A 54,224-nucleotide genomic window follows, 5' to 3' on the forward strand; every position below is an offset into this window, starting at 1 on the left:
TGCGCTTCGCTACGGGGCAACCTGCGGTGCTCGAGCCAAGCGGGGTCCGGCTAAACTCGCTTCGCTCAGACAACGCCGGCCCTGATCCGCTTGTCTCTGCGCTCCTCGGCCCAGCCAGGACGGGGCAATCGGGAGCGGGGACAGAAGACAAATACCAAAGAAAAAATCAATACAACAAGGACACGCCATGGCGTGTCCTTGTGGTTTTCGGTATTGGTATTTTTCTCCCACCCCTTGTGTATGCGCCGAGGAGCGGAGGTTCAGGCGGATAAGGGATCGCGTTGTTTGAGCGAAGCGCAGCGTAGCGAGTTTAGCGAGACCCCGCCTGAATCGAGCACCGCAGGTTGCCCGTAGCGCAGCGGAGGGACGCAGACACCAGGGTCGCCTTTTCTTTTGCTTACTTTTCTTTTGGCGAAGCAAAAGAAAAGTGAGTTGCCGCCGGGCAACCCCCGGCCAACAAGCCTATGCAAAGAAAACAGCCATAGAACAAGAACAGGCCAATGGAGCTTGAGGCCAAAACCTCAAATCAGCGAATCCCCCCTCATCCTCTCTCCAAGGAAATCCAGAAAACTCCTTACCGCCGGCACCTGCCCGCGCCGCGAAGGGAACACCGCGTGCGCCACACCGGAAGGAAGCGCCCAGCCCGGCAACACAGGCACCAGCAGCTGGGCCTGGCGTTCGGCCGCACTCATGGAGTCGGGCAAAAAACTCATGCCGGTGCCGGCCAGCACCGCGAGTTTCAGGGTCTGCAGGTCGTCGGCGACATAGCGCGGCTGGTGCTGCAGCACAAACTCCTTGCCGCCCGGCCCCAGCAGCCGCCAGGACGAGCGCCCGTCGGCCCAGGACATGGACACCGTATCGAGCTTGAGCAGGTCTTCGGGTTTTTCGGGCCGGCCCTGGCGCTGCAGCAGGGCCGGGCTGGCCAGCAGCTGGCCGCCGCTGGAGCCCAGGTTCTTGATCACCAGGCTGCCGCTGTCTTCCAGCGTGGGGCGCACGCGCAACGCGATGTCTATGCCCTCCTCCACCAGGTCGATCACGCGGTTGGTCACGCGCATGTCTATGCGCACCTGGGGGTACATCTCCATATAGCGCGGCACCAGGTAGCCTACCGAGCCCTGCGCCAGCGTCACCGGGCAGGTGATGCGCAAGGTGCCGCGCGGCTCGACCTGCATCTGCGCCACCGCTTCCGCAGCGGCCAGGGCTTCGTCGCGCATGGCGCCGCAGTGGCGCAAATAGATTTCACCAACCTCCGTCAGCGAGAGCTTGCGTGTGGTGCGCTGCAAGAGCCGCACGCCCAGCCGGGTCTCCAGTTCCGCCACGCGGCGCGACAAGCGTGACTTGGGCAGGCCCAGCGCGCGCCCGGCCGCGGCAAAGCCGCCGCGCTCCACCACCTCGGCGAAATACAGCATGTCATTGAGGTCTTGCATAAAAACCGACCTTTCTTCACGACCGGATTCGGCCCTCACTCCCGATTGATTGTCCCAAATACAGGACGATCTATCGCAATTTTACCGACTTATCAATCAATCGACTCATCCGCACAATCTATCCATGGCTGCGATTCAAGGTGAATACGGCCTGAGAACCTGATTCAACAACCTCTACTTTAGGAATCCATCATGAGCAAGCTTCTTCATATCGACTCCAGCATCCTGGGCGGCAACTCGGTTTCCCGCCAGCTCACCGCCCAAATCGTGGCCTCCTGGCGCGCCGGCCACCCCGGCACCGAAGTCAGCTACCTGGACCTGGCCGCCAACACGCCTTCCCACCTCTCGGCCGAATCGCTGGGTTTCCGCATGCCTGCCGGCAGCGAGCTGAGCGAGGTGCAAAAGCGCGAAAACGCCGTGTCCGAAGCCCTGGTGACGCAATTCCTGGCAGCCGACGTGATCGTGGTGGGCGCGCCTCTGTACAACTTCGCCATCCCCAGCCAGCTCAAGGCCTGGATTGACCGCGTCGCCCAGGTCGGCCGCACCTTCAAGTACACCGAAAAAGGCCCCGTGGGCCTGGCCGGCGGCAAGACCGTGATCGTGGCTTCGGCCCGTGGCGGCGTCTATTCGACCAGCGAAGCCATGACCGCCCTGGAACACCAGGAGAGCTACCTCAAGGTGGTGTTCGGTTTCTTCGGCATCACCGACGTGCGTTTTGTGCGCGCCGAAGGCCTGGCCATGGGCGAAGCCGCCAAGGAGGCCGCCCTGGCCGCCGCGCAGATTGAAATCGTGACGCACACGCAGGCACCCGCCGCCAACCAGGACCGGGCCGCCGTCGCCGCCTGAACCCGGCATTCCGCATCGCAAAAAGCCCGCATCCGCGGGCTTTTTTCATGGCGAGGTAATTACCAAATGACAAATCGATTGTTCACTTTGGGCCGGCGCGTCCCTATATTCAGCGCTGGCCCCGCCCAGGGGCACCCATCACAAAGGTGAAGATGACAGCGACTTTGGCTCCCAGCGGGCAACCGGCAACAGCAGCGACGCCCGCCGCACCCTCCCCCTCCGTTCTTGAGATCCGCCCTTTTGACGCCCCGCTGGGCGCCGAAGTGCTGGGCCTGGATCTTTCCCAGCCGCTTTCCCCGGCCGATTTCAGCCGCATACACCGCGCCCACCTGGACCACCACGTGCTGGTGTTCCGCGACCAGCGCATCACGCCGCGCCAGCATGTGGACTTCAGCCGCCGCTTCGGGCCGCTGCAAATCCATGTGCTCAAAAACTTCCAGTTGCAGAACCACCCGGAAATCCTGATCGTCTCCAACATCAAGGAAAACGGCGAACCCATAGGCCTGGGCGACGCCGGCCATTTCTGGCACTCCGACCTGTCGTACAAGGACAAACCCAGCCTGGGCTCGCTGCTGCATGCGCAGGAACTGCCCGCCGAAGGCGGCGATACCCTGTTCGCCAACCAGCACACAGCCTGGGACACCCTGCCCCTGGCCCTCAAAACCGCCGTGCAAGGCCTGCGCGCCGAACACACCTACCTCGCCAAATACGAAGAACTGCGCAGCCGCAGCCCCTGGCGGCCCAAGCTCACACAGGAACAGGTCGACGAAGTCAAACCGGTGGTCCACCCGGTGGTGCGCACCCACCCCGAAACCGGCCGCAAGGCCCTGTTCGTCAGCGAACATTTCACCACCCGCATCCTCGGCATCCCCGAAGACGAAAGTAAAGCCCTGCTGGGCGAACTGTTTGAACACAGCGCGCGCCCCGAACTCATCTACCGCCACCAGTGGCAGCCCCACGACATGGTGTTCTGGGACAACCGCTCAGTCACCCACCTGGCAGCCGGCACCCCCGACCACCTGCGCCGCAAGCTGTATCGCACGACGATTGAGGGCGACACGCCGTTTTAAGGCCCTGGGCATTCGGTTCCCGTTCCCGTACCCGCTCCCGCTTTCCCCGTCCTGGCTGGGCCGAGGAGCGCAGACGTAGGCGGATCAGGGATCGCGCTTGTCTGAGCCGAAGGCGAGTTTGCGCGAGACCCCGCCGTAGTCGAGCACCGCAGGTTGCCCCGTAGCGAAGCGTAGGGGACCCAGACTGCGGGTCGCCTTTTCTTTGCTTACGTTCTTTTGGCGAAGCAAAAGAAAGTAAGTCGCCCGCCGGGGCGAGACCCGGCCAGCAGAACCAAAAAGAGGAAAGAGGAGGATGAAGAGGAAGAGCGCGCTCAGCCGGAGCAAGACCCGGCCAAGGCCGCAAGCCTAGGAATGTTTCTTAACCCACCCCACATAAGCATCCACCCAAGCCTGCAAAAACTTCCTGCTGCCTTCGCTCAAGCTACCGTCAGCCTCATACAGGCCCTCTTTGTTGTGAATGAAAGCCTCAGGCTGCCCCAGCGTAGGCACATTCAGGTAAGCCAGGATATTGCGCAGATGCTGCTGCGACAGCGCGGTACCTATGGCCCCCACCGAGGCGCCAATCACGCCGGCCGGCTTGCCGTCCCAGGCGCTCTGGCCATAAGGACGCGAAGCATGGTCAATCGCGTTTTTGAGCACACCGGGAATCGAGCGGTTGTACTCGGGCGTGACAAACAGCAGGCCTTGCGCGGCCTTGATCTCGCCCTTGAGCCTCACCACCTGCGCGGCCGGGTTGCCGTCGTCGTCCTGGTTGTAGGGCGGCAGGTCGTCGATGCGCACATGGGTGAAACTGAAGTCCGCGGGGAACAGCTTCTCAAGCGCGCGGGCGAGCTTTTTGTTGAACGAGTCCTTGCGAATGCTGCCGACGACGACAGCAATGTTGTATTGGGCCATGGGATTCTCCAGGAAGGGGTGGATGGGATGGGGATGAAAAAAAAGGGGGGCCTGAACCGCGCATGCGCGTCAGGCCTCCCACTTTGTAAACCAATTCGGCAATCCCTGCTGTAGGACTCCAGGACGGAAGTCCCCGAGGCCCGGTCAGAAACCGGCCAGCACCGCGCCCTTGAACTCGGCCTGCACGTACTTGCGGATTTCTTCCGAGTGGTAGGCCTTCACGAGCTTGGCAACCCAGGGCTTGTCCTTGTCCTGCTCACGCACGGCCAGCAGGTTGACGTAAGGCGACTTGGCCGCTTCCTGCGCAATCGCGTCCTTGGGATTCAGGCCGGCCGACAGCGCGTAATTGGTGTTGACGGCCGAGGCGTCCAGGTCGTCCAGCGAGCGCGGCAGCTGCGCCGCGTCGAGTTCCACGAACTTGAGCTTCTTGGGGTTCTCGACCACATCCAGCGGCGTGGCCTTGAGGCCGGCTTCGGGCTTGAGCTTGATCAGGCCCTTGTCCTGCAGCACCAGCAGCACACGGCCGCCATTGGTCGGGTCGTTGGGAATGCCGAAGCGCGCGCCTTCCTTCAGCTCGGCCAGGCTTTTGACTTTCTTGGAGTAAAGGCCGATCGGGAAGTTGACGGTATAGCCGACGTTGACGATCTTGTAGCCGCGGTCCTTGACCTGCTGGTCCAGGAAGGGCTTGTGCTGGTAGCTGTTGGCGTCCAGGTCGCCGGCGGCCAGCGCGGCGTTGGGCTGGATGTAGTCGCTGAATTCGACGACCTGGATTTTCAGGCCGTCTTTTTCGGCGATCTTTTTGACCTGCTCAAAAATCTGCGCGTGCGGGCCGGCGGTGACGCCTATCTTCAGGGGTTTGTCCTGCGCCAGCACAGCGCCGGAGAAAGAAGCGGCCAGCGCGAGCGCGACGGCCGATTGGATGAGAGTGCGTTTGTTCATGGTTCTTCCTTTGATGAATTTAAAAATCGTTGACTTCTTGTCTTGTCCCCTCTCCCGCTAAGGGAGAGGGAGAAACTCAGGGAGTCAACATCGCTGTTGACAGGCGATGAAGGCTCCGCTCATTTATGGCTCAGCCTGCGCACGGCCCAGTCGCCCAGGCTTTGCACCGCCTGTACAAACAGGATCAGCACCAGCACCACGGCCAGCATGACTTCGGGCAAAAAGCGCTGGTAGCCGTAGCGGATGCCGAGGTCGCCCAGGCCGCCGCCGCCAATCGCGCCGGCCATGGCCGAATAACCGGTCAGGCTCACAAAGGTGATGGTCAGGCCCGCGACGATGCCGGGCAGCGCCTCGGGCAGCAGCACCTTGAGCACGATCTGCCGCGTGCTCGCGCCCATGGCCTGCGCGGCTTCGACCAGGCCGTGGTCCACCTCGCGCAGCGAAGCCTCCACCAGGCGCGCGATAAAGGGCGCCGCCGCAATCGTGAGCGGCACCACTGCGGCTGCCGTGCCTATGGAGGAGCCGGTCAGAAAGCGCGTGAGCGGGATGATGGCCACCAGCAAAATGATGAAAGGCGTGGAGCGCACGGCGTTCACCAGGCCGCCCACCACGCGGTTCACGCCCGCGTTGCGCAGCACGCCGCCCTCATCGGTCAACCGCAGGAAGACACCCAGCGGCACGCCTATCAGCGCACCGACCAGGCCCGAGATGCCGACCATGATGATGGTCTCCCACAGCGAACTGACAAACAGCTCCAGCAGGGCTTGCGAAAAATTACTGAACACTGGCGAGCCTCCCGGTCAGATCCGCGCCGACTTCATCGACATGCACCCCGGCGCCGCGCAGATGCGCCACCGCCGCGCTGAGCTGGGCACGCGCGCCGCGCGCGAACACCGCGAGCGAGCCGAAAGGTTTTCCCTGGATTTCATCGACCTGGCCGTGCACGATGGACAGGTCTATGCCGAAGCGGCGTATCACGTCCGACAGCAGCGGCCGGTCGGACTCATCGCCCGCGAACGCCAGGCGCAGCAGTTGGCCTTCTTCGGCGTGCTCGGCACTCATCAGTGTCCGGATGCGCGCAAGCACGCTGTCGGGCAAGTCCTGCGGGACGATCTCGGCAATCAGGCTGCGGGTCGTCTCGTGCTGCGGCCGCGTGAAGACGTCGATCACCGGCCCACTTTCCACAATGCGGCCGGCGTCTATCACCGCGACGCGGTCGACCACCTGCTTGATGACCTGCATCTGGTGGGTGATCAGCACGATGGTCAGGCCGAACTCCTTGTTGATCTGCTTCAGCAGGCCCAGGATGGAGCGTGTGGTTTCCGGGTCCAGCGCCGAGGTGGCCTCGTCCGACAGCAGCACCTTGGGCCGGTTGGCCAGCGCACGCGCAATGCCCACGCGTTGCTTTTGCCCGCCGCTGATCTGCGCCGGGTAGCGGTCCGCCAGGGCGCTCAGGCCCACCAGTTCCAGCAGCGGCCCGACCCTGGCCTTGATCTCATCGGCCGGCAGCCCGGCAATCTCCAGCGGCAGGGCCACGTTGCCGTAGACCGTGCGCGAGGAAAGCAAATTGAAGTGCTGGAAGATGATGCCGATGTCGCGACGCGCCACACGCAGCGCCTCGCCGCCCAGCGAGCTCAGCTCGCGGCCGCCCACCAGCACCTGCCCGGCGGAAGGCCGGTTCAGCAGGTTGATGACCCGCACCAGAGAACTTTTGCCGGCGCCGCTGCGGCCGATGATGCCGTAGACCTCGCCCGGCTGGATGTGAAGGTCGACGCCCCTGAGCGCTTCGACCGGGCCCGTGGGGCCCTGGTAGGTTTGAACAATACCTTTGAGTTCGATCATGAAATCCCGCTGACTTTTCTGACTTTTGCCGCCTTCGCGTTTCTTGTGGAAAACCGCGAGGCGCTTTTAATTTTGAACAGACAGCGAATGTAGAAGCCTGAAGCTCAAACTCAAAAGAATATTAAATAGGTTAATTAGACGAAATTCAACCTATGTAAATAATTGCACCCGGTATCAATAGGTATGGACAATTTATACCCGGGTGTTATAGAATTAATTCACCCGGATTAAATTAATCCTCTTTTTTGACATTTATTGAGCCTGTTGCCATGCCATCCCAACCCTCTCCTGAAACTTCCCCGCGCCTGATCGCCTTCTCAGGCTTCCGGCAAGTTGCCGCCGGCGACCAGGCGCAAGTCCTCGGCGCGCTGCGCAAGCTGTCCAGCACCGAAGAACTGCTGCGTGTTTTTAACGACGCCACCGGCGAGCGCATAGACCTGGACTTGCGCCCCGGGGCGGATTTGCTGTCCTCGCCGGCCACCGCTGAAGCGCCGCAAACCTCCGCCGCGCGCCCCGTAGGCCGGCCCAAGCTCGGCGTGGTCGCGCGAGAAGTCACGCTGCTGCCCCGGCATTGGGAATGGCTGGGCAGCCAGCCCGGCGGCGCCTCCGTCACCCTGCGCCGCCTGATTGACGAATCGCGCAAAGCCAGCGAAGGCCGGGTCAGCGTGCGCACCGCGCGCGAAAACGCCTACCGCTTCATGAGCGAGATGGCCGGCGATTTCGCGGGTTTTGAAGAAGCCAGCCGCGCGCTGTTCGCGGGCGACAAGCCCAAATTTGAGGGCCTGGTCGCGCCCTGGCCGCAAGACGTTCGCCTGCAGCTGGCGAAGCTGGCGGCCGCCGGCTGGAGCGCCGAATGACGCCGCCCACCGCCAAAACGCTGGGCGAGGGCGTGCCGATGTGGAAAACCTTCGCGGCCTTTCTGGGCCCCATGCTGCTCAGCAACATCCTGCAATCGCTCTCGGGCACCATCAACAACATCTACATCGGCCAGATGATAGGCGTGGGGGCGCTGGCGGCCGTGACCAGCTTTTTCCCCCTCATGTTTTTCCTCATCGCCTTCACCATCGGGCTGGGCGCGGGCGCGTCGGTACTGATAGGCCAGGCCTGGGGAGCGCGCGACACCGGCAAGGTCAAGGCCGTCGCCGGCACCACCCTGGCGGTGGGCGCGGGATTCGGCCTCACGGTCGCCGTTTTTGGCGGCGCCTTCACCGCGCCGCTGCTCAAGGCCCTGGGCACACCGCCCGACATCCTGGCCGATGCCACGCTCTATGCCCGCATCATGCTGATCGCCATGCCGGGGCTGTTCGTCTTCCTGCTGTCGACCTCCATGCTGCGCGGCGTGGGCGACACGGTGAGTTCGCTGTACACGCTGTGCATTTCCACCGCCTGCGGCCTGCTCGTGACGCCCGCGCTCATCCTGGGCTGGGGCGGCCTGCCCAAGCTGGGCGTGGCCAGCAGCGCGGTGGCCACCATCCTGTCCTTCCTGGTCTCGACCGCCTGGCTGGCCCGGCGCCTGCACGCCATCAAGAGCCCGCTGGCACCCGACGCCGAATTCAGGCGCCTGCTGCGCGTGAACCCCGCCATCCTCAAGACCGTGCTCAAGGTCGGCGTACCCACCGGGGTGCAGCTGGTCGTCATCTCGCTCGCCGAGATCGCCCTGCTCTCGCTGGTCAACGGCTATGGCTCCAGCGCCACGGCCGCCTACGGCGCGGTGAACCAGGTGGTGGCCTATGTGCAGTTCCCGGCCATTTCCATCGCCATCACCACCTCCATCCTGGGCGCGCAGGCCATAGGCGCGGGCCGCACCGACAGGCTGGGCGCCATCACACGCACCGGGCTGCAGATGAACCTGGCGCTGACCGGCGCACTGGTCTTGCTGGGCTATCTGTTCTCGCGCCACCTGATGGCCCTCTTCATCACCAGCGAACCGGTGATAGAGCTGTCGCAAACCCTGCTGCACATCATGCTGTGGAGCAGCGTGGTCTTCGGCATGCAGGGCGTGGTCTCGGGCGCCATGCGCGCCAGCGGCACGGTCTGGGTGCCCATGGGCATTTCGATTTTCTGCATCGCGCTGATCGAGGTGCCCACGGCCTGGGTGCTCAGCCACCGCATAGGCATCAACGGCATCTGGATTGCCTACCCCGTCACCTTTATCGCGATGCTGGGCCTGCAGACCGCCTATTACCGGCTGGCGTGGAAGAAAAAAACGATACGGCGCTTGATATAGGGACAGGCCCCAAGCGCCGGCGCCGCTTCAGTGGCGCATGAACTGCGCATCCGGCACGGCGAACAGCCCGTCGTCGCCGGACTTTCCGTCCAGAAACTCCCCGCCCACACGAAGCGCCTCCGCGATCAGGCGCTTCACGCCGTCGAGCTTGTCGGCCAGGCCCGGCGAGATGCCCACGAAGGAATAGACGCAGTAGCTTTCATGCCGCACCACGGCAAACTCGCCGTCCATCACAAAGGCATAACACCAGGCGGCATCCGTCCTGCCGGCCAGCGAAACCGGCAGCAGGCAGGCCTTGACGCCTTCGTCGACGGCCCAGGTCTGGTGCTGGAGTTCCTGGGAAGCGGCGTCCGCGGAATGGACGAACTTGCGGATCTTGCGCTTGAGGTCGGGTGTCCAGAATGAGTCAAAAACATCCCGGGCAACGGGTTGGATCACGAATGCCATGGTGGTCTCCTAGGAAAGGCTGGCGGGTGTCGGAATCGGGGGTGGAGTAGCCCCCGGCGGTCGCTGATTGCCGGACCATATTCGATTTCCCGGCCGCCATTGCGGCGAATTGTCCGTGGCTGGAAATTTGAAGTGGGATAGTCGCAATCCGGCATTCGGTGCCCATGAACACCGAGCCCGTTCAAGGTCCGTTCAAGGTCCGTTCAAGGTCCGTTCAAGGCCTGTTCAGCGCCTGTTCAACACCTGTTAAGAGCTGTTTCAAGGCTCTTACAAAGCCTTGCTACCATGGGTGCTCTCCCGCCATCACCAGGGCCCCGCGCCCGCCGCCGGCACACCGCCGGCATCGATGATTTCCCCCACCATGAACCGCCGCAACCCCGCCATCGACATCGCCAGGGGCATAGGCATCCTCCTTGTGGTGCTGGGGCACAACTGGACGGTGCTGCAGGAAAGGGGCGAGCTCTTCCGGGTGATTTATTCCTTTCACCTGCCGCTCTTTTTTTTCCTCTCCGGCCTGTTCCTGAAGGACAGCGGCGACCTCGGGAAATCGGTACTGTCGCGCGCCGACACGCTGCTCAAGCCCTACTTCGCCGTGTTGCTGCTGCTGGGCATCGGCGAGATGCTGGCCCCGCAGGCTGTGCCGGTGGCCGGCACCACGCCGCTCGCGTATTTCGCCGGCGTCCTCTATGGCACCGCACCCACCATTGCCTGGACGCCGCTGTGGTTCTTGCCGCATCTGTTTGTCGCCTCGGCCCTGGCCGCGGCTTTGCTGCGCGCCACCCGGCATCTTCCCGGGCGCAACACCGCGCTGTGGCTGCTCGCCTCTGCCCTGCTGGCGGCCGGCGTGGGCTGCATAGACGGGTTCTGGCAAACCGGCACCGGGGAGGCGCTGCGCTTCATGGGCCTGGAGCGATTGCCCGGCCTTCCCTGGAGCCTGGACCTGCTCCTGGTCAGCACGCCCTTCATGCTCTTCGGCCACCTGCTCGGCAAGCCCGTGGCGGCCATGCGTTTCAGCCTCCCGGGGTTTGCGGCCGCTGCCCTCGCCTTCGCCGCGCTGCACACCTGTTCCGGCGAAACCATGGACCTGAACCTGCGGGTGTACGGCCACCCGCTCATCGCCACCTTGCAGGCGGGACTGGGCATTTATCTTGTGCTGAGTGTTTCCGCGCTGTTGCAGCGCCATGCGCTGCTGCGGCGCCCGCTGGCGTATATCGGGTCGGCCAGCCTGTTTATCCTGCTGTTCCATTACGTCGTGCAGGGACGGGTTTTTTTGATGCTGTCCCACGTCAGCCGCAATGAGGTGCTGGTTGGCGCGGCCAGCCTGGCCTCCGGAGTGGGGTTGCCCCTGGTTTTGCTGGAGCTGGTGCGGCGGCAAAGGTATCTGGCGCTGCTGCTGTTGCCCATGCGCACCCGCCTCGCGTTGCCGCAAAACGCCCCCGGCAAATCGCCGTAACCCGGGCCGCCGCTTGCCCGGCGGTCTGCTTATTTGCCTTTGGGTGTGATCACCACATCCACGCGCCGGTTGCGGGCCCGGCCCTCCTCGGTGGCGTTGTCGGCCACCGGCTGCGACTTGCCATAACCCTTCACCGCCAGGCCCGCCGCGGGCACGCCCTCCTGCGACACAAAATAGTCCTTCACCGCGGCGGCCCGCTTGTCTGAAAGCGCCTGGTTGGCGGCCTCATTGCCGACATTGTCGGTATGGCCCGAGACCATCACCGCCGCATCGGCGAACTTCTTCACCCGGTCGGCCGCCTCATGCAGCGTCTGCCGCGCTTCGGGCTTGAGCACCGCCTTGCCGGTGTCAAAGAGCACGGCCGAATCGAGCGCAATGGTGACCGCCTTGGGCGGCGTGAAGGCGTCGAAGTCGTAGGGGCCTTCGAACCTGGCGCGGAAGTCCACCGTTTCGGCCGACAGGTCCAGCCGCAGGATCACCGGCTGGCGTTTGTCGACCTTGCAGCTCATCACGCCGCGCTTGTCCAGCGTGGTGTTGCCCAGGGAAAGCTCGCACAGCCGCTCAGAGCGCAAGGTGTACAAGCTCACCGCCAGCGCATTGCTCGTGGCGGCCGAGGTGTTTTTGCCGTCGCCCGTCACGACCAGCTCGCCCGGCCCGGCATTAAAGGCGTAGTAATACGACACAGCCTTTTTGATGCCCTCGCCCTTGATGCGGTTGCCCTTGAGCCGGGTCGGCTCGTCGATGTCGGTGGAACCCGCGCCCGCCAGCACCGGCGCCGCACCGGCCGCCTGCGGCGCCGGCAACTCGACAGGGCCTTCCAGCGCCACCGCGTAATCAATCGTCTCTTCGCTGAGGTCCAGCCGCAGGATCAGCGGCTGGGCTTTTTCGACCTGGCAATTGAGCGTGATGGTCTTGTCGGCATTGGTATTGCCGTGTGATTCGGAACACAGTTTGTTGGCCTTGAGGTCATACAGCCCAAAGGCCAGCGCCTGGGTCGCGCCGCTCGGCGAGTTCTTGGCCGTGGCGGTGATCTTGATGGCGCCGGGGCCGCCGTTGAGCGCGTAGTAGTAGCTCAGCTTCTGCTTGATGCCCACGCCTTTGATTTCTTTGGCAGGCAAAGGCGTCGGGCTGTCGGGATCGGTGGATGCGGCTGGCGCCACCGCAACGGGCGCCGGGACAGCAGACGCAGGCGCCGAAGGCGTTGCGGCAGGCACCGCTATCACCATCGCCGCCGGCACCGCAGTTGCCGCCGGCCGGGGAGCCTCGTCTTTTTTTCCGCAGCCGGCCAGTGTGAGGCCCAAGCCTGCAGCCATGCCCAGCAGCACAAGTTGTTTTGTGATTGTCATAAACCTCCCGAATGGTTCTTGCTGTTGTGATGCCAGTCCGTAATGTGCGGTACGGCGCTGTTGACTGTCAATCGCGATATTCCAAAGTAACTCGAAGTAACCGGAGGGCAAGCCAGGTGAACAATTCATGCCGGCAGCTTCCCCGCGTCAACCGGATTTCAGCGCTACGATGGCTTCATCCCCAGGAGATGTGTCATGAACGAGGAACTCTCACGTCTGGCCACCGCGATCCACATGAATGAGCCGCAGTGCGAACCGCTTCGCCTTGCCTTTGGCCTGGCCTGCGCACAACGCACGGAACACCTGCTCGAAAACCCGCAGGCCATTCGCTGCCTGGCGGTGCTTAGATCTTTTGTGGAAGGCACATCAGACCGGCCCGCCCTGGCGCAGGCGGCACAGGAAATTGCCCAGGTGGCCAACAGCCACAGGGGATCCAACTCCATTGACGGCTCGGCCCACGCAGCCGTCTCCGCCACCTACGCCGTGGCCAATGCCCTGGCCGGCCGGGCCCTGGACGCGGCGGGCTACGCGGCTTACGCTGCCGTCTATGGTTACGGCGGTTATGCTGTCACCGACCCATCGGCTTTTGAAGGGGAGTTCGCCTGGCAGCTTGAAAAATTGAACGAACTAGCCCGGACCTTCACGGTGCATAGCGACGGCTGACACGGTGCCCCATCCGGTTTCCGCACAAGGCCTGTACGTGTGCCGCTTGCGCGGTATAAACGTCAGGTCGTCGCCCCTTCCCCACAAAGACAAATCCGTCGTGACCGGCCAACCCTGAACAGGAACTCCCATGCAACTCATAGGAATGCTCGACTCCCCCTACGTCCGCCGCGTAGCCATTTCCCTGCAGCTTCTGGGCTTGCGCTTTGAGCACCAGTCGGTCTCGGTGTTCAGCACCTTCGAAAAATTCCGCGCCATCAACCCCGTCGTCAAGGCGCCCTCGCTGGTCTGCGACGACGGCACGGTGTTGATGGATTCCACACTCATCATCGACTACGCCGAAGCGCTGGCGGCGCAGGCGCCGGCCGGCAGGAGCTTGATGCCCTCCACGCTGGCCGAGCGCCAGCAGGCGCTGCGCGTGATAGGCCTGGCCCTGGCCGCCTGCGAAAAAAGCGTGCAGATCATTTACGAACGCATGTTGCGCCCCGCCGAAAAACTGCACCAGCCCTGGGTGTCGCGCGTGACCAGCCAGCTGCTGGCGGCCTGCGGTGAGCTTGAGGCCGAGATGCAGCGCAAACCCCTGGCCGTGGGCAGCGACACCATGGGCCAGGACGGCGTGAGCGTGGGCATCAGCTGGCATTTCACGCAGGCCATGCTGCCCGAGGTGGTAAACGCCGCGGACTTCCCGGCCTTGCGCGAGTTTTCGGCGCGGGCCGAGCGGCTGCCGCAATTCGCGGCGGCGCCGCACAGCGACAAAACCTTCCAATGGCCGTGAGCCGCAGCAACATCGAGGCGACAAAAATCCGGGCGCTGCTGTTCGATCTCGGCGGCGTGTTGATAGATGTTGATTTCAACCGCGTGCTTGAATATTGGGAGCCGATTTCCCGGCTGTCCCTTGATGAGTTGAAAGCCACCTTCTGCGCCGATGTGCCTTACGAGCAGCACGAACGAGGCGAAATCACCGCGCCCGAATACTTCGAGCACCTGGCCAGGAAGCTGCAGTTGCAGGACAATCCCGCGCACATCACCGAAGGCTGGAATGCCATTTTCGGCGATGAAATCACCGAGACCCTCCATCTGGTTCAAGAGGCGCGCACCCATCTCCCGTGCTACGTTTTTTCCAACACCAATGCCACACACCAGGCCGTATGGACAGCCCGCTACCCAAGCCTGGCGCAGTCATTCGAGCGCATTTTCGTGTCGTCGGAAATGGGTTGCCGCAAGCCTGAACGCCGGGCTTTTGAATATGTCGCCCAGGCGATAGGTACGCCCCTCGATGCCATCCTGTTCTTTGACGACCATCCCGGCAACGTCGAAGGCGCAAGGGCTGCCGGGCTGCAGGCAGTCCAGGTGCGGGGGCCGGCCGACGTGAAGGCTGCGCTGCAGGCGGCTGGTTGTGTGAAGTGAGGCGCCGGAAGGCGCCGGCAATCCACCAGAATCCGCCACACCGAATTTGTGACGCCATGCCTTGGGCACAACGCGGCTGCCCGAATTCGCGACGGCGCCGCACAGCGACCTCATTGACCGGGCCAAGCCCTGAAGCGACCACCGGGGTGGACTGGCCCGCCCCGGGCCGCTAGGATGGGCCCATGGCCCCCGACCCCATCCCCCATCCGGAATCCAACCCCGAGCTTTCCGGGGAAAAGATCAACGAAGCCCACGATGCCTGGTGCCGGGCCTATGTGCACGTCTGGGCCGACCTGTCCAAGGGCCATTACGACAAAGAGGCGGTGCAAAAGGCCGCCGACGAGCACTGGCAGCGCAGTCCCAAATCGAGCCCGGTGATGGTGGCCACGACCGAGTTCACCAAGACAAACCCGCAGCGCTAACCCACCTGCAGCTGGTGCTCATAACACCACATCCAGCTTTCGCCCGGTTCAAAGGACTGGATCACCGCATGGCCCGTGGCCTCATGGTGTTTGCTCGCATGCTGGTTCTCTGAATCGTCGCAGCAGCCTATATGGCCGCAGTGCACACATAACCTCAGGTGCACCCAGGTGCCGCCCATGGCCAGGCACTCTTCGCAGCCTCTGGCATTGGGTGAATGGTTCTCGGCGGGAACATGGTCGCAGGGTTTGATACGCATCAAGAATCTCCTCAGGCCGTTGCCGCGGCGCGTTCCATGGCCGCCAGGTGCTGGTGAATCATCGCGACCGCCGCCGCACCCTCGCCTATCGCGCCGCCCACACGCTTGACGGATCCGCTGCGCACGTCGCCCACCGCGAACAGGCCCGGGATGTTGGTCTCCAGCGGCGCGGGTTTGTAGTCCGAGTGTTTGCAGGTCACACTTTCGCCGGTGCGCACAAAGCCGTGCGCGTCCAGGGCCACGCCGCAGCTGTCCAGCCAGGCGGTTTCCGGGTCCGCGCCCACAAACAGGAAGACATTGCGCACCTCGGCGTCATGCTCGGTGCCGCGCTGGCGGTTGCGCCAGGTCACGGCGCTCAGGCCCGCGTTGCCGTCGCCGTGCAGTTTCACTACCTCGGTCTGCGGCAGCAGCTCGATATTCGGCGTGGCGTCTATGCGGTCTATCAGGTAGCGCGACATGCTGGCCGCCAGGCTGGGGCCGCGCACCAGCATGTTGACCTTGGCCGCGTGCTGCGACAAAAACACCGCGGCCTGCCCGGCCGAATTGCCGCCGCCCACCAGCACCACCTCGGTCTGGCTGCACATCCTGGCCTCCAGCGCCGAGGCCCAGTACCAGACGCCGCGGCCCTCAAACTCGGCCAGGCGCGGCACCTCGGGGCGGCGGTAGCGCGCGCCGCTGGCCACCACCACGGTCTTGGCGCGCAGCACGCGGCCGTCGGTGAGCTTCACATGCAGCTCGCCCTTGATGGCCTTGGCCGCGCAGTCCAGCGACTGGGCCTGCGCGGGGATCAGCATCTCGACGCCGAATTTCTGCGCCTGCACATAAGCGCGGCCGGCCAGCGCCTGGCCCGAGATGCCGGTCGGGAAACCCAGGTAGTTCTCGATGCGCGCGCTCGCCCCGGCCTGGCCGCCGTAGGCGCGGCAGTCCAGCACGATGACCTGCAGGCCTTCGGAGGCCGCATACACCGCCGTCGCCAGGCCGGCGGGCCCGCCGCCCACCACAATCACGTCGAACAGGCCCTCGCGCTCGGCCGTGTCCACCATGCCCATGCAGCGGGCCAGCTGGTTTTCGCCGGGGTTGACCAGCACCGAACCGTCGGGGCAAACCGCCAGCACGTCGCCAGCGGCGGCGCCGTACTCCACCATCAGTGCAGCGGCATCGGCGTCTTCGGCGATGTCGACCACATGGTGGGGCTCGCCGTTGCGGTTCAAAAAGCTTTGCAGCCGCACCACGGCGGCCGATTGCGGCCGGCCTATCAGCACCGGGCCGCTGGCGCCGGCCTCGATCAGCGCGACACGCCGCAAAATCAGTGCGCGCACCACGCGTTCGCCCAGGTCGGCCTCGGCAATGATGAGGGCGCGCAGCTGGCTGGGCGGCACCAGCAAGGTGTCCACCTCGTCCTCGGCATGGCCATCCACCAGCGCCGGCGCGCCCGACAGCTGGCCCACCTCGGCCAGAAACTGGCCCGGCCCCTGCGTGACGATGGGCACCACGTGGCCCAGGCCGTCGCGCTGGGTGATGGTGACCGAGCCCTTGAGCACCACAAACATGCCGGGGCCGGGCTCGCCGGCGGCGAACAGCCTGTCGCCTCTTTTGAAATGCAGCACGCTGCCGAAACGGCGTATGCGCGCGATCTCCGCCGGGCTCAGCACGGGGAACATCTGGTGGCGCCGGCTCTCGGCCAGCGGCGGGGGTGTGGGGGTGGGGTCGTCAGCCATCAAAAACTCCGGTCGGCAGGCCCTGCCGCGCAGCGCCCAGGCCGCCATGATGACTGATTAGCGGGCTATCTGCATCTCCAACCTGGGTTACCAGCCGTACAAACGTCGCCAGGTTGCCACTTCGCCGTTCTCGGCCAGCGCATGGTATTCAGGGTGCTGCGCGCCGGTGGCGCAGGCGTGGTTGGGCAAGATGCGCAGCTGCGTGCCGACCGGGAAACGCTTCGCGATATCGGTATCGGGCGCGCCTTCGCGCGAGAGTATGCCGTGCTCCTGGTTGGCGCCGCTGAGCACATAACCGGCCAGCACCTCGCCCTCGGCATCGCAGACCTGGCCGTAGCCGAAATCGTGCTGCTGCTTTTGGGTGCCGCGGTCGCGGCTCATGGCCATCCAGCCGGCGTCCACAATCGCCCAGCCCTTGTCCACCTGGTGGCCTATCACCGTGGTCAGCACGCTGAGCGCGATGTCGTCGGTGGTGCAGACGCCGATGTTGTGCATCACCAGGTCAAAGAACACATACACCCCGGCGCGCACCTCGGTCACGCCGTCGAGCTGCGCCGCCGACAGCGCTGTGGGCGTGGATCCCACGCTGACCACCGCGCACGGAAAGCCCGCCTCGCGCACACGTTCGGCGGCCCGCACGCAGGCGGCGCGCTCCTGCTCGGCCATGGCGGCCAGCGCCTCGGGGGTGCTCAGGTCATAGCTCGATCCGGCATGCGTCATCACGCCGCCCAGCAGCATGCCGCCCTGGTGCAGCGTGCGCGCCACGTCCAGTAAGGCAGCCTCGCCGGGCTTGATGCCGGAGCGGTGGCCGTCGCTGTCGATTTCTATCCAGACCTCGAATTTTTCGCCGTGCTCGCGGCCGAAGGCGGCAATCGCCGCGGCCGAGGCCACGCTGTCGGTGATGATCTTCAAATCGCAGCCCTGTCGCCGCAGCGCCAGCGCCTGCGGCAGCTTGGCCGGCACCATGCCGACCGCATAAAGGATGTCGTTAAAACCGTCGGCGTAAAACTGCGCAGCCTCCTTGAGTGTGGAAACGGTAATACCCTCGGCCCCGGCCCTGAGCTGCGCGCGCGCCACCGGCGTGCATTTGCTGGTCTTGACATGCGGCCTGAAACGCACACCCAGCGCGTTCATGCGCTGCTGCATGCGCTCAATGTTGCGCTGCATGCGCGCGWGGTCTATCACGGCGGCGGGTGTGTCCAGGGCGGCCAGGGGGTGGGACTGGGTGGTGGCGGTCAAGGGAATCTCCGGGGAGCTATGTGGGAATCAATCAGGTCAGTTACCAGGGCCAGGCAATGCTCTGGCCCTTGCCGGCAAGGCGCGCGCGCTGCTCCAGCATGCGCGCAACCGTGAGGTCTTGCAAGGCGATGCCGGTCATGTCAAACACGGTGATGTCGCCAGCGCCGCGCGCAAACGCGGCCTTGCCCGACAGCACGTCGCCGATTTCGGTGCAGGCGGTTTCAGGCGCCCATTGCAGCTCGCCTATGCCGCGCGACTGGGCGGCATCGTCCACAAATACGCGCGCCCTGGCCAGCAGGCCCTCGGGCAACTCGCGTTTGCCTTTGGTGTCGCTGCCCACCGCATTGATATGGGTGCCGGGCTGCAAAGCCTCCAGCGCAAACAGCGGGCCCTTGCCGGTGGTGGCCGTGATCAGCACATCGCTTTGCGCCACGGCGGCATTCACATCGGCCGCATGCGCGATAGCGCACTGCCCGGCAAACAGGGCTTCAAACCCAGGCTTCGGGGCGCCATCGGCCGTCGCGTAAAACACCTGGCGCAGCCCGGGCAGCTGGCGCAGGGCAAAACGCAGCTGCGCCTGCGCCTGCACGCCGGTGCCGAAGACGCAGACCGTGCGGCTGTCCGGCCGCGCCAGCTCCAGGCCCAGGCCGCCGGCGGCGCCGGTGCGCTCGGTGGTGACGGCGTTGCCGTCTATCAGGCAGGTCGGCCGGCCGGTGGCGGGGTCGATGAGCATGATGGTGGCCTGGTGGGCGTCGGCACCGCGCGCGAGGTTGCCGGGCCAAAAACCTGCTGCCTTGAAGCCCAGCAGCGACTGCGCGCCCACATCGCCCGACTTGATGCCGAACACACCGCCGGTGGCCAGCCTTTCACGCACCAGCGAGAACACGCGGCCCTCTCCCTGGCTGTGCAGCACAAAGGCCTCGCGTGTGGCTTCCAGCACATCGGCGGGCAGCAGCATGGCCTCGACCGCGTGTTTATCCAGCAGCAGCAGTTGTGCATCCGCCGGCGAGGTGGTGCTTGGCGCGGCGTGGCCAAAGCTGGCAGGATGGGGCTTGGGGCCGGATGTTTGGGGTTCGGTCAACATCTGGAAATATTATCCATTATTAGACAATTTGTCAAACACGCCACTTCACTTTCACTCGTCCATTGCAGGAGACTCCATGCCCGGCAACCCGCACGCCCCTTGTGACGAAGGCATCATCCGCGCCCAGGCCGGCGACTGCGGCCCCACGCCACATCCCAAGCTGGCGCTGGCCGCCACGGTGCTGGGTTCTTCCATGGCTTTTATCGACGGCTCGGTCGTCAACATCGCCCTGCCCGCGATACAACGCGACCTGGCCGGCGGCTCGGCCTCCGGGCTGGCCGAAATGCAATGGGTCATCAATGCCTATTTGCTCTTGCTGGGCTCGCTGGTGCTGGTGGGCGGCTCGCTGGGCGACCGCTTTGGCCGGCGCAAGATTTTTATCATGGGCATCGCCCTGTTTACCGCCGCCTCCATCGCCTGCGGCCTGGCGCCCGGGCCGCTGGCACTGATCGCCGCGCGGGCCCTGCAGGGCGTGGGCGCGGCGCTGCTGGTGCCGGCCAGCCTGGCCATCATCGGCAATGTGTTTGAAGGCGAGGCGCGCGGCAAAGCCATAGGCACCTGGGCCGCCTGGGCGGCGATTACCGGCGCGGCCGGGCCTGTGCTGGGCGGCTGGCTGGTCGATGCGGTGTCGTGGCGCGCCATCTTCTTTTTGAATGTGCCCATGGCCATCGCCACCGTGTGGCTGGCCCTGTACGCCGTGCCCGACAGCCGCGACCCCGATGCGCCCAAGCAGCTCGACTGGCCCGGCGTGCTGCTGGTGGCCAGCGGCCTGGGCGGCCTGACCTACGGCCTCACGCTGGCGCCCGAGCGTGGCTGGCAGGCGGCCGAGGTGCTGGGCCCGATCGCGCTGGGGGCGGCGCTGCTGCTGGCCTTCGTCTTTGTGCAGGCCCGCACGCGCGCACCCATGATGCCGCTGGGCCTGTTCAAGTCGCGCGATTTTGTGGGCACAAATTTGCTCACGCTGCTGCTGTACTTCGCGCTCAGCGGCGCGCTGTTCTTTTTGCCCTTTGTGCTGATAGGCGCCTTCCACTATTCCGCCACTGCCGCGGGCGCCACCTTGCTGCCCTTCTCGCTGCTGCTGGGTTTTCTGTCGCCCGCCACCGCCAAACTCACCGAGCGTTTTGGCGCGCGCGCCATGCTGATGGCCGGGCCGGCCGTGGCCGCCGCGGGTTTTGCGCTGCTGGCCTTGCCCGGCGTGGGCTGGCCTTACTGGGCCGGCTTTTTCCCGGCCATGGTGGTGCTGGGCCTGGGCATGACGATTGCCGTCGCGCCGCTAACCACCACCGTGATGAACGCCGTGCCCGCCGCCCATGCCGGCATTGCCTCGGGCATCAACAACGCCGTCGCGCGCGTGGCCGGCCTGCTGGCCGTGGCGCTGCTGGGCGTGGTATTTGCCGCGGCGCTGCAGGGCCCGGTGCAATCGGCCTCGCCCGAAGTGCTGGTCGCGGCCTTTCGCTGGGTGGTGCTGGGTTGTGTGTTGTGCGCGCTGGGGGCGTCGGCCTGCGCGCTGCTGTTTCTGGCGCCAGCCGGGGCGCAAGGCCCGCGGGCTTAAACTTGCCCCATCAGGCGGCCTAACCAGGCCTGCCCCACGCGGCCCGCAGCGGCCTCACCCACCCTCCTCCACACCCACCCCATGCCATTTCCCTCACTGGGCTTTTCGCCCGCGCTGCTGCCCCTGCTGCTGCGCGCCCTCGACGAAAAAGGCTATACCGCCCCCACGCCCATACAACAGGCCGCCATCCCGGCGATCCTGGAAGGCCGCGACCTGGTGGCCTCGGCCCAGACAGGCTCAGGCAAAACCGCGGCCTTTGCGCTGCCGCTGCTGCAGCGCCTGGCGACCAGCGCAGCGCCCAGCGGCCACCGGCCTGTGCGCGCGCTGGTCCTGGTGCCCACACGCGAGTTGGCTGCGCAGGTCGGCGAAGCCATCGTGGGTTTTGCCAGGTATTTGCCGCAGCGCGTGAAAGTCGCGGTCGTGTTTGGCGGTGTCTCCATCAACCCGCAGATGATGAATCTGCGCGGCGGCGCCGACATCGTGGTCGCCACACCGGGCCGATTGCTGGACCTGATAGACCACAACGCCCTGAGCCTGTCCGGCACCAGCAGCCTGGTGCTGGACGAAGCCGACCGCCTGCTGGACCTGGGTTTTGGCGAGGAACTCCATCGCATCCTGGCCCTGCTGCCAGCCAAGCGCCAGACCTTGTTCTTTTCAGCAACCTTCCCACCCGCGATTGAAGCCCTGGCCGCCAGCCTGCTGCGCAATCCCTTGCGTGTGGAAGTCGCCCCCATCGTGCAAGCCGTGCCCGACATTGCACAGCGCGCGATTGAAGTCGACGCGCCCCGCCGCACCCAGCTGCTGCGCCACCTGGTGCAAACCGAAAAATGGGAAAGAGTGCTGGTCTTTGTCGCGACCAAACACGCGGCCGAAATCGTCGCCGACAAACTGCGCAAAGTAGATATCCAGGCCGAACCCTTCCACGGCGAGCTAAGCCAGGGCAAACGCACCCAGGTGCTGCAAGACTTCAAGATCAAGGCCGTGCAAGTCGTGGTCGCCACCGACGTCGCCGCGCGCGGCATAGACATTGCCCAACTGCCCGTCGTCGTCAACTACGACCTGCCGCGCTCGGTCACCGACTACACCCACCGCATAGGCCGCACCGGCCGCGCCGGCGAATCAGGTGTGGCCGTGAGTTTTGTGAGTACGGATACCGAGGCGCACTTCAAGCTGATCGAAAAGCGCCTGGGTCTCAAAGTGCCGCGCGAGCAGGTTGCGGGTTTTGAGCGGGTGGAAGTGGCGGTCGTGAACCCAGCGGATCCTGCGGGGACTGGTGGGGTCAAGGGGAAGCGGCCTAGCAAGAAGGATAAGTTGCGGGCTGCGGCGGCCGAACATAAAGACCTGGGTTAGAGCGCCGAACTGACGACACGTCCCTAGTTCAAGCTCTGAGTAGAAGACGGGGGATTGAGCCACCAACAAGCGAACGGTTTGAAGTTATTTCCCGATTTAGGTCAAGCCTCATGTTGTCCGCGCCCGAAATAATGCCTCCTGCTAACGAATTCCTCCGTGCCGTCGCAATTTTGCCTAGTAGCTTCCGCGATGCGCGGTAAGAATAAAAGCCCTATCTAAATGATGCTTTTCAAAGCAATCCAAGACGTAAGTGCACGTCTCACTAATGGCCGATAGACGCAATTGCAACTCCGGAGACCTAAGCGCGCCTCCAATGCCTAAGGCGCTAAAGCGACCATGAGCAATTCCATTGCGACGATCCACTAACTCGTCAACGAATAGGCGAAATGAAGGATCTGGGACTACTGGCAAGCGAATATTGAAACACTGAAATATTGTTTCGAGCTTCTCTATCCAGACGTTCTGAAGATAGAGATCGAACACCTCATCGCGAATTTTTCCGGTACTGCTCGAGAATTGCTGTTGCAAAAAATCGGACCGAGCCGCCCACTTTTTATCTTCACCAACATTTCGGAGAGATGAGAAATTTGAGTCTAAGGCTACGCTATAGAAGGGGCTCTCGAAATGCGATGAGGCCACCTTTAATTTCTCTATCTCAGTGAGCAAGCGCCGCACACCTTGACTCACCGCAAATTCAACACCGGCATACAGATGCACAAAGAACAGTGCACGCAAGATCTTCGCTTCGGGGGGATCAGGAGTTGGTGGGACTGACTCCAGTTTTCGGATAACTTCAAGTAGCTGGCGAACTTCGGCAAACCGAGCCGTCACGTCCCCACGTAATTGAGTGAACATCGACTACTTAATCAACATGTCTCTAACGTACTCAATGCGACCCACGACGGCCTTTTTGGAGTTGGTTCCACCAGTGGTAAATGCACGGAGTTTTTGATCGTCAAGAAGGGCCTTTATCCTGGCCTGATGCAACGCCTTTCCACTATTCAACGCGAGCGCAGTTCCTACCGCAATGCCCTCAAACAGATTTACTGGGGTTACCCCACGATTACCTCGAACAACGCCTGAAGGAAGTTCTTGTCTTAGGATTTCAAAAGTTTTTGCAAAGACTTTCTCAAGAGATTTCGTAAGCTTCTGTGGAGCCTTTGCCTTCATATAGTCGTTGAGAAATTCTTTGACGCTATGGTCAAAACTTTTGTATTCCTGCAAAAAGGCAAAAAACCTGAGCACTAGCTCTTCTGCGGTCCCATTCTTCACGTCTCCTGGCTTAAGACGAATAACGGCAACAAAATTTTTATCCAATGCGAGAGATTTGACTTGATCGTTAAACGGACCTCGGAATACGCAATTGCGAATTTCTTGATTCGTGAGAGAAATTCCACCAGTGTTCAGGCGTTCAAACAAATCGAAGCGAACGCCCAAATCACTTTTGTCGTTCAATACCGTAACACGCATGGGACGAGTAGCGAACATCAGTTGTACCGACTTCGGAAGTGCTTCGTGCCCCTGGTCGTTTATTGCGGGAAGTTTCTCTAGCTCTTCGATAAGTAGCGGAGCGGGACGTTTGACTTTTTTCAGCAGTTCAGGCGTGCCGAGGAAATGTGCCAATGTCCCCAGCCTCTGAACCCCATCAACTATTTCCCAAGTTGAGTCCGCGTTTGTGGCCATAAAGAGGCTGGGGATAGGGATACCAAGAAGAACCGATTCAATAAGCTGCGACTCTCTAGCCTCGCTCCAAATAAATTGCCTTTGGTACTCAGGGGGAACCTCAATTTCGCCCGATGCAAACATATCTAAAAGTTGCCGAACGCTGAGATCGTAACTATCGAATGAGACCAGTCTTCTTTCTTTGTCTAGTTGATATTGCAACGCAGGCGCATCAATATCCGCGTTCGCAAGAGCTTTTGGCTGCTTATTCTTGGTCATTTTTTCCCACCTTTAACGCATTCATTCTGACGAGATGCTCGTGTTCATTGTGCATCAACGGACTACAGACGTCCGCCGAATTCAACTACGGGGCCTATAGTTCCAGCGCTTCACGCTCCCTCTTTGCTCGCAGAACACGGAAGCGCCAGCGCACAAGGCCGATGGCATAGCTGATGTAGTAACCCGCCAGCAGGCCAAAAACAGCCAGTGTGAGCGGGCTGCGCGCAAAATCACCGACTCCGTTCGGCATGCCCGGTGCGATGACATAAACCTCAACCAGGCGATAAACAATGCGCGCGACAAACAGCAGTGACAGCGCGATGCCCAGGTGCGCATTGGGCGTGTAGAACAGGCCTTGGGGTGTCGGCTCAAAGCGCGTCTTGCCCAGCCCAAAGACGCCCAGCCAGGCGCCCAGGCCCAGGCCGCCGGCCAGCCAGCAGAGCCGGTCAAGGTGCTCGCGCGCGGCAAAACCAAGCAGGACTATCAGGACGGGAAAAATCACCAGCGTGAGCCAGGGACGAATCCTCGACAGGCGCTGGCGCCCCACCATGCGGCGAAAACGTGCATAGACACGCCATGTGATCAGCGGAAGAAGCACAAGCCATGTGAGGGTGGAGGGACTGGGCGCTGGCATGGTGTTGGCCTTTAATTGGCGAGGAATGGGCACAGGCGGCGGAAACGACCCGGCGTGATGCTCCGGACTATCGCTGGAGAAACGCTGCCTGCAAAAATCGCATGCCCGCCAGTATCTGCTGAACCCGTTCCTCCGACAAGCTCCCTATGTGTTCACCCAGGCGCGTCTTGTAAACCGAAGACACCTGCGACACGACCACCACGCTTTGCTTCTGCAGTCTCCCCTCGCCGGGTTCCAGCAAGACATTGCCCGGCTCGGTTGCGCGGCTCAGGTTGGAGGTCAGCGCGCACACAACCACGGTGCTGATGCGGGAGCGGTTAAAAACGTCATCCTGCACAATGACGTGGGGATGCGGGGAGCCCGGGATGGAGCCGCGTGAGGTATCAGCTTCTATCCAGAAGATGTCGCCCTGCTTGAAGGTGTCGGGGAATGGGCCTTGAGGGGCATCCGGCTCTCTGTCCATAAGCGGCACTTTTCAGTCGATGATTTCAATACCGGGACGGAGTGGGTCTTCAAGGTGCACCCGTTTTGCAGCTACTTCAATGAGCTGCATTTGTATCGCTCCCGACAGTGGCTGGTATCCGCCGACAGCAAATTTGACGCGGAACAGGCCCCTGCCATCGTCGATCAACTCGATTGACTCAATGTCCACATAGCTAGAAGGAAGCGGGCCGGGCGGCGTGAGGGAGAATGACTCCACGCCTGAAAAGACGAGCAATCCGTCTTTGATGTTCTCATCGTTGTAGAACTCCCAATTTCCGCTCTCGCTTCGAACGCGTGAAATTTCGTCGATGACCAGCGTCACCCGCTCTCGCCAGCCGTCAACCGTGACGGATTTACACGCGCGGTCACCGAGGTAAACGGTTGCGAGGAATTGATCGACGCGCATTATTCCTCGTCAAACCCATCTTCCGCCGCATCATTCCTCACCCGCGCCACCTTGACCCCAGGCTTGGCCAGCACCTCGACATAAAACTGCTCGCCGCCGTCTTTCACGATTTCGTCAATCGACTTGATGAGGTCGGCCACCGTGACAACAGCCGCCGAGGCTTGGCTATAGCCTGACTTGCAATCAAAGTCCCAGAAATCCACGCCCTTGGGCAGGGCCTTGGCGCGTTCGCGTTTGAAATATTTGCGAATGTCGTGTTTGGCGGCTTCGAGCAGGCGCTCGCGGTTTTTGCCTTCGACTTTGAGCTGGAATGTTTTTTTCATAGTACTTTGGTGTCAGTGAATAGCCTGTTGCGGCCACGCTTGCTACCGATTATCGGGCCGCGGCCGCATGGGCCTGCAAAACCATGGGCAAAAGCGGTGCGGCGGGCCACAATTTGCGCGGCATGGCGTTTGCTTGAGCTGTACGCCAACCGGCAAGCCCCCATCGTCCCTTCAAAGATTCAAGGAGTTTCCGATGATCTATGGTTTGACCTACCTCGGTGTGATCCACACCGCCATCAGCCTGGTGGCCGTCGCGGCGGCGCTGATTGCCTTTTTTCGCGACAAGGAAATCATTGCCGCGTCCACCCTGGGCCGGGTCTATATCTGGACCACGGTGCTGACCTGCCTCACGGCTTTTGGCATCTTCCAGCATGGCGGTTTCGGCAAGCCGCATGCGCTGGGCATCATCACCCTGCTGGTGCTGGGCATTGCCTGGGTCGCGGGCAACACCAAGGTGCTGGGCCGCGCCTCGCCTTATGTGCAGACGCTCAGTTATTCGATCACCTTTGTGTTCCACATGATCCCGGCGATCACCGAGACCTCCACGCGCCTGCCGCTGGGCGCGCCGCTGCTGCCCAATGCCGATGCGCCCGAGCTCAAGGTGGCCACGGGTGTGTTGCTGCTGCTGTATCTCATTGGTGCAGCGCTGCAGGTGAGGCGCATACGCGCGCGCAATGCGGCGCAGGCGGTGCCGCTGCCGGGGTCTGCCGCGGCCTGAGCCGCTCACAAAAAAAAGAACATCATCCGCAGATTACGCAGATTTACACAGATAAAAGCAAAGAAAAAAACAAACGCGAGGCAAGGTTGTGCGCCCGGTGCACAAAGATAGGAATGAAGTCGAATGAAGTCCTGAATCCAAATTCCTTCTCTTCAATCTGTGGAAATCTGCGTAATCTGCGGATAAATTTGTATCCACAGATTTCGCAGACTTACGCAGATAAAACCAAGGAGTCCCATGCATCCCGTGCTGTGCACCGAAGAACGCCATGCCGGCCAGATCCTGGCTATCTTCAACGAGGCCATCGCCACTTCAACCGCGCTGTACGACTACAAGCCGCGCACGCCCGAAAGCATGGTCAGCTGGTTTGCCGCCAAGCGCAGCAACAGCTTTCCAGTGATAGGGCTGGAGGACGACACGGGCAAGCTGCTGGGCTTTGCGAGCTACGGCAGCTTTCGCGCATTCCCGGCCTACAAGTACACGGTCGAGCATTCGGTCTATGTGGAAAAAAGCTGCCGTGGCCAGGGGCTGGGGCGCAAGCTGCTGGAGGCCATCGTTGCCAAGGCCGAGGCGCAAGGCATGCATGTGCTGGTGGGCGCGGTCGACCTGGAGAACAGCGCGAGCATGGAACTGCACAAGCGCCTGGGCTTTGAGCATTGCGGCACGATCAAACAGGCGGCCTTCAAGTTCGGCCGCTGGCTGGACCTGGCGTTTTTGCAGAAGACGCTGGTGACGCCCTTGCAGCCGGTGGACGGTTAAGAGCTGTTTTAGGCCTGGCCCGATTGCGCCAGCGCCTTGTCTATGGCTTCGTGCAAATGCTGCAGGCCGAAAGACACGTCGCAGACCACGCCATTGACGTAAAACGTGGGGGTTGAGCGCACGCCCAGGTGGCGGCCGCTTTGCATGTGCTCCTGCACGCGCTGCAGGTAGACATGGTCGTTCATTTCATTCTGGTAGCGCGCCATGTCCAGGCCGGCCTGGGCGGCGTACTCGAGCAGGTGTTTGTCCTTGAGGTGCTGCTGGTGGGTGAAAAGCAGCTCGTGCATGGGCCAGAACTTGCCCTGGGCGCCGGCGGCCTCGGCCGCTTCGGCGGCGAGTTCGGCATGGGGGTGCACCTCGCGCAGCGGGAAGTGCCGGTAGACAAAACGCAGCTGCGGGCCGAAGTGCGGCAGCATGACTTTTAAAGCGCCGTAGGCCTGGAAGCAGGAGGGGCACTCGAAGTCGCCGTACTCGAGCAGCGTGACCGGGGCCGACGAGCGGCCGCGTATGTGGTCTATGGCCTCGTCAGGTTCAAGCTGGGGGTCCGGCGTGGGCATGGTTCACCTTTCTTCAACTGTTCAACGGGTCGTGGAGACAGTATGCGCCCTGGGCCGTGACGTGATCAAGACGCCGGCACGGCCAAAAGGCAAAGAACGATGAAACAGGCTGTGCGTGTCAGCCCTGGTTGGCCGCGTTCTCGAGGGCTTCGTCCAGCGCCTTGCACGAGGGCGAGCACACGGCCTGGGACTTGCCCAGCACCTTGCGCGTGCCCATCAGGGAACGGGCGCGGTGCTTGCCGCACATAAAGCAGGACATGGTGGCCGCACCGAAGGAGGTGGTGGCGGCGAACGGGGAGCCCGAGACCTTGGACTTGTAGCGCAGGCCGTCTGCGAGGACAGCGGTTTTGGCGTCAGCTCTTGCCATGGTTTGGATCTTCCTTGGTTTGGGGGTTTGAGGGGTTCATGGCCTTTTCGATGGCCTCTTTGGCCTGCTGCTCGGCGGCGAGCGAGGCGTCCAGCGCCGACCGGCACAGGCCCGCGTACTGGTAGTTCACGTTTTCATACAGCTCGGCGGCGGCCGGATGGGTGTCCAGCAGCGCGCCCAGCGCCACACCCGGCTCCACGTCGCCCAGTTCGCTCACGAGGTGCAGCACGACGGAGCGGTATTGCTCGGCGCCCACAGGCACCGCGCTGTGCTCCAGGCGCTCAAGCAACTCGGCCAGCACGTGGGTGACCGTGAGGTCGGTTTTGTGGGGGTGGGGATGTGTGGCGTTCATGCAGTGAATCTGGGGTTTCCTTCCCCAAAATCAAGCGCCTTGGCCGGCCAGGATGCCCGCCTTGCGGCGGCTGCCGGACCCGATTGGGCCTAGCCTGGATCAGCCTGGCACGCTATATTTTCTATAGCTGATGACGCTTGTCTGCCGTGGGTTGGAGCATTATTTTACCGCAAAAGCGTGGCGACCGCTTTCACCGCGCCCAGCGGGGGGTTTTAGGGGGCCGGGCCGCACCATGCGGCTCAGGCGCCGGAGCTGTCCGCCAGGTGTTTGACCAGCAGCCTGGCCGCGGCCGACAGGCCAGCCTCGTCCCTGAAACAGATCGCAAAACGGCGCCTGGCCCAGGCATCCGTCAGCGGCATCACGCGCAGGCCGAAGGTGCGCGCATAAGGATCGGCCACCTCGCGCGGCACCACGCTGATGGCCAGGTTGGCGCGCACCACCCGCAGCGCGGCCTCGAAGTTGGAAACGATGACGCGGTGCACGATGGCCTTGCCCTGGAGCGCGGCGGCGCGCTGCAGCAGCACCTGTACCGCGCTTTGCGCCGGCAGGCTCACGTGTTCGTAGCCCAGCGTCTGTTCAAAGCTCAAGGTCTCGCGCACGGCCAGCGGGTGCGAGGCATGGGCCACGATGGCCAGATGGTCGTGGCGGTAGCCGCGGGACTGCAGGCCGGACAGGTCGGCCGCGTCCCAGCAGATGCCGACCGAGGCCACGCCCTCCTTGATGCCACGTATCACCTCGGGACTCACGCGCTCTTCCATGCTGATGCGGATGTCGTGGTGGGCCGGCGCCTGCAAAAAGCCGGCGACGTCGTCGGCCAGCGATTCGGCCATGACCGAGGCCGTGGCCAGGATGCGCACCTGGCCGCGCACGCCCAGCGCATAGTCGCCCATTTCACGCTCAATCTGCTCGGCGCTGGCCAGCATGGCGCGTGCGTGCTCCAGCAGGCTTTCGCCGGCGGGCGTGGGTTCGACGCCGCGCCGCCGGCGCAGCAGCAAGGGCGTGCCCACGGTGTCTTCCAACTGGGCCAGGCGCTTGCTGACGGCCGAGCCGACGATGTTGGCCTGCTCGGCCGCGCGGGCAATGCTGCGTGCATCGCAAACGGCGGCGAACAGGCGCAGCGTGGTCAGGTCCAGCTCTCTCATGCAGCGCCTCCTTGAAGCCTTAGATATTCCCGATTGGAACACCATAGCTTCCAAAATTGACAAACCAAACAGTTTGGGAAATTCTAAACTGAGGGCTCGGAATTTCGGAGACACACCCCGTGACCCTGGCCACCCATCCCTCTACCACCGCCATCGCACCCGCCCTGCCCGCCCTGCCCGCCCACGCCATCATTCGCGAGGTCGGCCTGCGCGACGGCCTGCAAAGCATTGCCGCCGTGATGCCGACCGCCCACAAGCTCGAATGGCTGCGCCAGGCCTATGCGGCGGGCCAGCGCGAGATCGAGGTCGGCTCTTTTGTGCCGGCGCGCCTGCTGCCGCAACTGGCCGACACCGCCGAGCTGGTGGCCTATGCCAAGACCCTGCCGGGCCTGTTGACCTCGGTGCTGGTGCCCAACCTCAAGGGCGCTGAGCGCGCGATTGAATCGGGCGCCGACCTGATGCTGCTGCCGCTGTCGGCCAGCCACGCCCACAGCCTGGCCAACCTGCGCAAGACGCCCGATGAGGTCGTGGAAGAGATAGGCCGCATACGCGCGGCGCGCGATGCCTCGGGTTCGCGCATGGTGCTCGAGGTCGGCATGAGCACGGCTTTTGGCTGCACGCTGCAGGGCCGGGTCGAACCGGCCGAGGTGCTGCGCCTGCTGCAGGCCGTGCTGGACGCCGGCGCCGACCGCGTGAGCCTGGCCGACACCGTGGGTTACGCTGACCCGGCCATGGTGCGCAGCCTGTTCGAGGCGGCTTTTGAGCTGGTGGGCGACAAGCTGGCCTGCGGCCATTTCCACGACACGCGCGGAATGGGCATGGCCAATGTCTATGCTGCGCTGCTGACCGGCATGACGCGCTTTGACGCCTGCCTGGCCGGCATAGGCGGCTGCCCGCATGCGCCCGGCGCCAGCGGCAATGTGGCCAGCGAAGACCTGGCCTATATGTTCGCGAGCATGGGCATTGAAACCGGCATTGACTTCGACAAACTCATGGCCTTGCGCGGCCGGGTGGCCGGCTGGCTTGCGGGCGAAAGCCTGCACGGCACGCTGTGGCGCGCGGGCCTGCCCAAAACCATGCAGCCCACCGCTGCGACGGCCTAAACTCCTTGCTGGCGAGCCTGGCCGCGCCGCTTCATCCTTCCTTGATACCTACATGCAAAACAACGCTTCTTCCACCCCACCCCAGCCGCTGGCCGGCCTGCGCGTCGTGGAGTTCACCCACATGGTCATGGGCCCGACCTGCGGCATGCTGCTGGCCGACATGGGCGCCGAGGTCATCAAGGTCGAGCCCATAGACGGCGACCGCACACGCCACCTGCTGGGCGCGGGCTCAGGCTTTTTCCCGCTGTTCAACCGCAACAAAAAAAGCATAGGCATTGACCTGCGCGATGCGGCCGGCGCCGAGGTGGCGCGCCGGCTGTGCGCCAGCGCCGACGTGGTGGCCGAGAACTTCAAGCCCGGCACCATGGCCAAGTACGGCCTGGACTACGCCGCGCTGAGCGCGGCCAACCCGCGCCTGATTTACGCCAGCCACAAGGGCTTTCTGCCCGGCCCCTACGACCACCGCACGGCGCTGGACGAAGTGGTGCAGATGATGGGGGGCCTGGCCTATATGACGGGCCGGCCCGGCGACCCGCTGCGCGCCGGCAGCAGCGTCAACGACATCATGGGCGGCATGTTCGGCGCCATCGGTGTGCTGGGCGCGCTGATACAGCGCGGCATCAGCGGCAAGGGCATGGAGGTGCAGTCGGCCCTGTTTGAGAACAACGTCTTCCTGGTCGGCCAACACATGCTGCAGTACGCCATCACCGGCCAGCCGGCCGCGCCCATGCCGGACCGCATCTCGGCCTGGGGGGTGTACGACGTGTTCAGCGTGAAGGACGGCGAGCAGATTTTCCTGGCGGCCGTCAGCGACGCGCAATGGGCCGCGTTTTGCGACGCGCTGGGTTTTGCCGACCTCAAGGCCGACGCACGTTATGCCGGCAACAACCAGCGCGTCACCGAACGCCCCACCCTGCTGCCGCTGCTGCGCGAACGCCTGGCGCTGCGCAGCGCCCGCGAGCTGGAGGCGCTGTTTGAGGCGGCCGGCCTGCCTTTTGCGCCCATACGCAAACCCGAGGAGCTCTACGACGACGAACACCTGCTGGCCACCGGCGGGCTGGCCGACATCAAGCTGCCCGACGGCGAACGCGCCGGCCAGATCGCCAAGACCACGCTGCTGCCCCTGACCATGGATGGCGAGCGGCTGAAGGTCCGGCTGAACCCGCCCACGCTGGGCGAACACACACGCGAGCTGCTCGCCGGCCTGGGCTACGGCCAAGGCGAGATCGAGCGGCTGCACCGCGAAGCGGCGGTCTCATGATGCGCTAGACACCCCACGATTCACGACAAAAGGAGACAAGACATGCGCAACACAACAAAGAATCCCATCAACATTCACCGCCGCCACACGCTGCAAGGCCTGGGCGCCCTGCTGCTGGGCGGCGGCCTGGCCTGGGCACCGCGCCGCGTGCTGGCGCAGGCCACGGAACGCGCGGTGCGTTTTATCCTGCCGGTGGGCGCGGGCTCGGGCGTGGACACCATAGTGCGCGCCGCCACCGCGGCCCTGGGCAAGACACTGGGCCACCCGGTGGTGATCGAAAACCAGCCCGGCGCGGGCGGCATCGTCGGCACCTCGGCGCTCGTGAAAGCGGCGCCCGACGGCATGACGCTGGGCGTGGTGTCCAACAACCATGTCGTTTACCCCAGCGTCTACAAAACGCTGCCCTTCGACCCGATCAATGACATCACGCCGATCTGCGTGCTGGGCAGCACGCCGTTTGTGCTGGTGGTCAATCCGGCCAAGGTGGCGGCAACCAATGTGAAGGAGCTGGTGGCCCTGCTCAAGGCCAAACCCGAGGCCTACAACTACGCTTCATCGGGCAACGGCACCATCTTGCACCTGGCGGCCGAGATGTTCATGGACGAAGCCCAGGTCAAGGTCAAACACATCCCCTACAAGGGCGTGGGGCCCATGGTGACCGATTTGATAGGCGGCCAGGTCGAGATCGGCGTGCTGGCCCTGCCCGCGGTGCAGGCCCACCTCAAGAGCGGCGCCCTGCGCGCCATAGGCGTGGGCAGCGCGGCGCGTGTGGCGGCCGCGCCGGATATCCCGACGATTGCCGAGCAAGGCCTGCCCAACTACAACATCGAGGGCTGGTTTGCCGTGGTCGGCCCGGCCAAACTGCCGATGGTCGAAGCCAGGCGCATACAGGCCGCCGTGGCTGCGGCGTATGCCACGCCCGAGGTCAAGGAGGCCATGGCCAAACAAGGCAACACCATCAATCCCGGCACGCCCGAGGCGGCCGCGCAGTTCTTTCGCAGCGAAATGGTGAAGTACGCCAGGCTGGTGAAAAAGGCCGGCGTTGAACTGCAGTAGTTTTACAGCTTCGCTATCGACACCTCGGTCGACTTGACCAGGGCGACGACCTCGCTGCCCACGGCGAGTTCGAGCTGGTCGACCGAGCGCGTGGTGATCACCGAGGTGACGATGCCCCAGGGCGTTTCGACGTCGATTTCGGACACCACGTCGCCGCGGATGATTTCCTTGACCTTGCCGCGGAACTGGTTGCGGACATTGATGGCTTGGATGGACATAGAACAGGTTCTCCTGGAACTGGGTTAAAAAATCGTTGAATGGGTAAAAACTCAGACCGCCCAGCGCACACCGTGCACCGGCGTGTTGGGCCATAGCGGCTCGCTGGGCGAGATCGCCTCGCCGGGCTGCTGCAGCACGCGGTCCAGGATCTTTTTCTCGATCTGGCCGAATAGCGGGTCGCTGCGTTCGCGCGGGCGGGCGATGCGCACGCGCTCGTCGAGCGCGATGCGGCCGTCCTCGATCAGAATCACGCGGTCGGCCAGCGCCACGGCCTCCTGCACGTCGTGCGTGACCAGCAAGGCGGTAAAGCCGCTGCGCTGCCACAGGCCTTCAATCAGCTGGTGCATCTCTATGCGGGTCAGCGCGTCCAGTGCGCCCAGCGGCTCGTCGAGCAGCAGCAGGCGCGGGTTGTGCACCAGGGCCCGGGCCAGCGAGACACGCTGGCGCTGGCCGCCCGACAGGCGCGCCGGCCAGTCGGGCTGGCGGTCGGCCAGGCCGACCTGGGCCAGCACGTCGGCCGCGGCCGCATGGCCGCCGGGCGGCAGGCCCAGGGCCACGTTGGCTATCACGCGGCGCCAGGGCAGCAGCCGCGAATCCTGGAACATGATGCGGGTGTCTTCGCGCAGGCCGCTCACGTCCTGGCCGTCCAGGCGTATGCTGCCTTGTGTGGCGGCCTCCAGCCCGGCCACCAGGCGCAGCAAGGTAGATTTGCCGCAGCCGCTGCGGCCCACGATGGCGACAAACTCGCCGGGTGCTATCACGAGTTCGGTGTGCTGCAGCACCTGGCGTTTGCCATAACGTTTCGAGAGCCCGCGTATTTCCAGGCGCACGCCGCGCTCCTGCGATAAGGACTGCGCTTGCGCCGGCAGCGTGTCAGGTTCGGTATCGCGCCCGAGTTCCGTCGCCAGCCAGGTTTGGGAAGATTCAAAAGAGATGTGGGGATGCAGCATGGGGATTCCTCAGGACGCCGACTGGTAACCGGGATGCCATCGCAACCAGTAGCGCTCCAGCCCGCGCGCGAACACATCGGCCAGCTTGCCCAGCAAGGCGTAGAGCAGGATGCCGACCAGCACCACGTCGGTCTGCAAAAACTCGCGGGCATTCATGGTCAGGTAGCCTATGCCGGCCTGGGCCGAAATGGTTTCGGCCACGATCAAAATCACCCACATCAGGCCCAGCGAAAAACGCAGGCCCACCAGGATGGACGAGAGCGCGCCGGGCAGGATGACCTCGCGGTAGAGCTGCCAGCGCGTGAGGCCGTAGGTGCGGCCCATCTCGATCAGCCCCGGGTCCACATTGCGGATTCCGTGGAAGGTGTTGATGTAGATCGGGAAGAAAACCGAGACCGCGATCAGGAACAGCTTGGCGGTTTCGTCGATGCCGAACCACAGGATCACCAGCGGGATCAGCGCCAGCGCCGGGATGTTGCGCACCATCTGTATGGTCGAGTCGAGCAGGGTTTCGAAAAACTTCACCGAGCCGGTCAGCAGGCCGACGGCCAGGCCCAGCCCGCCGCCCACGGCCAGGCCCGCGAGCGCCCTGCCTGCGCTGACCTTCACATGGGTCCACAGCTCACCCGAGGCCGACAGCGTCCAGGTGGCCTTGATGACTTCCGAGGGCGCCGGCAGCACGCGCGTGGAGAGCCAGCCCAGCGAAGAAGCAATCTGCCAGAGCGCGACCAGGCCGACCGGTACCACCCAGGGCAGCAGGCGCTGGCCCAGGTCGCGCAGTATGGCGGCGAAGGGGATGCGCGGCAATGCGACGCCTGAGCCCAGCGGCAAAAAGCCCAGGCCGGGAGCGTCCACGGTGTCGGGCACCGGGGTCACCTGGAGTTCACGAACAGAGTCTGTCATGGCTGTGCTCCGGGTTCAGCTTTGCGAGACGCGCGGCAGGTAGTCATTGGCCACGACCTCGCCAAAGGGGCCGTTGAGCACCTGGCCGGGCAGCTTCTGGCGCAGCCTGCGCGGCAGCAGCGGGAAGACCAGCTCGGCGAAGCGGTAGGCCTCCTCGAGGTGCGGGTAACCCGAAAGCACAAAGGTGTCCAGGCCCAGGGCCGCGTATTCCTCTATGCGCGCGGCCACGGTTTGGGGGTCGCCCACCAGGGCCGTGCCGGCGCCGCCGCGCACCAGGCCCACACCGGCCCAGAGGTTGGGGCTGATTTCGAGCTCCGCCCTTGTTCGCTTGCCACCGCCGGCATGCAGGGCAGCCATACGGCGCTGGCCTTCGGAGTCCATGCGCGAGAAGGCTGCCTGGGCGCGGCCCACGGTGTCGTCGTCGAGCCGGCTGATCAGGCTTTCGGCGGCGCGCCAGGCCTCGTCCTCGGTCTCGCGCACGATGACGTGCAACCGTATGCCGAACTTGACCTTGCGGCCCAGCCTCTCGGCGCGGGCCCGCACGTCGGCGACTTTTTTGGAGACTTCGGCCGGCGGCTCGCCCCAGGTCAGGTAGGTGTCGACCTGCTCGGCGGCCAGCGCATGGGCCGGCGCCGAGGAGCCGCCGAAGTAAACAGGCGGATGCGGTTTTTGCACCGGCGGATACAGCAGCTTGGCGCCTTTGACGCTCAGGTGCTGGCCCTGGTAGTCAAAACTTTCGCCGGCATGGCTGCGCGCGAGGATCTCGCGCCAGATGCGTATGAATTCGGCCGACTGTTCGTAGCGCTGCGTGTGGTCCAGGTAGACGCCGTCGCCTTCGAGCTCGGCCTGGTCGCCGCCTGTGACCAGGTTGATCAGGAGGCGCCCGCCCGAGAGCCGGTCAAAGGTGGCGGCCATGCGCGCGGCCAGGCTGGGCTGGTGCAGGCCGGGGCGAACCGCCACCAGGAACTTGAGGTTTTTGGTGACGGGCAGCAGGCTGGCGGCCACCACCCAGGGGTCTTCGCAGGAGCGGCCGGTGGGGATCAGCACACCTTCATAACCCAGGGTGTCGGCGGCCGTGGCGACCTGCTTCAAATAGTCGAGGTTGACCTCGCGCGCGCCTTCGCCCGTGCCCAGGTAGCGGCTGTCACCGTGGGTGGGAATAAACCAGAAAACCTGCATAAAAACTCCTTGAATACGGGGTGGTTTGCGCTGCGCCTATTTGCGCGCGACCTGGGTGGCTTCGGGCCGCCAGACGATGTCGGCCACTTTCACAGGCCGTGGGATCAAGCCCAGCCGCAAAAAGGCATCGGCCACACGCTGCTGGTCCGCGATGGCGGCGGCATTGAGCGGGCCCACGGGCGACACGGGACGGCGCTGGATAAACAGGCTCACCACGCCGGCGTCCAGTCCGCTGAAGTCGGACACCAGCTTGATGGCCTCGGAACGATTGTTTTGCACCAGCGCGTCGGCCCGGCTCAGTTCCTCGAACAGCGCCGCCAGGGTCTGCGCATGCTGGGTGGCAAAGGGGCGCGAGGCCAGGTAAAAGGAGTTGTTGCTCGACAGCTCACGCCCCGTGGCCAGCACGCGCGGCTTGATGGCGAGTTCGATCGCGGCGTAAAACGGGTCCCAGATGGCCCAGGCGTCCACGCTTTTGCGCTCGAACGCCGCGCGCGCGTCGGCGGGCGCCAGGTAGATGGGCTGGATGTCGTCCCACTTGAGGCCGGCCTTGTCGACCGCGCGCACCAGCAGGTAGTGGGCGCTGGAGCCTTTTTGCAGCGCGATTTTTTTGCCCTTGAGGCCGGCTAGGTTGCGTATGGGCGAGTCGCCCAGCACCAGGACGGCCGAACTGTCGGGCTTGGGCGGCTCGACGCCGACGTAGACCAGTTCCTTGCCGGCGGCCTGGGCGAACACGGGCGGCGAATCGCCGGTCAAGCCGAACTCCAGGCTTCCCACCGACAGCGCTTCCAGCAGTTGCGGCCCGGCCGGGAATTCGGCCCAGGTGATTTTGGTGTTCGGAAAGCGCTTTTCGAGCACGCTTTTCTGCTTGAGGATGACCAGGTTGACGGCGGACTTCTGATAGCCGATGCGCAGCTGCTCGGGGGCTTTTTCGGCCTTGCTTGCAGCCGATTGGGCGCCTGCGTCTTTAAAGCCCAGGCCCCAGAGCGCGGCCGTGGTGGCGGCGATCTTGAGAAAGCGGCGGCGCAGTTGAAACGGTGTGAGGGTGTTCATGGTGTGGCCTCCTTGTTTCAGGGAGCCGGTTTGTAGGCGGCATCGCTGACGACGATGGCCTTGGGAATCAGCTTGAGCTCAAAAAAGGTGTCGGCGAGTTTTTGCTGGTCGGCGATCACGCTGGCGGGCACGGGCTGGACCTTGAACTCATAGCGCTTGAGGCTGAGCTCCACCACGTCGACCGGCAGGCCTTGCAGCGGCGCGATCAGCTCGGCGGCCTTTTTGAGGTTGGCCTTGAGCCAGGCGCCCCGCTCCACCGAGTCGTCAAACAGGGCCTGGATGACCTTGGGATTTTTGGCGACGAAACCGCGCTCGGCCAGGTAGTACTGGTAGTTGTTGACCACGCCCTTGCCGTCGGCCAGTACGCGCGCGCCTATGGCTTTTTCGGCGGCGGCGGTAAACGGGTCCCAGATCACCCAGGCGTCCACGCTTTTGCTTTCAAAAGCGGCGCGCGCATCGGCCGGCGGCAGGTAGACGGGCTGGATATCGCTGAGCTTGAGGTGGTTTTTCTCAAGCAGCTTGACCAGCAGGTAGTGCACATTGCTGCCCTTGTTGAGGGCCACCTTCTTGCCTTTGAGTTCGGCCACGGATTTGATGGCGGAGTCTTTGGGCACGACGATGGCTTCGGCTTCGGGCGCGGCCGGGTCGTAGCCTATGTAGGCGAATTTGGCGCCGGCGGCCTGGGCGAAGATGGGGGGCGCTTCGCCCACATAACCCACGTCGACCGAGCCCAGGTTCAGGCCTTCGAGCAGTTGCGGGCCGGCCGGGAACTCCACCCACTTCACGCTGGCGTTCAGCGGCAACAAACGCTTTTCGAGCGTGCCCTGGGCTTTTTGCAGCACAAACAGGCTGGCGGCTTTCTGGTAGCCGATGCGCAGCTCGACTTTGTCCTGTGCGTGCGCCACGGGCAGCGTCAGCAAGGTGATCAGGCCCGCGATCAGGGCGGCCAGCAGCAGGCCCAGGCTGAAGTCCAGCCAGGTGCGCGCCCTGGAGGGTTGCGGGGAAGTGCCGGGCGTGCCGGCGGGGGTGGTGCTCATGGTGATGTCCTTGTCAAAAATCTTTTCCGGATGCGCGGCCGCGGGAGGCAAAGCTCCGCCCGGCCGCCTGTATAGCGGTTTCAAATGGCGTCGTGGAAATTCGGGGCGGCGGCTGACTGATCAGACCGCGCGCCCCGGCGCGGCGTCAGACGCTACATCGCACCCGGGAAAAGTGCACCGGCTCGAAACCGGCAGTGGCCGGCTGGCGAAAGCTTTCGGCCAGCAGGGTCAGCACCGCGTCGTCCAGCCGCACGGCGATGTCGGGGCCGACCTCGTAGCGTTTGTCGGCCGACTGTGGCACCTGGGAATCGGTGGCGTAAACACCGGGCAGGATATGGCGCGCGGCCAGCGCCTGCAACACCGGGCGCAGCGCGTAGTCCAGCGCCAGCATGTGGTGTGGGCTGCCGCCCGTGGCCAGCGGCAGCACGGTTTTTTCTTTCAGCGCGGTCTGCGGCAGCAAGTCGAGCAGCACCTTGAGCAGCCCGCTGTAGGCCGCCTTGTAGACCGGCGTGGCCACGACAACGGCGCGCGCCCTGGCGATCTGCTCTATGGCCTTGACGATGGCCGGGTGGCCCCATTCGGCCAGCAGCAGCGCCTGGGCCGGCAGCTCGCGGATGTTGAGCCGGTCCACCACCAACCCGCCGCGCAGGGCCAGCCTGTGGCTGACAGAGTCGAGCAGCGCCGAGGAGCGCGACTGCTCGGAGGGGCTGCCGGCGATCAGCAGTACGGATTGTTGCGCGGACATTGTTTGATTGAATCCCTGATTTGCCTTAAGTACCGGCGCTATGTGATGAATCATTCCCAGTGCCGGCGCGGAACCGGCTCAGCCGGGCCGCAGCGGGCGCCCCCTGGGGGGAGGCGGCCGAAAGGCCGCTTCGGGGGGTTACTTTCTCGTATAGATCTGGTCGAAGGAGCCGCCGTCGGCGAAGTGCTCCTTGTCCGCCTTGGTCCAGCCGCCGAAAGCCTGGTCTATGGTGAACAGGTTCAGCTTGGGAAACTGCTTGGCGTACTTGGCAATGGCTTTTTGCGAGACGGCCGGGCGGTAGAAGTTCTTGCCGGCGATGTCCTGGCCTTCTTCGGAATAGAGGTACTTCAGGTATTCCTCGGCCACGGCGCGCGTGCCCTTTTTGTCCACGTTCTTGTCGACCACGGCGACGGCCGGTTCGGCGAGGATGCTCAGCGAGGGCGCGACCACGTCGAACTTGGCGCCGAATTCTTTTTCCAGCAGGTAGGCCTCGTTTTCCCAGGCGATCAGCACGTCGCCCTGGGCACGCTGGGCAAAGGTGATGGTGGAGCCGCGGGCGCCGGTGTCCAGCACCGAGACATTGCCGTAGAGCTTGGCGACAAACTCCTTGGCCTTGGCGTCGCTGCCGTATTTGCGCTTGGCGAATTCCCAGGCCGCCAGGTAATTCCAGCGGGCGCCGCCCGAGGTCTTGGGGTTGGGCGTGATCACATTGATGCCGGGCTTGATCAGGTCGTCCCAGTCCTTGATGCCCTTGGGATTGCCCTGGCGCACGGCCAGCACGATGGTGGAGGTATAGGGCGAAGAGTTGTGCGGCAGCTTCTTTTGCCAATCGGCCGACAGCCAGCCGCCGTTTTTCACCAGCGCGTCGGTGTCGCCGGCCAGGGCCAGGGTGGCGACGTCGGCGTCCAGGCCGTCAATGATGGAGCGCGCCTGCTTGCCGGAGCCGCCATGCGACTGCTTGATGGTCACGTCCTGGCCGGTCTTGGCCTTCCAGTATTTGATGAAGGCGGCGTTGTACTCGACGTAAAGCTCGCGCGTCGGGTCGTAGGACACATTGAGCAGCGTGACGGGCGGCTTGGGCTGCTGCTGGGCCTGGGCCGTCAGCAGTGACCCTGCCAGCGTCAAACCCAAACCCAGGGCGGCGGCCGTGCGGGTGGAAACATTGATAAAGTTGCGGCGTGAAGTCATGGTTGCTCTCTTTTCCAGAAAATGCGTGTAAATGCAGACAAAATGGATTCTGGAAGCAGCCTTAGAAAACCGGAACGAATAAAAACTCAGTTCTTTATTCTGTATTTATCCTTGGACGCCCTTTTGGGCCCTCGGATCACCCTTTTAGATCCCCCCGATACACGAAAGAACCCTCGCCATGGCACGCCTCGTCAAATGCATCAAGCTCGGTAAAGAAGCCGAAGGCCTGGATTTCCCGCCCTACCCCGGCGCCCTGGGCAAACGCATCTGGGAAGAAGTCAGCAAGCAAGCCTGGGCGGACTGGATGAAGCAGCAGACCATGCTGGTCAATGAAAACCGCCTGAACCTGGCCGACGCCCGCGCCCGCCAGTACCTGGCGCGACAGATGGAAAAGCATTTTTTTGGGGATGGCGCCGACGCCGTTCAGGGCTACGTACCGCCCACCCCCTGATACGGCGGCATGCCCGAACGCATTGAGTGGCTGGACGACGGCACGGCCGGCGGCAGCCCCTTCAGCCCGCGTTTCGGCGACCGCTACCGCAGCGAACTGGGCGGGCTGGACCAAGCCAAGGAAGTCTTTCTCAAGGGCTGCGACCTGCCCGCGGCCTGGGCCGGCCAGCCGCAATGGACGGTGCTGGAAACCGGTTTCGGCCTGGGCCTGAATTTCCTCGTGACCTGGGCCGCCTGGAAGGCCGACCCGGACCGCCCCCACCTGCTGCACTTCGTCTCGACCGAGGCCTTCCCGGCCAGCGCGGCCGACGTGCTGCGTAGCGCCCAGACCCATCCTGAACTGATTCCCCTGGCCGAACAGCTGCAGGCCCAGCTCTGGGGTCTGCTGCCGGGCTTTCACCGCCTGGTGTTTGAGGGCGGCCAGGTCCTGCTGACGCTGTGCATAGGCGACGCCAAGGCGATGCTGCGCGAGCAATCTTTCGAGGCCGATTCGGTCTACCTGGACGGCTTCAGCCCGCAGCGCAACCCCGACATCTGGGATGTGCACACCTTCAAGGCCGTGGCGCGCTGCTGCCGGCGCGGCACGCGCGTGGCCACCTGGACCATTGCGCGCAGTGTGCGCGACGCACTGGCCCAGTGCGGCTTTGTCGTCAAAAAAGTGCCGGGCATACCGCCCAAGCGCGACAACCTGCAGGGCGAGTTCAACCCGGCCTGGGAACCCAAAAAAGCGCAGCCGCCGCCGGCGCGCCGCACCCCGGGCACCTGTGTGGTGGTGGGCGCGGGCCTGGCCGGCGCGGCCGTGGCGGCCAGCCTGGCGCGCCGCGGCTGGCAAGTCACGGTGCTGGACGCGGCCGAGGAACCGGCCGCCGGTGCCTCCGGCCTGCCGGCCGGCCTGCTGGCGCCGCATGTCTCGCCCGACGACAACCCGCTCTCGCGCCTGTCGCGCCATGGCATTCGCTCCACGCTGCAGCAGGCCGAGGCCTTGCTGCAAGCCGGCGACTGGGGCCGCACCGGCGTGCTCGAGCACGCGGTGGAACACACGCGCAAACGGCCCGAGGCCTGGCAGGCGGATTGGGCCGATGCCGCTGGCGACTGGAGCCGCCCGGCCGAGGCCGCACAGCTCGCGCACTGCGGCCTGCCGCCCGATGCGCCCGCGCTATGGCATGCGCGCGCCGGCTGGATACGGCCGGCCGCCCTGGTCGATGCCTGGCTGGCCGCGCCGGGCGTGTTGTCGCAAGGCCGATCGGCGGTAAGCCGGCTGAGCCATGTCTCGGGCCAGTGGCAGGTTTGGGACGCGCAAGGCCGGGAACTGGCGCGCGCCGAACTCGTGGTGCTGGCGGCTGGGTATGCAAGCCGGGCGCTGGCCGCCGGCGCCGAGACGGAAAACGCCGGTGAACTCGCGCTGCAGGCCATACGCGGCCAGGTCAGCTGGGGCCGGCATGAGCCCGGCACGGCCGGCGCCCTGCCCGCTTTTCCGGTGAACGGCCACGGCAGCCTGGCACCCGCCGTGCCCCTGGCCGGTGAGGCCGGTGGCCTGGCCTGGGTCATGGGTTCGAGCTTTGAACGCGACAACCCCAAGGCCGAGATACGCCCCGAGGACGACCACCACAACTTCAGCCGGCTGCAAAGCCTGCTGCCCCACACGGCGCGCGCGCTGGCCGCGCAGTTTGAGGCCGGGCAGGTTCAAAGCTGGGCCGGTGTGCGCTGCGCGACGCCCAGCCGCCTGCCCATGCTGGGGCCGCTGGCGGACGGCTTGTGGGTTTGCTGCGGCATGGGTTCGCGCGGGCTGAGTTTTGCCGCGCTGTGCGGGGAATTGCTGGCGGCCCGGCTGCATGCCGAACCCCTGCCGCTGGAGCAGCGCCTGGCCGATGCCCTGGCGCCGCAGCGCGTGCCGCCAAGCTGAAGCTCAGCGCGCGCTGCGCAGCAGGTCTTTGAGCTTTCCGGGATGCAGGGGTTTGCGCAGGCTGCCGCGGGCACCGGCAAACCAGCCGCGCACCACATCGAGCGGCGACAGGTCGCTGCCGGTCAGGATCAGGAACTCGACGGGCGGGCGCGAGGCCTCCACGCGTTTGACCATCTCCCAGCGCTCGATGTCGGGCAGGTCCATGTCGAGGACGACGAGTTTGTAAAGCCGTGTGTCCATGAGCTTGAGCGCTTCGGTGCCGCTGGCGGCTTCATCCACGAGCAGATGACCGTCCATGGCCAGCCTGGCACGCAGGTAGAGGCGCGCATCGCGGTCGGCGTCCACCACCAGCACCTGGGCCTGCTGGGCTTCGGCCGCGGGTTCTTCCAGCGGCGAGGGCGCGGTGGGCGCTTCGGAATCAAAGTCGAGGTCCAGGTCCAGCACCGCGCCTGACTCGGACAGCAGGTCCAGGTCGAGTTCGGGTTCCGCCGGCTTGCCGGTCGCCTGGGGGTGCTCGGCCTCCAGCAAGGCGTCCATGCCTTCAATCACGGCCGCCCATTGCAGCGGGCGCTTGACCACCAGGCGGGCCCGGGACGGCGCGTTGTCGCCTATCCAGACCAGTTTGAGATCGTCATGGGCGGGGTTGGCCAGCTCGATCGCGGCCTCCCAGCTGTCGCCGTCTATCAGGGCCAGTTCGGCTTCTTCGGGCGCGGTCGCGGTCCACAGCGCGTAGGCCGTGGGCCGGGTTTCGGACAAGCGAAACACCGTGTTCAGGGCGTGACGTTCCACGTCATCAAACCCGAACACTTTTACAAATATCCGCTTGACAGCCTCACCACCCGTATTCGTCATGTGGGCCTGATTATGCGGGGATTCGGCAGGACGTTCTTCATGAAATTGGCGCTCGTTGCCAAAAGGTCACTTCATGGCCGCAGCCGGTCGGCGGGCCTTGACATAGTCGTCCGGCGGCAGATAGGCCTTGCCGTCGGCATAGCGCCATTGCACCATGGTGCCCTTGTTGCCGCGCAGGTCCAGCTTGCCCACGTAGGCGCCCATGGTGGACTGGTGGTCGATGGCGCGGAACTCGGCCGGGCCGAAGGGGGTGGAGAACTTCAGGCCGCGCAGCGCTATTACCAGCTTCTCGCTGTCGGTGGAATTGGCCTTCTTGATGGCGGCAAAAATCGCCTGCATGGTGGAATAACCCACGACCGAGCCGACCTTAGGGTATTCGTTGAAACGGCGGTAGTAGTTGGCGGCGAAGCTGGCGTGCTCGCGCGAGTCGATCTGGTCCCAGGGATAGCCGGTCACGATCCAGCCCCTGGGCGTTTCGTCTTTCAGGACGTCCAGGTACTCGGGCTCACCCGACAGCAGCGACACCACGGGTACCCTGGGGAAGATGCCGCGCTGGTTGCCCTCGCGCACCAGCTTGGCCAGGTCGGCGCCGAAGGTCACGTTGAAGATGGCGTCGGGCTTGCTCTGCATGATGGCCTGCAGCGTGGTGCCGGCCTCCAGCTTGCCCAGCGCCGGCCACTGCTCGCCGACGAACTCCACGTCGGGGCGCCTGGCCTTGAGCAGTTCCTTGAAGGCCGCCACGGCGCTGGTGCCGTACTCATAGTTGGGCGCGATCACGGCCCAGCGCTTGGCCGGCAGTTTGGCGGCCTCCTCGACCAGCATGGCGGCCTGCATATAAGTACCGGGGCGCAGGCGGAAGGTGTAGCGGTTGCCCTTGTCCCAGATCAGCGCGTCGGTCAGCGGCTCGCTGGCGATAAACACCTTTTTGTTTTTCTGGGCATGATCGGCCAGCGCCAGCCCGACGTTGGACAGGAAGCCGCCGGCCAGCACGTCGACTTTTTCCTTGGACGTCAGCTCGATCGCGTGGCGCAAGGCTTCCTCGGGCTTGCCGGCGTCGTCGCGGGCGATCACCTCAACCTTGCGGCCCAGCAGGCCGCCGGTGACGTTGATTTCTTCCACGGCGAGCTGCCAGCCCTGGCGGTAGGGCTGGGTGAACTGGGGGATGGTCGAATAGCTGTTGATTTCGCCGATCTTGACGGGCGTTTTCGAGCCGCCCTGCGCCAGCGCCAGGCCGGCCGCCGATGCCAGGAACAAACCGCCCAGCAGGGCGGATTTTGCAAATTTCACGGTTTTCTCCAAAAAGTAAGCGATTCGTTCCATCGAGCCGGTGCACGCGGGGGGCAGCCGGCCGGGAAAAGCAGGGACTGTACCAGCGCATTGTGGATGCGGGGTGCCCGGATGCGCGATTGTGGATTTCCTTTAAGCAGACAGCGGCCTGAATCGCCCGGAAATCCGCATATTTTCTCGCGAATAAGCTTATCCAGATAACGGCAGAACAAATGTGTAGTTTGTTTTTATAAGCTGCACACTTACATTTTCCGGCATGCATGAATTTGCCTTTGTATTTGCCGGCTTTGCCGTGGGTTTGGTGGTGGGCCTGACCGGCGTGGGCGGCGGCTCGCTGATGACGCCGCTGCTGATCTTCTTTTTCGGCATCAAACCGCACCTGGCCATAGGCACCGACCTGCTGTTTGCCGCCTTCACCAAGATGGGCGGCACCGTGAGCCTGGCGCGCGCCCGCGCGGTCGACTGGAAAATCGTCGGCCAGACGGCCGCCGGCAGCATCCCGGCCTCGCTGGCCACGCTTTATATGCTGCAGCGCCTGGGCCCCGCCAATCCGGCGACCCAGGCCATCATGACCACCACCCTGGGCCTGGCGCTGCTGCTGACGGCCGGCGCCACCTTCTACAAGGTGCTGCGCGGGAAAGCCGCTCCCACCAGCATCGCCCCCGAAGGAATCGTCCAGGCCACGCGCGCGCGCCACTGGTCGCTGCCGCTGCTGTTCGGCGCGGTCATAGGCACGCTGGTCACCCTGACGTCCGTGGGCGCGGGCGCCATCGGCGTGATCGTGCTGATGCTGCTCTACCCCACCCTGCCACTGCCGCGCATCGTGGCGGCCGACATCGCCCATGCCGTGCCGCTGACCCTGGTGGCGGGCCTGGGCCACGCCTCCATCGGTTCGGTCGACTGGTCGCTGCTGATCAAGCTGCTGGCCGGCTCCCTGCCCGGCATCTGGCTGGGCTCGCACCTGGTGCACAAGACGCCGGACCGCGTGATCCGCTCGCTGCTCTCGGTGCTGCTGGCCTATGCCGGCGTGAAACTGATCTCGATCTGACCGGCCCCGAGCCGCCTTCCTTATAAAAAAATCCCACGTTTGAATCCCGACAGCCATGTACCAATACACAGAATTTGACCGCGAGTTCGTCCAGGCCCGCGCCAACCAGTACCGCGACCAGCTGAGCCGCTGGCAGGCCGGCAAGCTGCCGGAAGACGAATTCCGCCCCTTGCGCCTGCAAAACGGCTGGTATGTGCAGCGCTATGCGCCCATGCTGCGCGTGGCCGTGCCCTACGGCGAGCTGTCGAGCGCGCAGGTGCGCGTGCTGGCCAAAATCGCCCGCGAATACGACCAGCCCAATGCGGCGCTCTTCAACGACGCCCAGGCCAAGCAGGACAAGCTGGGCCCGGTCAACCTCAAGAGCGGCCTGTCGGTCAGCTCCAAGCTGACGACCGGCTATGCCCACTTCACGACGCGCCAGAACGTGCAGTACAACTGGATCCCGCTGGACAAATCGGCCGACGTGATGGACCTGCTGGCCAGCGTCAACATGCACGGCATCCAGACCAGCGGCAACTGCATACGCAACATCACCAGCGACGAGCGCGCCGGCATCGCGGTCGACGAGATCGCCGACCCGCGGCCCTTCGGCGAGATCCTGCGCCAGTGGAGCACGCTGCACCCCGAATTCGCCTTCCTGCCGCGCAAGTTCAAGATCGCCATCAGCGGCGCCCGCGAAGACCGCGCCGCCACGGCCTGGCACGACGTGGGCCTGCACCTGGTGCGCAACGCCGAAGGCGAGCTGGGCTTCAAGGTGCTGGTGGGCGGCGGCATGGGCCGCACGCCTGTCATAGGCACGGTGATACGCGAGTTCCTGCCCTGGAACCAGATCATGAACTACCTGGAAGCCGTGGTGCGCGTGTACAACCGCTACGGCCGCCGCGACAACATCTACAAGGCGCGCATCAAGATCCTGGTGAAGGCCGAAGGCCAGCGCTACATCGACGAGGTCGAGGCCGAGTACAAGCAGATCCTCGAGCACGACGGCGCGCCGCACACCATCACCCAGGAAGAACTGGACCGCGTGACCGCCTCCTTCGTTCCGCCCACGCTCAACTGCGACCGCAAGAGCGCCGACGCGAAGATCGCCAACATCCTGCGCGCCGCCGCCGAGGACGACATCGAGTTCGGCCGCTGGCTGCAGCGCAACGTGGCGCCGCACCAGAACCCCGACCTGCGCGCCGTGACCCTGTCCTTCAAGCGCCTGGGCCAGGCCCCCGGCGACGCGACGGCCGACCAGCTCGACATCGCCGCCGACCTGGCCGACCAGTTCAGCGCCGGCGAGGTGCGCGTCACGCACGACCAGAACCTGCTGCTGCCCTGGGTGCGCTGCGACGAGCTGCCCGAACTCTGGCGCGCCGCCCGCAAGGCCGGCTTCGCCAAGCCCAACGTCCGCCTGCTGACCGACATGATCGCCTGCCCCGGCGGCGACTTCTGCTCGCTGGCCAATGCGCGCTCCATCCCCATCGCCGAGGCCATCACCGAGCGCTACCAGGACATGGACGAGCTGCACGACCTGGGCGAGATCGACCTGCACATCAGCGGCTGCATCAACTCCTGCGGCCACCACCACAGCGGCCATATCGGCATCCTGGGCGTGGACAAGGACGGCCTGGAGTGGTACCAGGTCTCGCTGGGCGGCTCCGACGGCTCCGCGCTGAGCGGCGCCTCGGTGCCCGGCAAGGTGGTGGGCCCTTCGTTCACCGGCGCCGAAGTCCCCGAAGTCATTGAAGCGGTGCTGGACACCTACCGCCAGCTGCGCGAAGACGGGGAAACCTTTATTGCGACCCTGCGCCGCGTCGGCATGGAGCCCTACAAGGCTGCCGCCAAGGCCGCGCGCTTTGCCCCCAACACCGTCGCGCACTGAAAGGAACGACGATGAAACTGCTGCCTTTCAACGAACACAGCGGCACCGAACAAGCCGGTGTCCTGGCCATCGCGAACGACGCCGACCCCTTCGAGGTTTCGCTGGCCGGCGTGGCGCGCATAGACCTGCACTTCCCGAAATTCACCGACGGCCGTGCCTACAGCCAGGCCTTCCTGCTGCGCCGCCGCCGTGAATTCAAGGGCGAGATCCGCGCCACCGGCGACGTGCTGGTGGACCAGCTGGCGCAGATGGAGCGCAGCGGCTTTGACACCGCGGTGCTGCGCGCCGACCAGGACATGGCCATTGCCCAGCGCGTGCTGGCCAGCTACCCCGGCTACAGCGCGGGCCGCTACCAGGGCGACGCGGTGCACATTGCCCCCCATTTCAAGGAAGCGGCTGCCGCCTGAACACCATGAGCCTCGACCTTGCAAAAATCAACGCAGAACTCGGCCGCAACGCGCAGGGCCTGGTGGGCTGGGCCGTGGGACTGGGCCGGCCCGCCATCGTCACCACCAATTTCCGCCCCTTCGAGGCGGTGATACTGCACATGGTGACGCGCGCCAATCCCCGCGTTCCCGTGGTCTGGATGGACAACGGCTACAACACCGAGGCCACCTACCGCTTCGCCGACGAAGTGACAAAGCTGCTCAAGCTGGACCTGCATATTTACCTGCCGCGCCGCTCCCGTGCGCACCGCGAGGCCGTGGAAGGCCCGACCCCGGCGCTGGACGATCCACGCCATGCGGCTTTCACTGAAGAGGTCAAACTCGAGCCCTTTGCCCGCGCCCTGCGTGAAACCGCCCCCCAGGTCTGGTTCACGGCCTTGCGCGCCACCGACACCGCGGTGCGCGCCCAGATGGACCCGGTCAGCGTCAACCCCGACGGCCTGATCAAGGTCGCGCCGCTCCTGCACTGGTCGTCCAAGGACCTTTACCAGTACTGCGAAATCAACGGCCTGCCCAATAACTTCGACTATGTGGACCCGACCAAGGGCGAGGACAACCGCGAGTGCGGCCTGCACCTTGCGCACTGACGGCCCTTTCCCGATGCCCCCCCATGCCACACCCCGCAGACCTATGAACGCCCGCACACCCTCCCACCTGCTGCCAGCCGACCCGGCGATCTCCCTCGCGCGGCTGTCCAACTCCCACCTCGATGCGCTGGAAGAGGAAACCATCTTCATCCTGCGCGAAGTGGCCGCGGCCTTTGAGCGCCCGGCCCTGCTGTTTTCGGGCGGCAAGGATTCGCTGGTGATGCTCAAGTGCGCCGAAAAGGCTTTCGGCGTGGGCCGCATCCCCTACCCGCTCCTGATGATAGACACCGGCCACAACTTCCACGAAGTGACCGATTTCCGGGATTTCCGCGCCAAGGAACTGGGCGCCGAGCTGATCGTGCGCAATGTCGAAGACTCGATGAAGCGCGGCACCGTGCGCCTGGCGCACCCCGGCGAGTCGCGCAATGTGCACCAGTCGGTCACGCTGCTGGAGGCGATTGACGAATTCCGCTTTGACGCGCTGATAGGCGGCGCGCGCCGCGACGAGGAAAAAGCCCGCGCCAAGGAACGCATTTTTTCGCACCGCGACAGCTTCGGCCAGTGGCAGCCCAAGGCGCAGCGCCCCGAGCTCTGGACGCTGTTCAACACCCGGCTGCAGCCCGGCGAGCATTTCCGCGTGTTCCCGATCTCCAACTGGACCGAACTCGACGTCTGGCAGTACATCGAACGCGAAAACATCGCGCTGCCTTCGCTCTACTACGCGCACCAGCGCAAGGTGGTGGAGCGCAAGGGCCTCTTGGTGCCGGTGACGGACCTCACACCTGCGCGCGACGGCGAGCAGGTGGTGGAAAAAACCGTGCGCTTTCGCACCGTGGGCGACATCACTTGCACCTGCCCGGTGGACAGCCCGGCCGCCACGGCCGCCGAGATCGTGATTGAAACACTGGCCGCCGACGTGAGCGAGCGCGGCGCCACGCGCATGGACGACAAGACCTCCGACGCCTCCATGGAAAAGCGCAAGAAAGACGGGTATTTCTGATGAGCACGACTGATTTGACCGCCGGCGACGTGAAACTCGCGCCTCCCGGCCAGAACGACCTGAAACCGGCGCTGAAATTCATCACCTGCGGCTCGGTCGACGACGGCAAGAGCACCTTGATAGGCCGCCTGCTGGTGGACAGCCGCGCAGTGCTGCAGGACCACCTGGCCGGCGTACAGCGCGGCGGCGAGACCGACCTGGCCCTGCTGACCGACGGCCTGTCGGCCGAACGCGAACAAGGCATCACCATCGACGTGGCCTACCGCTATTTCGCCACCGAAAGCCGCAAGTTCATCATCGGCGACGCGCCCGGCCACGAGCAATACACCCGCAACATGGTGACGGCCGCTTCCAGCGCCGACGCCGCCGTGGTGCTGGTCGATGCCACCAAGCTGGACTGGAAAAACCCCTCGCTGGAGCTGCTGCAGCAGACCCGCCGCCATTCGCTGCTGGTCAACCTGCTGCGTGTGCCCTCCATCGTGTTCGCAGTGAACAAGCTCGATGCGGTAGAAGACCCGGCGCTGGCGTTCAAAAACATCACCGCGGCGCTGGCGGCTTTTGCCCAGGCCGCGCGCATCCCGGTGAAAGCGACCGTGCCGGTGTCTGCCCTCAAGGGCTACAACGTGGTCGACGGCAAGCCCGGCTGGTGCGGCTATGAAGGCCTGTCGCTGCTGCAGTTGCTGGAGCACCTGCCCGTCACGGCCGCCGAAAGCACCGAGGCTTTTTCCTTTCCGGTGCAGTGGGTTGAAAAATTCTCATCCTCGTCGGACACCTCGCAGGGCCGCCGCGTTTTCTGGGGCCGTGTCGCCACCGGCGGCGTGCAGCCCGGCCAGAGCGTGACCATACTGCCCAGCGGCAAGACGGCAGTGGTGGCCCAGGTGCTGGACCATACCCGCCAGCCCAAGACCATACTGGCCGGCCACAGCGCGGGCATCGTGCTGGACCGCGAAGTCGACGTGTCGCGCGGCGACTGGCTGCTGGCCGTGGACAGCTTCGAGCCCTCACGCGAGATCTCGGCCACCGTGGCCTGGATGGACGACGAGCCGCTGGTCGCGGGCCGCGTCTACTGGACGCTGCACGGCCACCGCTGGGTCAAGGCCAAGGTCAAGCGCATCGTGCACAAGCTCGACGTGAACACCCTGGCCGAGGAAGACGCAGTCGAGCTGCCGCCCAATGCCATCGGCCACATCGAGCTGAGCCTGCAGGAGCCGCTGGCCACCCTGCCCTATGCGCGTTCGCGCATCCTGGGCTCGCTGGTGCTGGTGGACACGGCCTCGCACAGAACCTCGGGCGCGGCGCTGGTCCTTTGACCCGGCCTCCACGCGAAGCGGCCCTCGCTTCGCGTTCTTGATAACCCTGTTGGCGGAAACCTCTTAAAATCAAGGGTTTCCACCGACCAGCCTAGAAAAAACATGACCCACATCGTCTCCGAATCCTGCATCCGCTGCAAATACACCGACTGTGTGGATGTCTGCCCCGTGGACTGCTTCCGCGAAGGCCCCAACATGCTGGTGATCGATCCGGACGAGTGCATTGACTGCGCCGTCTGCATCCCCGAATGCCCCGTGAACGCCATCTATGCCGAGGAAGACGTGCCGGCCGACCAGATCGCCTTCATCAAGCTCAATGTGGAATTGAGCCGCGCCGAGGGCTGGAAAAGCATTACCAAGCGCAAGGACGCCCTGCCCGACGCCGAGGAATGGAAAGACAAGACGGGCAAACTGTCCGAATTGATCCGCTAAGCCGACCCGGGGCCGCCGGCCCCAGGCCCTTCCCGGGCCGCCATGCGCCTCGCCGGGCGCCCCAGGAACCATGGAACCCCAACTGAACCAAGAAGTGATCAACACCGCAGCCGAGCACGACGGCCCCATCGAAACCGATGCGGTGATCGTGGGCGCCGGGCCCGTGGGGCTGTTCCAGGTGTTCGAGCTGGGCCTGCTGGAGATCAAGGCGCATGTGATCGACTCGCTGGCCTACCCCGGCGGCCAGTGCATAGAGCTCTACCCCGACAAGCCGATTTACGACATTCCCGCCGTGCCTATGTGCACCGGCAGGGAACTGACCGACAGCCTGCTCAAGCAGATCGAGCCTTTCGGCGCGACCTTTCATTTCGGCCAGGAAGTCAGCACGGTGGAACGGCAGCAGGACGGCCGCTTCTTCGTCGAGACCTCCAAGGGCACGCGCTTTCTGACCAAGACGATTTTCATCGCGGCGGGCGTGGGCGCCTTCCAGCCCAAGCTGTTGCGCGTTGACGGCCTGGAGCAATTCGACGACAGCCAGCTGTTCTACCGCGTGAAAAACCCGGCCGACTTTGCCGGCAAAAACCTGGTGATTGTGGGCGGTGGCGACTCCGCGCTGGACTGGGCGCTGAACTTCGCAGCCGATGGCCCGAACAAGGCCGAAAGCGTGATCCTGGTCCACCGGCGTGACGGCTTCCAGGCAGCGCCCGCCAGCGTGGCCAAAATGCGTGAACTCTGCGACGCCTACGAGATGCAGTTCATCGTGGGCCAGGTCACCGGCTACGAAGAAAAGCAGGGCCGGCTGACCGGCGCCAAGGTCACCGGCTCCGACGGCATCACGCGTGTGGTGCCGCTGGACCTGCTGCTGGTGTTCTTCGGCCTCTCGCCCAAGCTGGGGCCGATTGCCGACTGGGGCCTGGACATAGAGCGCAAGCAGCTCAAGGTGGATACCGAAAAATTTTCCACCAACATCCCAGGCATTTTCGCGGTGGGCGACATCAACACCTATCCCGGCAAGAAAAAGCTGATTTTGAGCGGCTTCCACGAGTGCGCGCTGGCGGCCTTCGGCGCGGCGCCCTTCATCTTCCCCGACAAGAAGATCCACCTGCAATACACCACGACCAGCCCGAAACTGCACAAGGTGCTGGGCGTCGAGTCGCCGGTGTTTGACGACTGAGCCGGGACAGCCCCTGCGCCCTCCAAAAGCCCGCCATGCGCGGGCTTTTTGCTGCGGCCCGAATCAAACCTGAATCCACCCTACAATTTGCGCAGTGCCCGCAAGGGCGCTTTCGCTGGGGGTGTTGCCGCGGTTCGTGATTCCGAACGGCGGCGGCTGAGAAAGTCCCTTTGAACCTGATTTGAGGTAATCCTCGCGCAGGGAAGCATGTTCCGGAAGCCCGCAGCTCTTGCGGGCTTCAAGCAGGCCGACCTGGCATTGAAGATCGGAACTGCTGATGACCACGACCTCTACTTCCGCCGCCGGCAACACCGCGCTCACGCCGCTGCCTGCGGGCGAGCGCCTGTTCGGCTGGAGCGACCATGCCGCGCTCTGGCTTAGCCTGGGCGTGGGCCTGTTGGTCATGCAGATAGGTGCCTATCTGGTGCCGGCCCTGGGCACACAGACGGCGCTGGCGGTGATCGTCTGCGGCTCCATTCTGGGCGCGGGCCTGCTGGCCTGGACGGCGAAGATTGGCTGCGACAGCGGGCTTTCGAGCGCCGGGCTGATGCATGCCACTTACGGCAGCAGCTTCGCGCGCCTGCCGGTGCTGCTCAATATCGTGCAGCTGATAGGCTGGACCACCTTTGAGCTGGTGGTGATGCGCGACGGCACCATTGCCATCGCGCGCCAGTCCGGAAGCTTTGCGGGCGCCGCGTGGCCCCTGTTGGCCACCCTGCTCTGGGGCGCGGTGCTGCTGGCGCTGCTGTCGGGCTCCATGGTCAGGCTGGTGCGCAAATTCATAGGCCGCTGGGGCTTGCCGCTGGTCATCGCCTCGTTGCTGTGGCTGAGCTGGCAGTTCCTGGCCAAGGCCAACAGCCAGGGCCTGGCGGCGTTGTGGAATCGGCCCGGCGAGGGCGGCATGAGCACGCTGTCCGCGCTGGACCTGGTGATCGCGATGCCGGTTTCCTGGCTGCCGCTGGTGGCCGATTTCGCGCGCCACGGGCGCGACGGCAACAGCGCCTTGCGCGGCACCTGGCTGGGTTATGCGATTGCCAATATCTGGTGCTACGCGCTGGGCGTGCTGGTGGCCGTCACGACGCCCAGCACCGACCTGGTCGCCGCGCTGCTGCTGGCGCAGGGCGGGCTGCTCGCGCTGGGGCTGATCCTGGTCGACGAGGTCGACAACGCTTACGGCGACCTGTATTCGGGCTCGGTGGCCGGCCACAGCCTGAAGCCGGCCTGGAGCGTGCGCCGCTGGGGTGTGGGCCTGGCCCTGCTGTGCACCGCGCTGGCGCTGGTGCTGCCCATGCACAGCCTGGAGCCGTTTTTG

Annotated in this window: 59 protein-coding genes (1 of these 59 running past the window's edge); 27 read left to right on the forward strand and 32 right to left on the reverse strand. The window is 64.5% G+C overall.

What is annotated here, in order from left to right; genetic code table 11:
• Positions 1-521: 521 nt before the first annotated feature.
• Complete coding sequence (locus tag AC1DUN_RS05840; RefSeq protein ID WP_477713139.1) at positions 522-1,427, reverse strand: LysR substrate-binding domain-containing protein; 906 nt, start codon at positions 1,425-1,427, stop codon at positions 522-524.
• A 192-nt stretch (positions 1,428-1,619) separates the two neighbouring features.
• Here AC1DUN_RS05840 and AC1DUN_RS05845 point away from each other — a divergent pair, with 192 nt between their 5' ends.
• Positions 1,620-2,273 carry an FMN-dependent NADH-azoreductase gene (locus AC1DUN_RS05845; protein WP_477713140.1) on the forward strand — a complete coding sequence of 218 codons (654 nt, stop codon included), beginning with the start codon at positions 1,620-1,622 and terminating at the stop codon, positions 2,271-2,273.
• Positions 2,274-2,425: 152 nt separating this feature from the next.
• Positions 2,426-3,343 (forward strand): TauD/TfdA dioxygenase family protein, encoded by a 918-nt coding sequence (locus tag AC1DUN_RS05850; protein ID WP_477713141.1) that lies wholly within the window; start codon positions 2,426-2,428, stop codon positions 3,341-3,343.
• Positions 3,344-3,688: 345 nt separating this feature from the next.
• Here AC1DUN_RS05850 and AC1DUN_RS05855 read toward each other — a convergent pair whose 3' ends face one another.
• The 4 genes from AC1DUN_RS05855 to AC1DUN_RS05870 form a co-directional block, all read right to left on the reverse strand.
• Positions 3,689-4,237: an NADPH-dependent FMN reductase gene (locus tag AC1DUN_RS05855; RefSeq protein ID WP_477713142.1), complete on the reverse strand. Its 549-nt coding sequence runs from the start codon at positions 4,235-4,237 to the stop codon at positions 3,689-3,691.
• Positions 4,238-4,381: 144 nt separating this feature from the next.
• Positions 4,382-5,176 (reverse strand): MetQ/NlpA family ABC transporter substrate-binding protein, encoded by a 795-nt coding sequence (locus AC1DUN_RS05860; protein ID WP_477713143.1) that lies wholly within the window; start codon positions 5,174-5,176, stop codon positions 4,382-4,384.
• Positions 5,177-5,295: 119 nt separating this feature from the next.
• Entirely contained in the window at positions 5,296-5,961 is a 666-nt protein-coding gene (locus tag AC1DUN_RS05865) for a methionine ABC transporter permease (protein WP_477713144.1), read from the reverse strand.
• Positions 5,951-7,018 carry a methionine ABC transporter ATP-binding protein gene (locus tag AC1DUN_RS05870; RefSeq protein ID WP_477713145.1) on the reverse strand — a complete coding sequence of 356 codons (1,068 nt, stop codon included), beginning with the start codon at positions 7,016-7,018 and terminating at the stop codon, positions 5,951-5,953. The genes AC1DUN_RS05865 and AC1DUN_RS05870 overlap by 11 nt, the downstream gene beginning before the upstream one ends.
• A 269-nt stretch (positions 7,019-7,287) precedes the next feature.
• Between AC1DUN_RS05870 and AC1DUN_RS05875 the strand changes: the two genes are divergently transcribed.
• Positions 7,288-7,875, forward strand: a complete 588-nt coding sequence (locus AC1DUN_RS05875; RefSeq protein WP_477713146.1) for a DUF2239 family protein — start codon at positions 7,288-7,290, stop codon at positions 7,873-7,875.
• Positions 7,872-9,245 (forward strand): MATE family efflux transporter, encoded by a 1,374-nt coding sequence (locus AC1DUN_RS05880; protein ID WP_477713147.1) that lies wholly within the window; start codon positions 7,872-7,874, stop codon positions 9,243-9,245. Before AC1DUN_RS05875 ends, AC1DUN_RS05880 begins: the two co-directional genes overlap by 4 nt.
• 27 nt (positions 9,246-9,272) lie before the next feature.
• Here AC1DUN_RS05880 and AC1DUN_RS05885 read toward each other — a convergent pair whose 3' ends face one another.
• Positions 9,273-9,692 (reverse strand): hypothetical protein, encoded by a 420-nt coding sequence (locus AC1DUN_RS05885; protein ID WP_477713148.1) that lies wholly within the window; start codon positions 9,690-9,692, stop codon positions 9,273-9,275.
• Positions 9,693-10,053: 361 nt separating this feature from the next.
• Here AC1DUN_RS05885 and AC1DUN_RS05890 point away from each other — a divergent pair, with 361 nt between their 5' ends.
• Complete coding sequence (locus AC1DUN_RS05890; RefSeq protein WP_477713149.1) at positions 10,054-11,145, forward strand: acyltransferase family protein; 1,092 nt, start codon at positions 10,054-10,056, stop codon at positions 11,143-11,145.
• A 29-nt stretch (positions 11,146-11,174) separates the two neighbouring features.
• Here the strand turns inward: AC1DUN_RS05890 and AC1DUN_RS05895 are convergent, their stop codons facing one another.
• Positions 11,175-12,491 (reverse strand): OmpA family protein, encoded by a 1,317-nt coding sequence (locus tag AC1DUN_RS05895; RefSeq protein WP_477713150.1) that lies wholly within the window; start codon positions 12,489-12,491, stop codon positions 11,175-11,177.
• Positions 12,492-12,686: 195 nt separating this feature from the next.
• Between AC1DUN_RS05895 and AC1DUN_RS05900 the strand changes: the two genes are divergently transcribed.
• The 4 genes from AC1DUN_RS05900 (at position 12,687) to AC1DUN_RS05915 (ending at position 14,983) form a co-directional block, all read left to right on the forward strand.
• Complete coding sequence (locus tag AC1DUN_RS05900) at positions 12,687-13,154, forward strand: putative immunity protein (protein ID WP_477713151.1); 468 nt, start codon at positions 12,687-12,689, stop codon at positions 13,152-13,154.
• 130 nt (positions 13,155-13,284) lie between these two features.
• Entirely contained in the window at positions 13,285-13,929 is a 645-nt protein-coding gene (locus tag AC1DUN_RS05905) for a glutathione S-transferase (RefSeq protein ID WP_477713152.1), read from the forward strand.
• A complete protein-coding gene (locus AC1DUN_RS05910; RefSeq protein ID WP_477713153.1) occupies positions 13,926-14,561 on the forward strand; it encodes an HAD-IA family hydrolase in 636 nt (211 codons plus the stop codon). Before AC1DUN_RS05905 ends, AC1DUN_RS05910 begins: the two co-directional genes overlap by 4 nt.
• Positions 14,562-14,743: 182 nt before the next feature.
• Positions 14,744-14,983: a hypothetical protein gene (locus AC1DUN_RS05915; protein ID WP_477713154.1), complete on the forward strand. Its 240-nt coding sequence runs from the start codon at positions 14,744-14,746 to the stop codon at positions 14,981-14,983.
• Here the strand turns inward: AC1DUN_RS05915 and AC1DUN_RS05920 are convergent.
• The 4 genes from AC1DUN_RS05920 to AC1DUN_RS05935 all read right to left on the reverse strand — a co-directional run bounded on the left by AC1DUN_RS05920 (position 14,980) and on the right by AC1DUN_RS05935 (position 19,281).
• Positions 14,980-15,240, reverse strand: coding sequence for a UBP-type zinc finger domain-containing protein (locus AC1DUN_RS05920; RefSeq protein WP_477713155.1), 261 nt, complete (start codon positions 15,238-15,240; stop codon positions 14,980-14,982). The two genes, AC1DUN_RS05915 and AC1DUN_RS05920, sit on opposite strands and share 4 nt — an antisense overlap.
• An 11-nt stretch (positions 15,241-15,251) precedes the next feature.
• Positions 15,252-16,958, reverse strand: a complete 1,707-nt coding sequence (locus tag AC1DUN_RS05925; RefSeq protein ID WP_477713156.1) for an FAD-dependent oxidoreductase — start codon at positions 16,956-16,958, stop codon at positions 15,252-15,254.
• 87 nt (positions 16,959-17,045) lie between these two features.
• Positions 17,046-18,197: a DSD1 family PLP-dependent enzyme gene (locus tag AC1DUN_RS05930; protein WP_477713157.1), complete on the reverse strand. Its 1,152-nt coding sequence runs from the start codon at positions 18,195-18,197 to the stop codon at positions 17,046-17,048.
• Between the two features lie 40 nt (positions 18,198-18,237).
• Entirely contained in the window at positions 18,238-19,281 is a 1,044-nt protein-coding gene (locus AC1DUN_RS05935; RefSeq protein WP_477713158.1) for an ornithine cyclodeaminase family protein, read from the reverse strand.
• Between the two features lie 76 nt (positions 19,282-19,357).
• Here AC1DUN_RS05935 and AC1DUN_RS05940 point away from each other — a divergent pair, with 76 nt between their 5' ends.
• Positions 19,358-20,833: an MFS transporter gene (locus tag AC1DUN_RS05940; RefSeq protein WP_477713159.1), complete on the forward strand. Its 1,476-nt coding sequence runs from the start codon at positions 19,358-19,360 to the stop codon at positions 20,831-20,833.
• An 81-nt stretch (positions 20,834-20,914) separates the two neighbouring features.
• Positions 20,915-22,183, forward strand: coding sequence for a DEAD/DEAH box helicase (locus AC1DUN_RS05945; protein WP_477713160.1), 1,269 nt, complete (start codon positions 20,915-20,917; stop codon positions 22,181-22,183).
• A 174-nt stretch (positions 22,184-22,357) separates the two neighbouring features.
• Here the strand turns inward: AC1DUN_RS05945 and AC1DUN_RS05950 are convergent, their stop codons facing one another.
• From AC1DUN_RS05950 to AC1DUN_RS05975, 6 genes are all read right to left on the reverse strand, one after another.
• Positions 22,358-23,038, reverse strand: a complete 681-nt coding sequence (locus AC1DUN_RS05950) for an MAE_28990/MAE_18760 family HEPN-like nuclease (protein WP_477713161.1) — start codon at positions 23,036-23,038, stop codon at positions 22,358-22,360.
• Between the two features lie 3 nt (positions 23,039-23,041).
• Positions 23,042-24,124 (reverse strand): DUF262 domain-containing protein, encoded by a 1,083-nt coding sequence (locus AC1DUN_RS05955; RefSeq protein WP_477713162.1) that lies wholly within the window; start codon positions 24,122-24,124, stop codon positions 23,042-23,044.
• 94 nt (positions 24,125-24,218) lie between these two features.
• Complete coding sequence (locus AC1DUN_RS05960) at positions 24,219-24,758, reverse strand: CcdC protein domain-containing protein (RefSeq protein ID WP_477713163.1); 540 nt, start codon at positions 24,756-24,758, stop codon at positions 24,219-24,221.
• 67 nt (positions 24,759-24,825) lie between these two features.
• A complete protein-coding gene (locus AC1DUN_RS05965) occupies positions 24,826-25,221 on the reverse strand; it encodes a type II toxin-antitoxin system PemK/MazF family toxin (protein WP_477713164.1) in 396 nt (131 codons plus the stop codon).
• A 12-nt stretch (positions 25,222-25,233) separates the two neighbouring features.
• Positions 25,234-25,647 carry a DUF6258 family protein gene (locus tag AC1DUN_RS05970; RefSeq protein WP_477713165.1) on the reverse strand — a complete coding sequence of 138 codons (414 nt, stop codon included), beginning with the start codon at positions 25,645-25,647 and terminating at the stop codon, positions 25,234-25,236.
• The gene (locus AC1DUN_RS05975) at positions 25,647-25,970 is read right to left on the reverse strand and encodes a DUF6172 family protein (protein WP_477713166.1); all 324 of its coding nucleotides are present in this window, start codon (positions 25,968-25,970) and stop codon (positions 25,647-25,649) included. Before AC1DUN_RS05975 ends, AC1DUN_RS05970 begins: the two co-directional genes overlap by 1 nt.
• 193 nt (positions 25,971-26,163) lie before the next feature.
• Here AC1DUN_RS05975 and AC1DUN_RS05980 point away from each other — a divergent pair, with 193 nt between their 5' ends.
• The gene (locus tag AC1DUN_RS05980) at positions 26,164-26,688 is read left to right on the forward strand and encodes a hypothetical protein (protein ID WP_477713167.1); all 525 of its coding nucleotides are present in this window, start codon (positions 26,164-26,166) and stop codon (positions 26,686-26,688) included.
• Positions 26,689-26,925: 237 nt separating this feature from the next.
• Positions 26,926-27,447: an N-acetyltransferase family protein gene (locus tag AC1DUN_RS05985; protein ID WP_477713168.1), complete on the forward strand. Its 522-nt coding sequence runs from the start codon at positions 26,926-26,928 to the stop codon at positions 27,445-27,447.
• Positions 27,448-27,455: 8 nt separating this feature from the next.
• On the opposite strand, the gene AC1DUN_RS05990 is transcribed toward AC1DUN_RS05985, so the two are convergent.
• From AC1DUN_RS05990 to AC1DUN_RS06005, 4 genes are all read right to left on the reverse strand, one after another.
• The gene (locus AC1DUN_RS05990; protein WP_074574574.1) at positions 27,456-28,004 is read right to left on the reverse strand and encodes a DsbA family protein; all 549 of its coding nucleotides are present in this window, start codon (positions 28,002-28,004) and stop codon (positions 27,456-27,458) included.
• 118 nt (positions 28,005-28,122) lie between these two features.
• Positions 28,123-28,371, reverse strand: a complete 249-nt coding sequence (locus AC1DUN_RS05995) for a hypothetical protein (protein ID WP_074574576.1) — start codon at positions 28,369-28,371, stop codon at positions 28,123-28,125.
• The gene (locus AC1DUN_RS06000) at positions 28,358-28,723 is read right to left on the reverse strand and encodes a hypothetical protein (RefSeq protein WP_477713169.1); all 366 of its coding nucleotides are present in this window, start codon (positions 28,721-28,723) and stop codon (positions 28,358-28,360) included. Before AC1DUN_RS06000 ends, AC1DUN_RS05995 begins: the two co-directional genes overlap by 14 nt.
• Before the next feature lie 239 nt (positions 28,724-28,962).
• Entirely contained in the window at positions 28,963-29,865 is a 903-nt protein-coding gene (locus AC1DUN_RS06005; protein WP_477713170.1) for a LysR family transcriptional regulator, read from the reverse strand.
• 119 nt (positions 29,866-29,984) lie between these two features.
• On the opposite strand from AC1DUN_RS06005, the gene AC1DUN_RS06010 reads away from it, so the two are divergent.
• Genes AC1DUN_RS06010 through AC1DUN_RS06020 form a run of 3 tightly spaced genes read left to right on the forward strand, consistent with a single transcriptional unit; the run spans position 29,985 to position 33,285 of the window.
• On the forward strand, positions 29,985-30,968 hold the full coding sequence (locus tag AC1DUN_RS06010; protein WP_477713171.1) for a hydroxymethylglutaryl-CoA lyase: 984 nt from the start codon (positions 29,985-29,987) through the stop codon (positions 30,966-30,968).
• A 52-nt stretch (positions 30,969-31,020) separates the two neighbouring features.
• On the forward strand, positions 31,021-32,229 hold the full coding sequence (locus AC1DUN_RS06015) for a CaiB/BaiF CoA transferase family protein (RefSeq protein WP_477713172.1): 1,209 nt from the start codon (positions 31,021-31,023) through the stop codon (positions 32,227-32,229).
• 42 nt (positions 32,230-32,271) lie between these two features.
• Positions 32,272-33,285, forward strand: coding sequence for a tripartite tricarboxylate transporter substrate binding protein (locus tag AC1DUN_RS06020; RefSeq protein ID WP_477713173.1), 1,014 nt, complete (start codon positions 32,272-32,274; stop codon positions 33,283-33,285).
• Between the two features lie 2 nt (positions 33,286-33,287).
• Here the strand turns inward: AC1DUN_RS06020 and AC1DUN_RS06025 are convergent, their stop codons facing one another.
• From AC1DUN_RS06025 to AC1DUN_RS06060, 8 genes are all read right to left on the reverse strand, one after another.
• Positions 33,288-33,503, reverse strand: coding sequence for a TOBE domain-containing protein (locus AC1DUN_RS06025; RefSeq protein WP_007869745.1), 216 nt, complete (start codon positions 33,501-33,503; stop codon positions 33,288-33,290).
• A gap of 51 nt (positions 33,504-33,554) precedes the next feature.
• Positions 33,555-34,454, reverse strand: coding sequence for an ATP-binding cassette domain-containing protein (locus AC1DUN_RS06030; RefSeq protein ID WP_477713174.1), 900 nt, complete (start codon positions 34,452-34,454; stop codon positions 33,555-33,557).
• Positions 34,455-34,463: 9 nt separating this feature from the next.
• Entirely contained in the window at positions 34,464-35,357 is an 894-nt protein-coding gene (gene ssuC, locus AC1DUN_RS06035; RefSeq protein ID WP_477713175.1) for an aliphatic sulfonate ABC transporter permease SsuC, read from the reverse strand.
• 15 nt (positions 35,358-35,372) lie between these two features.
• Positions 35,373-36,536 carry an FMNH2-dependent alkanesulfonate monooxygenase gene (gene ssuD / locus AC1DUN_RS06040; protein ID WP_477713176.1) on the reverse strand — a complete coding sequence of 388 codons (1,164 nt, stop codon included), beginning with the start codon at positions 36,534-36,536 and terminating at the stop codon, positions 35,373-35,375.
• 36 nt (positions 36,537-36,572) lie between these two features.
• On the reverse strand, positions 36,573-37,586 hold the full coding sequence (locus AC1DUN_RS06045; RefSeq protein WP_477713177.1) for a sulfonate ABC transporter substrate-binding protein: 1,014 nt from the start codon (positions 37,584-37,586) through the stop codon (positions 36,573-36,575).
• Between the two features lie 17 nt (positions 37,587-37,603).
• Positions 37,604-38,623, reverse strand: a complete 1,020-nt coding sequence (locus tag AC1DUN_RS06050) for a sulfonate ABC transporter substrate-binding protein (RefSeq protein ID WP_477713178.1) — start codon at positions 38,621-38,623, stop codon at positions 37,604-37,606.
• Positions 38,624-38,768: 145 nt separating this feature from the next.
• Positions 38,769-39,368, reverse strand: coding sequence for an NADPH-dependent FMN reductase (gene ssuE, locus AC1DUN_RS06055; protein WP_477663777.1), 600 nt, complete (start codon positions 39,366-39,368; stop codon positions 38,769-38,771).
• A gap of 138 nt (positions 39,369-39,506) precedes the next feature.
• Positions 39,507-40,556, reverse strand: a complete 1,050-nt coding sequence (locus AC1DUN_RS06060; RefSeq protein ID WP_477713179.1) for a sulfate ABC transporter substrate-binding protein — start codon at positions 40,554-40,556, stop codon at positions 39,507-39,509.
• Between the two features lie 178 nt (positions 40,557-40,734).
• On the opposite strand from AC1DUN_RS06060, the gene AC1DUN_RS06065 reads away from it, so the two are divergent.
• Positions 40,735-41,007: an oxidative damage protection protein gene (locus AC1DUN_RS06065; protein WP_477713180.1), complete on the forward strand. Its 273-nt coding sequence runs from the start codon at positions 40,735-40,737 to the stop codon at positions 41,005-41,007.
• Positions 41,008-41,016: 9 nt separating this feature from the next.
• A complete protein-coding gene (gene mnmC / locus AC1DUN_RS06070) occupies positions 41,017-42,909 on the forward strand; it encodes a bifunctional tRNA (5-methylaminomethyl-2-thiouridine)(34)-methyltransferase MnmC2/FAD-dependent 5-carboxymethylaminomethyl-2-thiouridine(34) oxidoreductase MnmC1 (protein ID WP_477713181.1) in 1,893 nt (630 codons plus the stop codon).
• Positions 42,910-42,912: 3 nt separating this feature from the next.
• Here the strand turns inward: mnmC and AC1DUN_RS06075 are convergent, their stop codons facing one another.
• Together AC1DUN_RS06075 and AC1DUN_RS06080 are read right to left on the reverse strand one after the other, a co-directional pair.
• Entirely contained in the window at positions 42,913-43,698 is a 786-nt protein-coding gene (locus AC1DUN_RS06075; protein ID WP_477713182.1) for a response regulator, read from the reverse strand.
• Positions 43,699-43,827: 129 nt separating this feature from the next.
• Positions 43,828-45,081 (reverse strand): ABC transporter substrate-binding protein, encoded by a 1,254-nt coding sequence (locus tag AC1DUN_RS06080; protein WP_477713183.1) that lies wholly within the window; start codon positions 45,079-45,081, stop codon positions 43,828-43,830.
• A gap of 223 nt (positions 45,082-45,304) precedes the next feature.
• On the opposite strand from AC1DUN_RS06080, the gene AC1DUN_RS06085 reads away from it, so the two are divergent.
• The 8 genes from AC1DUN_RS06085 (at position 45,305) to AC1DUN_RS06120 (ending at position 52,912) form a co-directional block, all read left to right on the forward strand.
• Positions 45,305-46,096: a sulfite exporter TauE/SafE family protein gene (locus AC1DUN_RS06085; protein ID WP_477713184.1), complete on the forward strand. Its 792-nt coding sequence runs from the start codon at positions 45,305-45,307 to the stop codon at positions 46,094-46,096.
• Between the two features lie 55 nt (positions 46,097-46,151).
• The gene (locus AC1DUN_RS06090; RefSeq protein WP_477713185.1) at positions 46,152-47,963 is read left to right on the forward strand and encodes a nitrite/sulfite reductase; all 1,812 of its coding nucleotides are present in this window, start codon (positions 46,152-46,154) and stop codon (positions 47,961-47,963) included.
• An 11-nt stretch (positions 47,964-47,974) separates the two neighbouring features.
• On the forward strand, positions 47,975-48,370 hold the full coding sequence (locus AC1DUN_RS06095; RefSeq protein WP_074575131.1) for a DUF934 domain-containing protein: 396 nt from the start codon (positions 47,975-47,977) through the stop codon (positions 48,368-48,370).
• Positions 48,371-48,375: 5 nt separating this feature from the next.
• Positions 48,376-48,996 (forward strand): phosphoadenosine phosphosulfate reductase domain-containing protein, encoded by a 621-nt coding sequence (locus AC1DUN_RS06100; RefSeq protein ID WP_477713186.1) that lies wholly within the window; start codon positions 48,376-48,378, stop codon positions 48,994-48,996.
• A 43-nt stretch (positions 48,997-49,039) separates the two neighbouring features.
• Positions 49,040-49,996 carry a sulfate adenylyltransferase subunit CysD gene (gene cysD / locus AC1DUN_RS06105; protein ID WP_477713187.1) on the forward strand — a complete coding sequence of 319 codons (957 nt, stop codon included), beginning with the start codon at positions 49,040-49,042 and terminating at the stop codon, positions 49,994-49,996.
• Positions 49,996-51,306, forward strand: coding sequence for a sulfate adenylyltransferase subunit 1 (locus AC1DUN_RS06110; RefSeq protein WP_477713188.1), 1,311 nt, complete (start codon positions 49,996-49,998; stop codon positions 51,304-51,306). Before cysD ends, AC1DUN_RS06110 begins: the two co-directional genes overlap by 1 nt.
• A gap of 102 nt (positions 51,307-51,408) precedes the next feature.
• Positions 51,409-51,738, forward strand: coding sequence for a ferredoxin FdxA (gene fdxA, locus AC1DUN_RS06115; protein WP_007869720.1), 330 nt, complete (start codon positions 51,409-51,411; stop codon positions 51,736-51,738).
• Positions 51,739-51,808: 70 nt separating this feature from the next.
• On the forward strand, positions 51,809-52,912 hold the full coding sequence (locus AC1DUN_RS06120) for an NAD(P)/FAD-dependent oxidoreductase (RefSeq protein ID WP_477713189.1): 1,104 nt from the start codon (positions 51,809-51,811) through the stop codon (positions 52,910-52,912).
• Between the two features lie 63 nt (positions 52,913-52,975).
• Here AC1DUN_RS06120 and AC1DUN_RS06125 read toward each other — a convergent pair whose 3' ends face one another.
• Positions 52,976-53,197, reverse strand: coding sequence for a hypothetical protein (locus AC1DUN_RS06125; protein WP_477713190.1), 222 nt, complete (start codon positions 53,195-53,197; stop codon positions 52,976-52,978).
• On the opposite strand from AC1DUN_RS06125, the gene AC1DUN_RS06130 reads away from it, so the two are divergent.
• Positions 53,190-54,224, forward strand: the 5' portion of a protein-coding gene (locus AC1DUN_RS06130; protein WP_477713191.1) for a purine-cytosine permease family protein. 279 nt of this gene lie beyond the right edge of the window; the window shows 1,035 of its 1,314 coding nt (coding positions 1-1,035); its start codon is at positions 53,190-53,192; its stop codon lies beyond the right edge, outside the window. The genes AC1DUN_RS06125 and AC1DUN_RS06130 overlap by 8 nt on opposite strands.

The organism is Polaromonas sp. P4_F6 (assembly GCF_056401275.1).

Coding starts and splice junctions, on each gene's coding strand:
- AC1DUN_RS05840 (WP_477713139.1), bottom strand. CDS start 1,427: ATGCAAGACCTCAATGACATGCTGTATTTCGCCGAGGTGGTGGAGCGC.
- AC1DUN_RS05845 (WP_477713140.1), top strand. CDS start 1,620: ATGAGCAAGCTTCTTCATATCGACTCCAGCATCCTGGGCGGCAACTCG.
- AC1DUN_RS05850 (WP_477713141.1), top strand. CDS start 2,426: ATGACAGCGACTTTGGCTCCCAGCGGGCAACCGGCAACAGCAGCGACG.
- AC1DUN_RS05855 (WP_477713142.1), bottom strand. CDS start 4,237: ATGGCCCAATACAACATTGCTGTCGTCGTCGGCAGCATTCGCAAGGAC.
- AC1DUN_RS05860 (WP_477713143.1), bottom strand. CDS start 5,176: ATGAACAAACGCACTCTCATCCAATCGGCCGTCGCGCTCGCGCTGGCC.
- AC1DUN_RS05870 (WP_477713145.1), bottom strand. CDS start 7,018: ATGATCGAACTCAAAGGTATTGTTCAAACCTACCAGGGCCCCACGGGC.
- AC1DUN_RS05875 (WP_477713146.1), top strand. CDS start 7,288: ATGCCATCCCAACCCTCTCCTGAAACTTCCCCGCGCCTGATCGCCTTC.
- AC1DUN_RS05880 (WP_477713147.1), top strand. CDS start 7,872: ATGACGCCGCCCACCGCCAAAACGCTGGGCGAGGGCGTGCCGATGTGG.
- AC1DUN_RS05885 (WP_477713148.1), bottom strand. CDS start 9,692: ATGGCATTCGTGATCCAACCCGTTGCCCGGGATGTTTTTGACTCATTC.
- AC1DUN_RS05890 (WP_477713149.1), top strand. CDS start 10,054: ATGAACCGCCGCAACCCCGCCATCGACATCGCCAGGGGCATAGGCATC.
- AC1DUN_RS05895 (WP_477713150.1), bottom strand. CDS start 12,491: ATGACAATCACAAAACAACTTGTGCTGCTGGGCATGGCTGCAGGCTTG.
- AC1DUN_RS05900 (WP_477713151.1), top strand. CDS start 12,687: ATGAACGAGGAACTCTCACGTCTGGCCACCGCGATCCACATGAATGAG.
- AC1DUN_RS05905 (WP_477713152.1), top strand. CDS start 13,285: ATGCAACTCATAGGAATGCTCGACTCCCCCTACGTCCGCCGCGTAGCC.
- AC1DUN_RS05915 (WP_477713154.1), top strand. CDS start 14,744: ATGGCCCCCGACCCCATCCCCCATCCGGAATCCAACCCCGAGCTTTCC.
- AC1DUN_RS05920 (WP_477713155.1), bottom strand. CDS start 15,240: ATGCGTATCAAACCCTGCGACCATGTTCCCGCCGAGAACCATTCACCC.
- AC1DUN_RS05925 (WP_477713156.1), bottom strand. CDS start 16,958: ATGGCTGACGACCCCACCCCCACACCCCCGCCGCTGGCCGAGAGCCGG.
- AC1DUN_RS05935 (WP_477713158.1), bottom strand. CDS start 19,281: ATGTTGACCGAACCCCAAACATCCGGCCCCAAGCCCCATCCTGCCAGC.
- AC1DUN_RS05940 (WP_477713159.1), top strand. CDS start 19,358: ATGCCCGGCAACCCGCACGCCCCTTGTGACGAAGGCATCATCCGCGCC.
- AC1DUN_RS05945 (WP_477713160.1), top strand. CDS start 20,915: ATGCCATTTCCCTCACTGGGCTTTTCGCCCGCGCTGCTGCCCCTGCTG.
- AC1DUN_RS05950 (WP_477713161.1), bottom strand. CDS start 23,038: ATGTTCACTCAATTACGTGGGGACGTGACGGCTCGGTTTGCCGAAGTT.
- AC1DUN_RS05955 (WP_477713162.1), bottom strand. CDS start 24,124: ATGACCAAGAATAAGCAGCCAAAAGCTCTTGCGAACGCGGATATTGAT.
- AC1DUN_RS05960 (WP_477713163.1), bottom strand. CDS start 24,758: ATGCCAGCGCCCAGTCCCTCCACCCTCACATGGCTTGTGCTTCTTCCG.
- AC1DUN_RS05965 (WP_477713164.1), bottom strand. CDS start 25,221: ATGGACAGAGAGCCGGATGCCCCTCAAGGCCCATTCCCCGACACCTTC.
- AC1DUN_RS05970 (WP_477713165.1), bottom strand. CDS start 25,647: ATGCGCGTCGATCAATTCCTCGCAACCGTTTACCTCGGTGACCGCGCG.
- AC1DUN_RS05975 (WP_477713166.1), bottom strand. CDS start 25,970: ATGAAAAAAACATTCCAGCTCAAAGTCGAAGGCAAAAACCGCGAGCGC.
- AC1DUN_RS05980 (WP_477713167.1), top strand. CDS start 26,164: ATGATCTATGGTTTGACCTACCTCGGTGTGATCCACACCGCCATCAGC.
- AC1DUN_RS05985 (WP_477713168.1), top strand. CDS start 26,926: ATGCATCCCGTGCTGTGCACCGAAGAACGCCATGCCGGCCAGATCCTG.
- AC1DUN_RS05990 (WP_074574574.1), bottom strand. CDS start 28,004: ATGCCCACGCCGGACCCCCAGCTTGAACCTGACGAGGCCATAGACCAC.
- AC1DUN_RS05995 (WP_074574576.1), bottom strand. CDS start 28,371: ATGGCAAGAGCTGACGCCAAAACCGCTGTCCTCGCAGACGGCCTGCGC.
- AC1DUN_RS06000 (WP_477713169.1), bottom strand. CDS start 28,723: ATGAACGCCACACATCCCCACCCCCACAAAACCGACCTCACGGTCACC.
- AC1DUN_RS06005 (WP_477713170.1), bottom strand. CDS start 29,865: ATGAGAGAGCTGGACCTGACCACGCTGCGCCTGTTCGCCGCCGTTTGC.
- AC1DUN_RS06015 (WP_477713172.1), top strand. CDS start 31,021: ATGCAAAACAACGCTTCTTCCACCCCACCCCAGCCGCTGGCCGGCCTG.
- AC1DUN_RS06020 (WP_477713173.1), top strand. CDS start 32,272: ATGCGCAACACAACAAAGAATCCCATCAACATTCACCGCCGCCACACG.
- AC1DUN_RS06025 (WP_007869745.1), bottom strand. CDS start 33,503: ATGTCCATCCAAGCCATCAATGTCCGCAACCAGTTCCGCGGCAAGGTC.
- AC1DUN_RS06030 (WP_477713174.1), bottom strand. CDS start 34,454: ATGCTGCATCCCCACATCTCTTTTGAATCTTCCCAAACCTGGCTGGCG.
- ssuC (WP_477713175.1), bottom strand. CDS start 35,357: ATGACAGACTCTGTTCGTGAACTCCAGGTGACCCCGGTGCCCGACACC.
- ssuD (WP_477713176.1), bottom strand. CDS start 36,536: ATGCAGGTTTTCTGGTTTATTCCCACCCACGGTGACAGCCGCTACCTG.
- AC1DUN_RS06045 (WP_477713177.1), bottom strand. CDS start 37,586: ATGAACACCCTCACACCGTTTCAACTGCGCCGCCGCTTTCTCAAGATC.
- AC1DUN_RS06050 (WP_477713178.1), bottom strand. CDS start 38,623: ATGAGCACCACCCCCGCCGGCACGCCCGGCACTTCCCCGCAACCCTCC.
- ssuE (WP_477663777.1), bottom strand. CDS start 39,368: ATGTCCGCGCAACAATCCGTACTGCTGATCGCCGGCAGCCCCTCCGAG.
- AC1DUN_RS06060 (WP_477713179.1), bottom strand. CDS start 40,556: ATGACTTCACGCCGCAACTTTATCAATGTTTCCACCCGCACGGCCGCC.
- AC1DUN_RS06065 (WP_477713180.1), top strand. CDS start 40,735: ATGGCACGCCTCGTCAAATGCATCAAGCTCGGTAAAGAAGCCGAAGGC.
- mnmC (WP_477713181.1), top strand. CDS start 41,017: ATGCCCGAACGCATTGAGTGGCTGGACGACGGCACGGCCGGCGGCAGC.
- AC1DUN_RS06080 (WP_477713183.1), bottom strand. CDS start 45,081: ATGGAACGAATCGCTTACTTTTTGGAGAAAACCGTGAAATTTGCAAAA.
- AC1DUN_RS06085 (WP_477713184.1), top strand. CDS start 45,305: ATGCATGAATTTGCCTTTGTATTTGCCGGCTTTGCCGTGGGTTTGGTG.
- AC1DUN_RS06090 (WP_477713185.1), top strand. CDS start 46,152: ATGTACCAATACACAGAATTTGACCGCGAGTTCGTCCAGGCCCGCGCC.
- AC1DUN_RS06095 (WP_074575131.1), top strand. CDS start 47,975: ATGAAACTGCTGCCTTTCAACGAACACAGCGGCACCGAACAAGCCGGT.
- AC1DUN_RS06100 (WP_477713186.1), top strand. CDS start 48,376: ATGAGCCTCGACCTTGCAAAAATCAACGCAGAACTCGGCCGCAACGCG.
- cysD (WP_477713187.1), top strand. CDS start 49,040: ATGAACGCCCGCACACCCTCCCACCTGCTGCCAGCCGACCCGGCGATC.
- AC1DUN_RS06110 (WP_477713188.1), top strand. CDS start 49,996: ATGAGCACGACTGATTTGACCGCCGGCGACGTGAAACTCGCGCCTCCC.
- fdxA (WP_007869720.1), top strand. CDS start 51,409: ATGACCCACATCGTCTCCGAATCCTGCATCCGCTGCAAATACACCGAC.
- AC1DUN_RS06120 (WP_477713189.1), top strand. CDS start 51,809: ATGGAACCCCAACTGAACCAAGAAGTGATCAACACCGCAGCCGAGCAC.